The following is a 53,902-nucleotide window of genomic DNA, read 5'->3' as shown; positions in this document are numbered from 1 at the left end:
TCGGCGCCGGGCGGCTCGGCGTCGGTGTCGGGGATCCGGATCACGATGCCGTCGTCGGAGGCCAGCGCCTGCCCGTCGATGCCGAACCGCTCGCGCAGCCGGGCGTTGATCGCCAGCGCCCAGGGCGCATGCACGGCGGTGCCGTAGGGGGAGTGGACGGCCAGGCGCCAGTCGCCGAGCTCGTCGCGGAACCTCTCGACCAGGACCGTGGTGTCGCTCGGCAGCACCCGGGTGGCCTCGACCTGCTCGCGCAGGTAGGCCACCAGGTTGGCGGCGGCGTTGTCGTCGAGCCCGACCTCGCGTGCGTGCGCCTCGGCGTCGGCAGCGGGCAGCGCGGCGAGCTCGCGGGTGAAGGCGCCGATCGCCTCGCCGAGCTCGGTCGGCCGACCGGCGGTGTCGCCCTTCCAGAACGGCAGCCGCCCCGGCACCCCGGGAGCCGGCGTGACGATGACCCGGTCGTGGGTGATGTCCTCGATCCGCCAGCTCGTCGCGCCCAGAGCGAACACGTCGCCCACCCGGCTCTCGTAGACCATCTCCTCGTCGAGCTCGCCGACGCGGCGGTTGGTCCCCTCGCCGGCGAGGAAGACCCCGTAGAGGCCACGGTCGGGGATCGTGCCTCCGCTGGTGACCGCGAGCCGCTGGGCCCCGGGCCGGCCGCTGATCATGCCGCTCACCCGGTCCCAGGTGATCCGCGGGCGCAGCTCGGCGAACTCGTCGGACGGATAGCGGCCCGCGAGCAGGTCGAGCACGGCGTCGTAGGCCGGGCGGGGGAGCTGGGCGTAGGGCGCGCTGCGGCGCACCAGCGCGAACAGCTCGTCGACGTCCCACTCGTCGGCGGCGGTCGCGGCGACGACCTGCTGGGCGAGGACGTCGAGCGGGTTGGCCGGGACGCGCAGGGCCTCGATGCCGCCCGTGCGCATCCGGGCGACCGCGACCGCGGCGGGCGCGAGGTCGCCGCGGTGCTGCGGGAAGAACACGCCCGAGGACGTCTCGCCGACCTGGTGGCCGGCACGGCCGACCCGCTGGAGGGCGCTGGCGACGCTGGGCGGCGAGGCGATCTGGAGCACCAGGTCGACGGCTCCCATGTCGATGCCGAGCTCGAGGCTGCTGGTCGCGACGACAGCAGGCAGGCGCCCGGACTTGAGATCGTCCTCGACCAGGGCGCGCTGCTCCTTCGAGACCGAGCCGTGATGGGTCCGGGCCAGGACGGGGGCCGCGCCGACGGCGGCGCCGGACTGGGCCATGATCTGCGCGGGCGGGGTGATCCCGTCGGTCGTCACCTCGGCGGCGATCTCGTTGAGGCGCGCGGTCAGCCGCTCGGCGGTGCGGCGACCGTTGGTGAACACGATCGTCGAGCGGTGCTCCCCGATCAGCTCGGCGACGCGCTGCTCGACATGGGGCCAGATGCTGGCCCGGGCCGGTGGCGCCGTCGGGTCGTCGTCGTCGATCACCTGGCCGAGCTCGGTCATGTCCTCGACCGGGACCTCGACGCGCAGGTCCCACTCCTTGTGGGCCGGCGGAGCGACGATCTCGACCGGGGCGGTGCCACCGAGGAAGCGGGCGACCTCCTCGGTCGGCCGCACGGTCGCGGACAGCCCGATCCGCTGCGCCGGACGGGGCAGCAGCGCGTCGAGGCGCTCCAGGCTCAGCGCGAGGTGGGCGCCGCGCTTGGTCCCGGCGACCGCATGCACCTCGTCGACGATGACCGTCTCGATGCCGCGCAGCGTCTCGCGGGCCTGGCTGGTGAGGATGAGGAAGAGCGACTCGGGCGTGGTGATGAGGATGTCGGGCGGCCGGGTGGCGAGCCGACGGCGCTCGCTGGCCGGCGTGTCGCCGGAGCGGATGCCGACGGTCACCTCGGGAAGCGGGTGCCGGGGGTCGATCCGCTCGGCCGTCTGCCGGATGCCGGTCAACGGAGCGCGCAGGTTGCGCTCCACGTCGACGGCCAGTGCCTTGAGCGGCGAGACGTAGAGCACCCGGGTGCGGTGGAGCCGATCGTCGGGTGCCGGAGAGGTCAGCAGCCGGTCGAGGCCGGCGAGGAAGGCGCTGAGCGTCTTGCCCGACCCGGTCGGCGCGACGACCAGCGTGTGCCGATCGCGGGCGATCGCGTCCCACGCGCCGGCCTGGGCGGCGGTCGGCTCGGCGAAGGCCGCGCGGAACCATGCGCGCGTCGCCTCGCTGAACCGGCCGAGCGGGTCGACCGGCGGATCCTGCTGCCGGGAGTCCACCATTGCGCCATCTTCCCGCACGGCACCGACATCGCCGCCACAATGGCCGGGTGGCTGTGGAGGAGGGGCGCCGGCGGCGCGATCTCGCGCTGGTGACGGGCGTGGGCGCGCTGGTCCTGGCCCTGCTGCTCGCGTGGCTGCTGCTGCGCGACGGCGACGCGCCGGACCCGCCGGCCGCCGTACCCCCGCCGGTCGTGACGCCCACCCCGACGCCCACGCCGACTCCGACCCCGCCCGTCGATCCGTGCGCCCGCCAGACCGAGGCCGGGTTCACGCCGACCGCGATCACCGTCGACGGGATCGTCCGCCGGGCCCGGGTGCTGGCGGTGCCCCGGGACGCGGCCGGCGTCCCCGGTGTGCCGCCCGTCTCCGACAAGCTGTCCTTCGCCTGGGACCGCGGCGGCGTCGAGCCCGGCTCCGCGCAGGGCCACGTGCTGCTGAACACCCACACCTGGCCCGACGGCAGCGCGATGGGCAACCGGCTGCTCGACGGCCTCGACGTCGGAGGCCGGCTCGTCCTGGCCTCCGGCCAGGGGGCCGCGCAGCGGGTCGCCTGCTACGACGTGACCGAGCGGACCGAGGTGCTCGCCACCGACGGCTTCCCCGGCTGGGACGCGGTCGACGGCCCGCCCGAGGTGGTGATCGTGGTCTGCTCGGGGCGCCGGCTGGGACCCGGCAACTGGACGCACCGCACGCTGTGGTTCGCCAGCAGGGTCGGGTCGGCTACCTGACCGCCTCCGGTACGCCGGCGGGCCGGCCGTTCGCCGCGGCCGGGAGGTGGCGCTCCAGCACGGTCGCGACCACCGCGATCGCGGCGCACCCCAGGACCATCAGCGCGATCAGCGTGGAGGCCTGACCGTGCTCCAGCAGGAACCCCGCGACGATCGGACCCGCGACGGTGCCGGCCTGGACGGCCGCGGAGTTGAGCGCGTTGTAGCGCCCGCGGAGATGGTCGGCGGCCAGGTCGTTGTTGATGGCCGGCAGGGTCGGCTGGAGGAGGGTCTCGCCGATCCCGAAGACCAGGCCGAACCCGAGCAGGCCGGTGATCGCGAGCGCGCTGCCGGGGGCGAGGGCGCCGGTGCCGACGAGGAGCCAGGCGAACGCCCACAGGGCCGCCATGACCGTCAGCACCCGGGTCCGCCGCCGGCCGCGGATCCGCCCCATGACGGTGAACTGGAGGGCCACGATGACGAAGGTGTTGAGCGCGAAGCCGAGCCCGATCACGCCGGTGGACAGTCCTGCCTCGCCCCGGGCGAAGGCAGGCAGCCCGGCCTCGAACTGTCCGTAGCCGATGAACGTGGCGACGAACGTCAACAGGGTCAGCCACCGCACGGCGGGACTGCGCAGGATGGCGCGATAGCCCGGCGTCGGACCCGGTCCGAGGTCGCGCGGCGGGTGCAGGACCCGGCCGTGCAGGTGGCGCAGCGGGCCGAGGAAGAGGGCGAGGGGGACCAGGCCGGCGAGGGCGTCCGCGAGATAGATCGCGGTGAACGACCCCGGCCGGCCGACGTCGGCGAACAGGCCTCCCACGATGCCGCCGACCCCGAGCCCGAGGTTGGTGAGGGCGAAGTTCACGCCGAAGTACTGCTGGCGGACCTCGCCCTCGACCACGGTGGCGATCAGGGAGTTGAACGCCGGCCACGACGCGCCGAAGTTGACGCCGATGAGGACGAGTGCGACCGCCGCGGCCGCCGGCGTGGTCGCGAAGGCAAGGAGCACGGTGCCGACCACCATCGCGGACTGTCCGGCCAGCAGCACCACGCGGGCGCCGTACCTGTCGACGAGGGCGCCGCTCGGCGCGGTCACCACGAACGCGGCAGCGGCGATGACGGCCATGAGCAGGCCGGACAGACCGAGGCCGAAGCCGCGCACCTCGTGCAGATAGATCAGCGTGAAGGGCAGCACGAGCCCGCGCCCGAGCGTGGAGACCGCGACGGTGGACAGCAGCCACCGACCCTCGGTCGGAAGCGCGGCCCAGAACGACTTCAACGAGATCATGCGTGGACCGTGCGCTTCACGGTGGAAAACCTTAGGGCCGCCTCCGGATGCCCCGGAAATCGTGTGGCGTCATCCGTCAGCGGGTGTGGCGGACGCCACGACCGGACGGCCGTTGGCCGCTGCGGGGACGTGTCGTTCGAGGATCAGCGCCATGGCGGCGATCGCGACGCAGCCCGCGACCATGACGGCGATGTACGCCGGGGCGAGGTCGTGTTGCAGCAGGAAGCCGGCCACGACCGGCCCGGCCACCGCGCCGCCCTGGAAGGCGGCCGCCGTGATGGCGTTGTAGCGCCCGCGAGTGTGGTCGGTGGCGAGGTCGTTGGCCATCGCCGGCACGGTGGGCTGGAGCAGCGTCTCGCCGAGGGCGAAGACGGCCATGTAGGCGAGGACGCCGGCGATCGCGACGCCTCCTCCGGGGAGCACGCCGGCCAGGCCGAGGAGTCCCCACGCCACGGCCCAGATCGCCGCCATCGCCACCATCACCCGGGTGCGCAGGTGACGCTTGATCCGGTTGAGCACCGAGAACTGCAGCACGACGATCACGACCGTGTTGACCGCGAACGCCAGGCCGATGGTGCGAGTGGAGACCTCGGCCGCCTGCCGCGCGAACCCGGGGAAGCCGGCCTCGTGCTGGCCGTAGCCGATGAAGGTGCCGACGAAGGTCAGCAGCGTCAGCCAGCGCACGGCGGGCTGCTTGAGGATGGTCAGGTAGCCGGCGGCGGCCGGTGCCGCCCCGTCCTCGGGGACGGCCGCCCGGCCGTGGACGTGGCGCAGCGGCCCGAGCAGGAGCGCCAGAGGGACCAACCCGCTCACCGCGTCGCCGACGAAGATCGCGGTGAACGTGCCCGGTCGGTCGACGTCGGCGAACAGGCCGCCCACCACGCCGCCCACGCCGATGCCGAGGTTGACGAGGGCGAAGTTGATGCCGAAGTACTGCTGGCGCAGCTCGCCGGTGACGACGGCCGCGATCAGCGAGTTGAACGCCGGCCAGGACACCCCGAAGTTGAAGCCGATGAGCACCAGTGCCACCGCCGCGACCGCCGGCGTGGTCGCGAAGGCCAGGATCAGGTTGCCGGCGATCATCGCGGCGATGCCGGCGAGCAGCACCGCGCGGGCGCCGTACCGGTCGACGAGGGCACCGCCCGGGCCGGTGACCAGGAAGCCGACCACCGCGATCAGGGCCATCAGGGTCCCGGACAGGCCGAGCTCGAAGCCGCGGACCTCGTGCAGGTAGATGAGCGTGAACGGCAGGGTCAGGCCGCGTCCCAGGGTCTGGATCGCGACCGTCGACAGCAGCCACCGGCCCTCCGTGGGCAGAGCGGCCCAGAACGACCTCACCGTCCGGTCGACTTGGGCGGCAGGCCGGCGACGAAGGACGCGCCGCGGTGCACCCACGCACCCAGCGCCTTGTCCGTCGCGAGGTCCGCGAGGTCGACCCGCAGCCAGCCGGTCATGGCCCGTCCGCGCATCTCCATCGGGTACGCCGGGGTCGTGGCCACCAGGTGATCGCCCTCGGCCGGGTCGACGCGCACCATCAGGCCGCCCTGACCGCTGGCGGCCACGGCCATGTGACCGCCGACCATGAAGCCCAGCCCGCCGAACATCTTCTTCTCGGTCAGCTCCAGGCCCGCCGCGGCCGGCTCCTCCCCAAGGAGGTCACGGAGCCGCCCGGCCAGCTCGTCGTCGTACGCCATGACAGGAGGCTAGGACCCGCCACCGACACCGCTCCAGCCGATTACGGCCGCTGCCAGGACGGGTCGCGCCCGATGAAGCCGATCAGTCGGTCCTGCCAGGGCGCGTCGTCGGCGACCGGCACCTGCGGGCCGTACTGGCCGCTGCTGCGCAGCATCTCGTCGAGCGGCGCCATCCCCTCGACCATCACCCGGCAGCGCTCGGCGTCGAGCGTGTCGTCTTGGCCGGTGGCGCGGGCCAGGTCCCAGGTGTGCATGAAGACATCGCCGGTGTAGAACCGCGAGACCGCCTGGGGGAGCGGCATCGGGGGCAGCCGTGGGTGGGCGAAGGCGACCTCGGCAGTCGCGGGATCGTCCAGCACCGCCTGCACAGCTGCGGCGTGATGCTCCCAGGCGGCGACCGGGTCGTCGTCCACCGATGGTCCGGGCGGCAGGCGCAGGCCGGAGCCGTCGGCGAGGAACGCCGGGAACCATTCGACGAGGTGACGGACGACGTCGCGCGCCCGCCACTCCGCGACGGGGGTCGGGGCGTCCCAGTCGTCCGCGGGGACGCCGCGGACCCGCTCGCCGAAGGCGCCCGCGATGCTGCGGTGCTCCTCGGCCGGGTCGTCGGGGATCACCCCTGCGCTCCCGCCATCGAGGCGAGCAGGCGGTCGAGAGCGGCGTACCCCTCGTTGATGCCGACCTCCATGCCGCTGGCGAGCATGCCGGCGCGGGACTCGAAGTCGTAGACCACCGACAGCCCCTCGAGGCGGGTGCGGCCGCCGGGCAGCTCGACGAAGACCATCGTCTCGAGACTGACCGCGTCGGGCATCTCCTCGAACCCGAAGGTCTGCACGATCTTCTCGTTCTCGTCGACCCGGTGGACGGCGCCGTAGAAGTGGGCGACCTCGACGCCGTCGCGGACGGCGGTGTAGCGGTACTCGCCGCCGGTGCGGATATCCCACACATCGATCTCCATCCCGATCGAGTCGGGGCCCATCCACTGCCTCACCAGGTCGGGCTCGACGTGGGCGCGGTAGACGAGCTCGCGCGGCGCGTCGAACTCTCGGACGATCCGGACGGTGGGGACGTCGGGGTCGGCCTCGATGAGGGCCTCGGGCGCGGTACTGCCGGTGCTCGTGTTCATCCTGCTGCTCCTTCGGGTCGGTGCTGCTGCTCGGTGTCGTTCGGTGGGTCGGTGTCCCTGCCCTGCATCCGGGCGAGGACCTGGTCCAGTCGTCGGTAGCGCTCCTCGGCCTGCCGCCGATAGCGCTCGATCCACTTCGTCATCAGGTCGAACACCTCCGCGTCCAGATGGACCGGCCGCCGCTGTGCGTCACGGCTGCGGTGGACCAGGCCGGCCTCCTCGAGCACCTTGAGGTGCTTGGAGACTGCCTGGAGCGAGACGTCGTACGGCGCCGCGAGCTCGCTCACCGTCGCGTCGCCCGCCGCCAGCCGGGCCACGATGTCGCGCCGGGTGGGGTCGGCGAGGGCGCCGAAGACCCGTGACAACCGATCGTCTTGCTCAACCATGTGGTTGATTAGACGCCGGTTCCCCAGTCATTGTCAACCAACGGGTTGAGAACGAGTGGGTCGCGGTGACGGTTCACCTACCGAATTTGTCGTGATCGGCGGACTCGGCCGACAAACTCGGTAGTTAGACCGCCGACCGGATCAGCCCCGCGCCATGGGCGGCTGGACGACGGTGGCGGTGCCGCGCCGGTAGAGCAGCGCCCGCCGGCCGCCGGCCTCGGTCGCCTCGCCGCGCACGTCGGTCGGCACCACGAAGCCCTCCGTGCCGAGCACCTTGCGCCGGAAGTTCCCGAGGTCCGGCGGGGTGCCCCAGACGGCGGCGTAGACGCGACGCAGCTCGGGGAGCGTGAACGGCTCGGCCACGAATTCGGTGGCGAGGGTGGTGTACTCCAGCTTGGCCCGGACCCGCTCGCGCGCATCGAGCAGGATCTGGCGGTGGTCGAAGGCCAGGGTCGGCCCGTCGTCCGTCTCGAGCAGGTCGTCGACGACCCACCAGCGCGCGTCCGCGGCGTCGGTGCCCGCTCGTGGCTCGGGCAGGTCCGGTGCGAGCGCGACGTGCGCGACGGACACGACGCGCTGCCGCGGGTCGCGGTCGGGGGCGGAGTAGGTCCGGAGCTGCTCGAGGTGGCCGGAGAAGCGCTCGGCGTCGCCCAGCCCGGTCTCCTCCCGCAGCTCGCGCCACGCCGCCTGCTCGGCGTCCTCGTTGGGCTCGACGAACCCGCCGGGCAGGGCCCACGAGCCCGCGAAGGGCTCCTCGCCGCGCTCGACCAGCAAGACGGCCAGCGCGCCGTCGCGGATGGTGAAGATGGCGAGGTCGACGGCGACGGCGAACGCTGGATGGCTCACGGCGCCACCTCCACGCCCGCCGCCGCCAGCTCCGCGAGCGCCGCCGTGGAGGAGTCGGCCGCCACGCCGGCGTGCAGGCCGTCGAGGAGGCGGACCCGGAAGCCGGCCCGCGCCGCGTCGAGGGCGGTCGCGCGCACGCAGTAGTCGGTGGCGATGCCGGCGACGTCGACGTCGGTCACCTCGGCCTCGCGGAGCAGGTCGCCCAGGCTCTCGCCCGCGGCGGTGACGCCCTCGAAGGCGGAGTACGCCGGCTCGCCCATCCCCTTCACGACATGGTGGGTGACGGCGTCGGTGGCCAGCTCGGGAGCGTAGTCGGACCCCGGCTCGCCCTGCACACAGTGCACCGGCCATGTCGTCACGAAGTCCGGCTCCTCGCCGGGCGCGTGGAAGTGGCCGCCGTTGGTGTCGCCCGCGTGGTGCCAGTCGCGCGAGGCCGCCACGATCGCGTAGTCGCCCGCGTGGGCGGCGAGGTGCGCACTGATCCGGCGCGCGACCTCGCGTCCGCCCGTGACGCCGAGCGAGCCTCCCTCGACGAAGTCGTTCTGGACGTCGACCACGATCAGGGCCCGCGGGGTGCTCGTGTCGTTCATCGTGCTCTCCTTTCGAAGCGATGCGGTGAGGTACGCCGGGCCGGCGGCGACCGTGCGTGCCTCGGTCGGCAGGGTGGCGAGGGTCGCTGCGGCGAAGTCGCGGATCTCGTCGAGGCCCGGACGGTGCACGACCTCGCCGCCGCGGATCAGCGGGATCTGGACGGGGCGGGCCTCGGGGCCGGGTGGGGGAGCGTCCTGCGCCGTGAACCACTCGGCGACGAGGATGCCGTCGGCGTCGTACTCGCGGAAGGGGTGCTTGCGGCCGCCCACCGAGCCCTTGTCCTTCGACTTCTTCGCCACCGGGCGCAGCGGCGCGTCCGGGCCGTCCGCGATCGCGACCAGCTTGTAGACCATGCTCGCCGTCGGATGGCCGGAGCCGGTCGCGACCCGGGTGCCGACGCCGTAGCCGTCGATGGGCGCGTCGGCCAGCGCGGTGATGACGAACTCGTCGAGGTCGCTGGTGACGACGATCCGGGTGCTCGTCGCGCCCAGTCCGTCGAGCAGCTGTCGGGCCTTGTGCGACTCCTCGGCCAGGTCGCCGGAGTCGATCCGGACCGCGCCGAGGTCGGTGCCCGCCACCGCGACGGCCGTGCGGATGCCGTCCGCGATGTCGTAGGTGTCGACCAGCAGGGTGGTGTCGACCCCGAGAGCCTCCACCTGGCTGCGGAAGGCGTCGGCCTCGGTGTTGTGGGCGAGGGTGAAGGCGTGTGCGGCGGTGCCGGCGGTCGGGACGCCGTAGCGCCGGCCGGCGGCCAGGTTGCTCGTCGTCGCGAAGCCGGCCAGGTAGGCCGCCCGCGCGGTCGCGACCGCCGCCTCCTCGTGGGTGCGCCGCCCGCCCATCTCGATGATCGGGCGGCCCTGCGCGGCGTCGACCATCCGGGCGGCCGCGCTGGCGATCGCCGTGTCGTGGTTGAGCACGCTGAGCACCAGGGTCTCCAGGACCAGGCACTCGCCCAGCGTCCCCGTCACGCCGAGGATCGGGCTGCCGGGGAAGTACAGGTCGCCCTCGCGGTAGCCGTCGACGTCACCGGAGAACCGGAAGTCCGCGAGCCACCGGGCCGTCTCGGCGCCGATGACGCCCTCCTCCTGCAGCCAGGCCAGCTCGTCGGCGTCGTAGGAGAACCGCTCGATGGCCTCGAGCAGCCGGCCGAGCCCGGCCAGCATGCCGTAGCGCCGGCCCTCGGGCAGGCGGCGGGCGAAGGCCTCGAAGACGGCCGGCCGCCCGGCACTGCCGTCGCGGACGAAGGAGTCGAGCATGGTGAGCTCGTAGCGGTCGGTGAGCAGTCCGGTGCGGTCCATCACGGCCTCTCGGTGTTGTAGTCATTGTGACTATAACAGCCTTCCTCTAGGGTCCCAGCATGGCGCGTGGGACCGAGGCGGACGAGGCCGCCGACGCCTACGAGCGCCACCTCGCCGAGAACGACCGCGATCGACGTCGGGCGCAGGGTGCGTTCTACACGCCGCCCGCGCTCGTCGCGTGGGTGCTCGACCGCGCGTTGCCGGCGGCCGGATCGGTGCTGGATCCCGCCTGCGGGACCGGTCACTTCCTGCTCGCCGCCGCCCGTCGGCTCGGCGTGCGTGCGGTGCACGGATCCGACGTCGACCCCGATGCGGTGCGGATCGCGCGCGACCGCCTGCGGGCCGAGGACCCCACGGTCTCCGCCGCGGAGATCGAGCGGCAGGTCGTGGTCGCCGACGGCCTGACCGCCTGGGAGGGCCACACCTTCGACGCGGTCGTGGGCAACCCGCCCTTCCTGGGCCAGCTCCGGCGCGACACCGCCGGCCGGAGCGAGGAGCACCGTCGGGGGCTCGGCGCGTACACCGACACGAGCGCGGTGTTCCTGCGCCGCGCGCTCGACCTGGTGGCTCCCGGGGGGACCGTCGCGCTCGTCCAGCCGATCTCCGTGCTCGCCGCGCGTGATGCCGGCCCGGTCCGCGAGGCGGTCGCCCTTCGTGGCGCGGTCACCGACTTCTGGTGCGGCGAGCGACCGGTCTTCGACGGGACGCCGGTCCACACCTGCGTGCCGGTGGTGCGGATCGGCGCGACGCCGGCGACCGACCCCGACGCCTGGGGCGCGCTCGCGGCGCCCGCCTTCGGGATCCCGTCGGTCGCGCTCCCGGCCGACACCGGCAGGCTCGGTGAGCGGGCGACCTGCACCGCCGACTTCCGCGACCAGTACTACGGGCTCGCGCCCTTCGTGGCCGACGGCCTCCCGGGCGGCACCCCGCTCGTCACGACCGGCCTGATCGATCCCGCCGAGCTGCGCTGGGGCCGGGTGCCGACCCGCTTCGCCCGTCGGCGGTACGACGCCCCGTCGGTCGACCTCGCCGGGCTGCGCGGCGACGGGTCGCTGGGCCGCTGGGCCGACACGCGTCTCGTCCCCAAGCTCCTGGTGGCCGGGCAGGGCCGGGTGATCGAGGCCGTCGCCGACGAGCGCGGCGCCTGGCTGCCGTCGGTGCCCGTGGTGAGCGTCGTGCCGCACGACCCGGACGACCTGTGGCGGCTGCTCGCGGTGACGCTCGCGCCCCCGCTCGTGGCGCACGCCGCCACCCGCTATCTCGGCACCGGCCTGACGCCCGGGTCGGTCAAGGTCAGCGCCCGACAGCTCGCGGCCCTGCCCCTGCCGGCCGACGACGGCGCGTGGGGGGAGGGCGCCGACCTGGCCCGGGCCGCCCAGCACGCCGCCCACGCGGAGCGGCCGGCGCTGCTCGCGGCCGTCGGTCGCGTGATGACGGCTGCCTACGGCGCCGACCCGGCGTCGTACGACTGGTGGTGGGAGCGGGTGCGCCGCCGCCCGGACGACGGTCCCGGGGGCGTGTAGGGCGCGGCGCCAGTGTCGGACGGGGCCCGGTGTCCTCCAGCGTGAAGCGGAGTGTCATCCGGGTCGGCCGGCCGAGCCTCACGACGGCGTACTCCGACTCGGTCCGACCGAAGCTCCGCGCATACGTCGACACCTCGTCGCGGTGGGGTGCTGGTCGCCGGGGATCCCCGGCTCCGCGCCGCCCCGATGAATCCGGTGCCCCTGCTCGGTCCCTTCCGGTATGAGCGAGTTCCTGGCCGACGGGGTCGAGCTGTTCGCGGGGATCTGTGTGCGCGACTATGCGCGGGCCCGGCCGTGGTACGAGGCGCTGCTGGGCGCGCCGCCGTCCTTCCTCGCTCACGACACCGAGGCAGTGTGGGAGCTGGCCCCGCACCGCTGGCTGGTGGTCGAGGAGCGCCCCGAGCGGGCGGGTCGCGCCACGCAGACCGTGTTCGTCGACGACCTCGCCGCCCGGGTGGCCGGCATCGCCGACCGTGGGATCGAGCCGGCCGAGGAGCAGACCTACGGCGACGGCGTACGGAAGGTGATCTATCGGGACGTCGACGGCAACGAGGTCGGCTTCGGGGGCAATCCCGTCGCCGACTCGCTGCGGCCGACTGAGCCCGGCGGTCCGGCCCGGCGGCTACTGGGTGGAGGTGCAGAACACCTCGGGCTGGGCGACGACGGGGACGGCGTTCGGCGGCGTCGGGAGGGCGCCGGGGTTCTCCACGGTGAAGGTCAGGGCGACCCGGAACGGCGTCGCCAGCGGCATCGTGACGTACTCCGACTGGGTGATGCCGAAGGACTTCGTGTAGACGGCGACGTCGTCGCCGGCCACGGAGATCGTCGCCCGGCCGGCGAGGTCCGAGGCGTCACTGATGCCGAACCTGGCCCGCAGGGAGATGCAGCTGCGGTTGAGGTTGTAGTCGACCAGCGACGGCAGGGTGGGGTGGCCCCAGCCGCGGAGCGCCGGGCCGTAGGCGACGCCGTTGACGGTCACGCTCTTCTCGACGCCCCATCCGGTCATGACGCGCGGCTGCATCTTCGTCAGGTCGCGCCACTCGTAGACGCCGACCTTCACCTTGGCGGACCGCCGCTTGGGGCCCGCGGCGCTGACCACGCGGTACGTGCGGGTCACCGCCTTGGTGGTCTTGTCCTTGAGCTTGTAGGTCCCGTCGGCCTTGACCTTCGCGGTGGCCTGGGCCTTCCACTTCGTGCCCACGCGCTTCTGCTGGAGGGTCACGCGGGTGACCCTCGGGCTCGTCACGGCGCCCGTCACGACGACCTTCCGGCCGCGCTCGACCTGGGCACTCTTCACGGCGATGCTGATCGCCTTCTCCGCGGCCGACGCACGGGCCGACCCATGGGCCGACGCATCGGCGGCGGGAGCGGAGGTCGTGGCGAGGGCCGGGGTCGCCAGTGTCAGCGAGGCGGCCAGGAGCAGGGCCGAGGGCCCTGAGGTCAGAAGTCGCATGGGTGCTCCAGGTGTGAACGGGACTCGTTCGGGGGCGGAGTCCACGGTGCAGCGATCGATGCCCGCGGATGGGGCAGGTGAAACCCGTGACGACTCCTGATGACTCTGAGGTCGCGGGCGGAGGGTCACCGGCCGCGGAGCCGACGGCCGAGGGCGTCGGCGGTGGCGACGACGGATCCGGCCAGCCGCTCGCGCTGACGGCTGTCGAGCTCCTCGGTGGGAAAGGTGAGCGCCACCCCCGCGACCGGCAGCCCGTTGTGGTCGAGGACGGCCGCCGCGACGCTCGCCATGCCGGCCGTGACCTCGCTGTCCTCGGTCGCGTAGCCCCGCCGACGGGTCTCGGACAGGACCGAGCGCAGCGCGGTGGGGGAGCCGGGGCCGACGCCGGTGCGGTCCACGAAGGCGGTCCGGTCGGGGTAGAGGGCGCGCACCTGGCTGGCCGGGAGGTGTGCCAGGATCGCCCGCCCACTGGCCGTGAGGTGCGACGGCAGCCGGACGCCGACGTCGGTCACCAGCGGCGGTCGGCCGGGCGCTCGCTCCTCCACGACGTAGAGCACGTCGCGGCCGTGGGGAACGGCGAGGTGCGCACTGTGCCCGGTGCGGTCGACCAGGGTCGCGAGGGGGCGGCGGGCCAGACGCTGCAACGGTGCCTGGCGGGCGTAGCCGGAGCCGACCTCGAAGGCGGCCACGCCGAGGCCGTAGCGGCGCTCGTCGGCGAGATGGACGACGAAGCCCTCGTCCGCCATGGCCTGCAGCAGGTGGTAGGTCGTGGAGCGCGGGATCTCGAGCTCGCGCGCGATCCGGTCGACCGCGACCGGCTCGGGCTGTCCGGCGAGGAAGCGCAGCACGCGCAGTGCTCGGGTGGCTGCCGGGACCTGGGCCATCTCCGGTCTCCTCTCGATGAGTCTCGGATCCGAGACTCATCATGGCGGTCCGCCCTGGCGCGCGCCACCCCGAGGAGGTGGAATCGGGGCATGGAGACAGTGACGGTCGGGACGGGCGCGGTCTCGTTCGACGAGGTGGTGGCGGTCGCCCGCGGTGGTGCCCCTGTGGTGCTCAGTGACGAGGCCCTGGCGGCCATCGACAAGGCGCGCGCGGTCGTCGAGGACCTCGCGGCGTCCCCGACGCCGCACTACGGCGTGTCGACCGGGTTCGGCGCGCTCGCCACCCGGCACATCGCGCCGGAGCTGCGGGCCCAGCTGCAGCGCTCGCTCGTCCGCTCGCATGCCGCGGGCAGCGGCCCCGAGGTGGAGCGCGAGGTCGTCCGCGGTCTCATGCTGCTGCGTCTCTCGACGCTCGCCACCGGCCGCACCGGCGTACGCCGGGAGACAGCCGAGTTGCTCGCCGCGCTGCTGAGCCACGGCATCACACCGGTCGTCCACGAGTACGGCTCGCTCGGCTGCTCCGGCGACCTGGCCCCCCTTGCCCACTGCGCGCTGGCGCTGATGGGCGAGGGTCCGGTCCGCACCTCGGACGGCGAGCTGACCGACGCCGCGAGCGCCCTCGCCGCGGCCGGGCTCACGCCGGTCGAGCTGCAGGAGAAGGAGGGCCTGGCCCTCATCAACGGCACCGACGGCATGCTCGGCATGCTGGTGCTCGCGATCCACGACCTCACCGAGCTGCTCAAGGTCGCCGACATCTCCGCGGCCATGTCCGTCGAGGGCCAGCTCGGCACCGACCGCGTCTTCGCGCCCGAGCTGCAGGCGATCCGCCCGCACCCCGGCCAGGCGGCCTCCGCGGCCAACCTCACGGCGCTGCTGCGCGACTCCGGCGTCGTCGCCTCGCACCGCGGGCCCGACTGCAACCGGGTCCAGGACGCCTACTCGCTGCGCTGCTCGCCCCAGGTGCACGGCGGCGCGCGGGACACGGTCGCGCACGCGGCGTCGGTCGCGTCCCGCGAGCTGGCCGCGGCGGTCGACAACCCCGTCGTCCTCGCCGACGAGGGCCGGGTCGAGTCCAACGGCAACTTCCACGGCGCGCCGGTCGCCTACGTGCTCGACTTCCTCGCGATCGTCACCGCCGACCTGGCCTCGATCGCCGAGCGACGGACAGACCGCTTCCTCGACAAGGCCCGCAACCACGGGCTCCCGCCCTTCCTGGCCGACGACCCCGGCGTCGACTCCGGCCTGATGATCGCGCAGTACACCCAGGCCGCGATCGTCTCCGAGCTCAAGCGCCTGGCCAACCCCGCCAGCGTCGACTCGATCCCGTCGAGCGCCATGCAGGAGGACCACGTCTCGATGGGCTGGTCGTCCGCGCGCAAGCTGCGCAGGGCCGTCGACGGCCTGACCCGCGTGCTCGCCATCGAGCTGATGACCGCGGCCCGGGCGCTCAACCTGCGCGCCCCGCTCACCCCCGGTCCCGCCACCGGCGCTGTCGTGGACCTCCTCCGCGACGCCGGTGTGGGCGGCCCCGGCACCGACCGGTTCCTCGCCCCCGAGATCGACACCGCCCACCAGCTCGTGGTCGACCGCTCCGTCACCGCGGCCGTCACGAACGCGATCGGAGAACTCGCATGACCACCCAGCAGGACAACCCCCGACTCCCCATCCACGCCGCCACCGGCACCGAGCTGACCGCCAAGTCGTGGCAGACCGAGGCTCCGCTGCGGATGCTGATGAACAACCTCGACCCCGAGAACGCCGAGCGTCCCGAGGACCTCGTCGTCTACGGGGGCACCGGCAAGGCCGCCCGCAACTGGGAGGCGTACGACGCCCTCGTGCGCACCCTGCGCGACCTCGAGGACGACGAGACCATGCTCGTCCAGAGCGGCAAGCCGGTCGGTGTCTTCAAGACCAACAAGTGGGCTCCTCGCGTGCTCATCGCCAACTCCAACCTGGTCGGCGACTGGGCCAACTGGGAGGAGTTCCGCCGGCTCGAGGAGCTGGGCCTGACCATGTACGGCCAGATGACGGCCGGCTCCTGGATCTACATCGGCACCCAGGGCATCCTGCAGGGCACCTTCGAGACGTTCGCGGCCGTCGCCGACAAGCGCTTCGGCGGCACGCTCGCCGGCACGATCACACTGACTGCGGGCCTCGGCGGCATGGGCGGCGCGCAGCCGCTCGCGGTCACGATGAACGACGGCGTCGCGATCTGCGTCGACGTCGACCAGAGCCGGATCACCCGCCGCATCGAGCACCGCTACCTCGACGTCCAGGCCGACGACCTCGACCACGCCCTCGAGCTGGCGGTGGCCGCGCGCGACGAGCGCCGAGGTCTGTCCATCGGCCTGCTCGGCAACGCCGCCGAGATCTTCCCCAAGCTGCTGGAGATGAAGGCACCCATCGACGTCGTCACCGACCAGACGTCGGCGCACGACCCGCTCTCGTACCTGCCCGTCGGCGTCCCCTTCGACGACTGGCACCAGGCCGCCGAGCGCGACCCGGAGGGCTTCACCAAGGACGCCCAGGCGTCGATGGCCGCGCACGTGCGGGCGATGGTGGAGTTCCAGGACGCCGGCGCCGAGGTCTTCGACTACGGCAACTCCATCCGCGACGAGGCCCGCAAGGGCGGCTACGACCGGGCGTTCGAGTTCCCCGGCTTCGTGCCGGCGTACATCCGCCCGCTCTTCTGCGAGGGCAAGGGTCCCTTCCGCTGGGCCGCGCTGTCCGGCGACCCGGCCGACATCGCCGCCACCGACAGGGCGATCCTCGAGCTCTTCCCCGAGAACGAGCGGCTCCACAAGTGGATCGGCATGGCGCAGGAGCGGGTCCACTACCAGGGCCTGCCCGCACGGATCTGCTGGCTGGGCTACGGCGAGCGCCACCTGGCGGGCCTGAAGTTCAACGAGATGGTCAGGAGCGGCGAGCTGAAGGCGCCGATCGTGATCGGTCGCGACCACCTCGACTGCGGCTCGGTGGCGTCGCCGTACCGTGAGACCGAGGCGATGCTCGACGGCTCCGACGCGATCGCCGACTGGCCGCTCCTCAACGCGATGACGGCGACCGCATCCGGCGCGACCTGGGTGTCGCTGCACCACGGCGGCGGGGTGGGCATGGGCCGCTCGATCCACTCCGGCCAGGTGTGCGTCGCCGACGGCACCGAGCTGGCTGCTGCGAAGATCGAGGCCGTGCTGACCAACGACCCGGGCATGGGCGTCATCCGCCACGTCGACGCGGGCTACGACCGGGCCGCCGAGGTCGCCGCCGAGCGTGGCGTCCGGATCCCGATGCAGGAGGGCTGAGTGCCGTGAGCTCCTCGATCGCCGGGGTGGCCGACTTCGAGCGGATGTGGCGCGACCTCGCGCCCGTCGGGCGCTCGGCGTCCTCCGGCGGCTACTTCCGCCAACCGTGGCACTCCGCCGAGCTCGAGCTCCGCGCGTGGTTCCGCGAGACCGCGACGGCCCGCGGGCTCGAGGTCGAGGAGGACCCGTTCGGCAACCTGGTCGCGTGGTGGGGGCCGGAGACCCTCGGGTCGGGCACCGACCGGGTGCTCACCGGCTCCCATCTCGACTCCGTCCTCGACGGCGGCGCGTACGACGGCCCGCTCGGCGTCGTGTCGTCGTTCGCCGCGGTCGACCTGATGCGCTCGCGCGGCGTGGAGCCCACCCGCCGCCTCGGCATCGCCGCGTTCGTCGAGGAGGAGGGCTCCCGCTTCGGGCGGGCCTGCCTCGGATCGCGGCTCGCGGTCGGCGCCACCTCGTGGTCCGAGGCCCGGGAGCTGGCCGACCGCGACGGCGTCCGTCTCGGCGACGTCGTCGAGGGGGCCGGCGACGGCGCAGCGTCGACGATGCTCGACGGCGTCGCCACCTACGTCGAGCTGCACGTCGAGCAGGGCCGTGGGCTCGTCGACCTCGACGCGCCGGTCGGCGTGCACAGCGGGATCTGGCCGCACGGGCGCTACCGCTACGACATCGCGGGCCGAGCCGACCACGCGGGCACCACCCGGATGGAGGACCGTGCCGACCCGATGCTCACCTACGCGATGACTGCGCTCGCGGCCAACAAGCAGGCCCGCCTGTCCGGCCAGCGCGCGACCTTCGGCCGGATCGACGTGCGGCCCAACGGCACCAACGCCGTACCGTCCCACGTCACGGCATGGCTGGACGCACGGGCCGAGTCCGACGACGCCCTCGCCGCGCTGGTCGCTGCGGTGGAGAAGCAGGCGGTCGACCGCGCCGGACGCGACGGCACCACCGTCGAGGTCACCCCGGAGTCGGTCACCGGCGAGGTGGCGTTCGACGCCGCGCTGCGCGACTCGCTGGTGGCCCGCCTCGGCGGGGTGCCGGTGCTGCCCACCCAGGCCGGCCACGACGCCGGCATCCTGCAGGACGCCGGCATCCCCACCGCGATGCTCTTCGTGCGCAACCCCTCGGGCGTGTCGCACTCGCCCTACGAGTCGGCCGAGACCGCCGACTGCCTGGCCGGCGTCGAGGCGCTCGCCGACGCGCTCACCGGCCTGGTCGCGCCGTGACCGCCTACCTGCTGGAGCATGCCTGGGTCGGCGGCCGGGTCCGCGACACCGTCCGGGTCGAGGTCGAGCACGGGCGGATCACGTCGGTCGAGCCCGACGCCACCACCACCGGCGTGCCCCTGCGCGGGCTCACCCTCCCCGGCCTCGCCAACACGCACAGCCACGCCTTCCACCGCGCGCTGCGCGGGCGCACCCAGACCGACCGCGGCACGTTCTGGACCTGGCGCGAGCAGATGTACGCCGTCGCCGGCCGGCTCGACCCCGACACCTACTACGAGCTGGCCAGGGCGACCTACGCCGAGATGGTGGCGGCCGGCTACACGGCGGTGGGGGAGTTCCACTACCTGCACCACCAGCCCGACGGGACGCCGTACGACGAGCCGAACGCGATGGGGCACGCCCTGCTCGCCGCGGCCCGCGACGCCGGCATCCGGATCACCCTGCTCGACACGCTCTACCTGTCCAGCGGGTTCGGCGCCCCGCCCGAGGGCGTGCAGCAGCGCTTCTCCGACGGCACGGCCGATGCCTGGCAGGAGCGGGTCGCCGCCCTGTCGGTCCCGCTCGGCGCCGCGGGAGCGATCGGCGTCGCGGCCCACTCCGTGCGGGCCGTGCCCGCCCACGCGCTGAAGGCGTTCGCGCCGTACGCCGCCGACGGGGTGCCGGTCCACGTGCACCTGTCGGAGCAGGTCAAGGAGAACGCCGACTGCGTCGCGGCTCACGGGATCACGCCGACGGGGCTGCTCGCCGACCACGGCGTGCTCGGCCCGATGACGAGCGCGGTCCATGCGACCCACCTGACCGACGAGGACATCCGGCTGCTGGGGGAGGCGCGCGCGTTCGCGTCGTTCTGCCCCACCACGGAGCGCGACCTCGGCGACGGGATCGGCCCGGCGCGGGCGCTGCAGGAGGCCGGCGCGGTCCTGACGCTCGGCTCCGACAGCCACGCCGTCATCGACGCGTTCGAGGAGATGCGCGCCCTCGAGTTGGACGAGCGCCTCGCCACCCGGGCCCGCGGGCACTGGACCGCGGGTGAGCTGCTGCTCGCCGGCACGGCCGACGGGCACCGCAGCCTCGGCTTCGCCGACGCCGGCGCGATCGCGGTCGGCCAGCGCGCCGACCTGGTGACCATCGACCTCGCCTCGCCGCGCACGGCCGGCACCGGTCGCGACGAGCACACCGCCGTCTTCGCCGCCGGTGCCGCCGACGTCACGCACGTGATGGTGGACGGCGCGGTGGTCTTCGACGGCGACCACGGCGCGGTCGGCCGTGCCCTCGACGACGTGATCGGAAGGCTGTGGACATGACCGACGGGGAGCCCATGAGCCTGCTCATCACCAACATCGGCGAGCTGGTCACCAACGACCCCGCCACCGCCGGACCGGGCGACCCGCTCGGCGTCCGCACCGACGCGGCCGTCGTCCTGACCGACGGCGTCGTCGCCTGGGTCGGCGCCGCCGCCGGCGCGCCCGCCGCCGACGAGGTGTTCGACGCGCGGGGTCGCGCGGTGCTGCCCGGCTTCGTCGACAGCCACAGCCACCTGGTGTTCGCCGGCGACCGGGCGCTGGAGTTCCAGGCGCGGATGGCGGGGGAGTCCTACGCCGCCGGCGGCATCCGCACCACCGTCGCCGCCACGCGCGCCGCGTCCGACGACCAGCTCGCGGCCGGCGTCGCGCGCCATGTCGCCGAGATGCGCCGCCAGGGCACCACCACCCTCGAGATCAAGTCCGGCTACGGTCTCTCCGTCGACGACGAGGCGCGCTCGCTGCGGGTCGCGCGCGAGTTCACGGACGAGACGACCTTCCTCGGCGCCCACGTCGTCGCGCCGGAGTACGCCGACGACCCCGCGGCGTACGTCGACCTCGTGACCGGCCCGATGCTCGAGGCCGCCGCCCCGCACGCGAGGTGGATCGACGTGTTCTGCGAGCGCGGCGCGTTCGACGAGGAGCAGGCCCGCACCATCCTCGCCGCCGGCGCGGCGGCCGGCCTGCAGGGCCGGCTGCACGCCAACCAGCTCGGCGAGGGCCCCGGCGTCCGGCTCGCGGCCGAGCTCGGCCTGACCGCCGTCGACCACTGCACCTACCTGACCGACGCCGACGTGCACGCCCTGCGCGACGCCGGCACCGTCGCGACGCTGCTGCCCGGCGTCGAGTTCAGCACGAAGCACCCCTACCCCTCGGGCCGCCGGCTGATCGACGCCGGTGTCACCGTGGCCCTCGCCAGCGACTGCAACCCCGGCTCCTGCTACACCAGCTCGCTGCCGTTCTGCATCGCGCTCGCGGTCCGCGAGATGGGGATGACCCCGGCCGAGGCCGTCCGGGCCGCGACCGCGGGCGGCGCGGCCGCGCTGGGACGCACCGACGTCGGCCGCGTCGTCCCCGGCGCGCGGGCCGACCTGATGCTGCTCGACGCGCCCACGCACGTCCACCTCGCCTATCGGCCGGGCGTCCCGCTCGTCGCGCGCACCTGGAGCGGCTGAGCGCAAGAACGGTCGGGTGCCCGGCCCCACGCGAGCCCTACGCTCGTCGTCATGCCCGGACTCTCGCCACGACTGGCCGCGGTCGTCGACGCCCTGCCGCTGCGCGCGGGGATGCGGGTGCTGGAGATCGGCGGGGCACCCGGCGCGGCGGCGCAGGAGGTCGTCCGACGCATCGGTCCCGGCGGCCACGTCCTGGTCGTCGACCGGTCGGCCAAGGGCATCGCGCTGACGAGCCGCAACGCGGCGCAGGAGATCGACGACGGACGACTCAGCGTGCGCCAGGTCGCGGTGGAGGAGCTCGTGCTGCTGCCCGGCGAGGCGCCGTACGACCTGGCCTTCGCGGTGCGGGTCGGGGCCCTCGACGGGAGGGATCCGGCGGCCGGCGAGCGGGCACTGCCCCGGATCGCCGCCGCGCTCGTGCCGGGCGGCCGGCTGCTCGTCGACGGTGGCGACCCGCTGAGGGACGTCGATCTCCGGCTGGCGCCTCTCGTAGCCCGTCGCAGCTGAACCGCGGGCCGGGAGTCGCCCAGGCACGCTCCTCGCTGCGTTGGCGAAGCTCGACAGACCCCAGCGGAGCCCCGGGGCGTCGGGAGGTTGCTTCGCTCCTCGCCGATGCCCCGGTATGCCAGTGCTCCGCCGCCTTGCGATGCACGCACCTGGACACCTCCCAACGGCACGCTTCAGCCGCGACACGCTACTAGTGTGAGCGGGTGCAGCACCTCCGCATCACGTCCCCGCGGGCCCTCACCCCGGCCGTACTCGACGCCCTCCGGGACGACCCGGCCGTGACCGGCCTCACCTGCGTCCGCGGGGCGGCGCTCGTGCCGGAGGGCGACCTCGTCGAGGCCGACGTGGCGCGCGAGGCCGTCAACGAGGTCGTGGACGACCTGCGCCGCCTCGGCGTGCCGCAGGAGGGGTCGATCCACGTCGTCCCCGTGACGACCTGGCTGTCCCAGGCCGGCCTCGACGCGGAGCGCCGTACTCCGGGGTCCTCGGCCGACGCGGTCGTGTGGGCCGACGTGACGCAGCGTGCCTACGAGGAGTCCGAGCTCAACTGGACGTTCCTGACCTTCATGAGTCTGGCGACCCTGATCGCGAGCATCGCGATCATCCTCGACTCCCAGATCCTGGTCATCGGGGCGATGGTGCTCGGCCCGGAGTTCGTGCCGATCGCGGCGCTCGGCCTGGCGCTGGTCCGGCGTCGCCCGTCGCTGTTGCGCTTCGCGGCCCGCTCGCTCGTCGTCGGGTTCGCCGTCGCCATCGCGGTCACCACCGCGGCCGCGCTCCTCGCGCGAGCACTGGGCTGGATCACCCACGACATGGTGACGGCGCCGCGGCCCGCTACCGGGTTCATCTACACGCCCGACAAGTGGTCGTTCATCGTCGCCGTCGTCGCCGCGGCCGCCGGCGCCCTGTCGCTCACCTCGGCGAAGGTCGGCGGCCTGTCCGGGGTCTTCATCTCGGTCACCACCATCCCCGCCGCGGGCAATGTCGCGCTCGGCCTCGCGTTCGGCGTCCCGGACGAGATCCGGGGCAGCGTCCTGCAGTTGCTGCTCAACGTCTCCGGGATGGCCGTCGCGGGCTGGCTCACGCTCGCCTTCCAGCAGGCGGTGTGGAGCCGGATGTCCGAGCGCCGGGCCCGGCTGGTCGCGCGATTGCGGCGCCGGACCGGCACCTGGCAGGTCCTCGACGGCGATTGACCGGATCCCGGCTCGCGGGGCGCGCCGCGGCCGCCGGAGGATGGCCCCGTGACCAACGAGAGCGCCGTCATCGCCCCCGACACCAAGGACTGGACCTGGGTGCTCGAGCGTCCCTGTCCCGAGTGTGGCTTCGATGCCGCCCGGATCGACCGGGCCGACCTCGGTGCCGCGATCCGTGAGAACGCCGACTTCTGGGCGGCCGCGCTGACCGACTCGCGCGCCGGCACGCGACCGTCGCCGACGGTGTGGTCGCCGACCGAGTACGCCTGCCACGTGCGCGACGTGAACCGGGTGTTCACCGGCCGGGTCGAGCAACTCCTCGCCGAGGACGACCCCCGGTTCGCCAACTGGGACCAGGACGAGACGGCCGTGACGGAGCGGTACGACGAGCAGCGCGCGGTGGACGTCGTACCGGACCTCGTGGCGGCCGCCGCTGCCGTCGCCGACGCCTACGACCGTGTGCCGGACGACGCCTGGGAGCGCCCGGGGCGGCGCAGCAACGGCAGCGTGTTCACCGTCGACACGCTCGGGAGGTACCACCTGCACGACCTCGTGCACCACCGGTGGGACGTCCGGTGGATCATGGGGGAGTGAGGCACACCGAGTTCTGGGCACGTATGGATCGCCATCTCGGTGAGGGCTACGCCCGCGTGTGGGCCGACACCTTCGTGATCGGCGCGCTCGACCACCGCACCGCGAGCGAGGCGCTCGCCGCCGGTGTGTCGCCGAAGGAGGTCTGGCGCGCGGTCTGGGAGGTGCGCGAGCTCCCGGAGAGCGAGCGGTGACCGGCCTGGTCGAGCCGGACCTGGTCCTCGACGCGGTCCACCGCCGCACCGTCCGCGTCCTCGTGCTCACCCAGGCGGTCGGCGCGGTGGGCATCACGATCGGCATCGCCACCGCCTCCCTGCTCGCCCGCGACCTGTCCGGCTCGGAGGCCCAGTCCGGGCTCGCCCAGACCGCCCAGGTGCTCGGCGCGGCGGTGATCTCGTTCCTGCTCGCCCCGCTCATGGCGCGGCGGGGGCGTCGTACCGGTCTGATGACGGGCTACGTCGTCGGCTCCGCCGGCGGCCTCACCGCCGTGCTCGCCGGCGTGGTCGGCTCGATGCCGCTGCTGCTCGTCGGCGCGATGATGCTCGGCGCGGCCACCTCGGCCAACAACGCCGCCCGGTACGCCGCGACCGACCTCGCGACCGACGCCAACCGCGCCCGGTCGCTCTCCCTCGTCGTCTGGGCGACCACGATCGGCGCGGTTGCGGGACCGAACCTGACCGGGCCGGCCGGGGCGGTCGCGGACACCGTCGGGATCCCGGAGCTGACCGGTCCGTTCGCCATCGGCGCGGTCGGGATGCTCGTCGCCGCGGTGATCGTCGCGGTGCTGCTGCGGCCCGACCCGTTGGTGACGGCGCAGCGGGCGGCGTCCGGTGGCGACGGCGGACGCGCCGTCGGCCGGACCGGCGGCTCCTGGAGCCGCACGGCCGCGACGGTCCGGGACCGGCCGGTCCTCGGCTACGCCATCGGCGGGCTGGCGCTCACCCACGCCACGATGATCGGCGTGATGACGATGACGCCGCTGCACATGGAGCACGGCGGCTCGGGGCTGGAGGTCATCGGCATCGTGATCAGCGTGCACGTGCTCGGCATGTTCGCGTTCTCGCCGCTCGTCGGGATGCTCGCCGACCGCCTCGGCCGCCCGCCTGTCCTGGCCGCCGGGGGAGTGGTGCTGCTGGTCGCGCTGCTCCTGTGCGCGTCGGCTCCCAGCGGGATGTCGTGGCAGGTGACCGTCGGCCTGTTCCTGCTCGGCCTGGGCTGGTCGCTCGCCATGGTCGCGGCCTCGACGCTGGTCGCCGAGCACGCGCCGCTGGAGGTGCGGACCGACGTGCAGGGCGTCTCGGATCTGGTGATGGGCCTGACCGCCGCGGCCGCCGGCGCGATCGCCGGCGTGGTGGTCGGCGCGGCGGGCTATCCCGCCCTCGCCCTGACCAGCCTGCTGCTCGTCGCCGGCGTGCTCGGCTGCGCCGCCCGCGCGATCGCGGGGTCCCGGGCCGTCGCGACACGCCGGCCGGTCTGACGCGACTTCGAACACCTGTTCGGCTAGGTTTGGTCGTACGGCAGCACGGGGCCCGACGCGGGTCCGTCGACTGTCCACAGGTACGACGTTCCGACGGGTTGTCCACACCCACGACACGACTGATCAGGTTGTGTCGGGACCCCGCTCTAGCGTCGCCGATGTACCTGGCCCACGCGACACGAAGGAGACGAGGACCATGGCTGGAGACGACCGGCAGAAGGCGCTCGAGACCGCCCTGCTCAACATCGAGAAGTCCTACGGCAAGGGTTCGGTGATGCGGCTCGGCGACGACTCGCGCGCCCCCCTTGACGTGATCCCGACCGGGTCGATCGCGCTCGACGTGGCGCTCGGCATCGGCGGCCTCCCGCGTGGTCGCGTGGTGGAGATCTACGGCCCGGAGTCGAGCGGAAAGACGACCGTCGCCCTGCACTCCGTGGCCAGCGCCCAGGCCGCCGGCGGCATCGTCGCCTTCATCGACGCCGAGCACGCGCTCGACCCCGACTACGCCAAGGCCCTCGGCGTCGACACCGACGCCCTCCTGGTCTCCCAGCCCGACTCCGGTGAGCAGGCCCTCGAGATCGCCGACATGCTGATCCGCTCCGGCGCGCTCGACCTGATCGTCATCGACTCCGTGGCCGCGCTCGTGCCCCGCGCCGAGATCGAGGGCGAGATGGGCGACAGCCACGTCGGCCTGCAGGCCCGCCTGATGAGCCAGGCGCTGCGCAAGATGACCGGTGCCCTCAACCAGTCCAAGACGACCGCCATCTTCATCAACCAGCTGCGCGAGAAGATCGGCGTCATGTTCGGCTCGCCCGAGACCACCACCGGTGGTCGCGCGCTGAAGTTCTACTCCTCGGTGCGCCTCGACGTCCGCCGCATCGAGACCCTCAAGGACGGCACCGACATGGTCGGCAACCGGACCCGGGTCAAGGTCGTCAAGAACAAGGTCGCCCCGCCCTTCAAGCAGGCCGAGTTCGACATCATGTACGGCAAGGGCATCTCCCGTGAGGGTGGCCTGATCGACGTGGGTGTCGAGGCGGGCCTGATCCGCAAGGCCGGCGCCTGGTACACCTATGAGGGCGACCAGCTCGGTCAGGGCAAGGAGAACGCCCGCGGCTTTCTCAAGGACAACCCCGACCTGGCCAATGAGCTGGAGAAGAAGATCCTCGAGAAGCTCGGCGTCACCCCGACCATCGACGGCGACGAGCTGTCCGACGAGCCCATCGGCGTCGACTCCTTCTGACGGCGCGAGCATGTCGCTCGTTCCTCGCGCCATGCTGCCGCGCACGCAGTCGAGTTCCGTAGGGCACGACTTCGCGGGGCGGCACGACGACGGCACGGTGGGAAGCGGCGGGCTCGTCGGCTCCGGTCGCTCGTTCCTCGCTCACTGCGCCTCCTCGTCCGCCGTTCCCGCCGTAGCCACCTGGCAGGAGGACGTGACCGATGCGTGACGAGGAGCCCCCCGAGGACGACGGCTGGACGGAGGACGCGGATCCGGAGTCGGTCGCCCGCAAGATCCTGCTCGACCAGCTGAGCATCAAGGCGCGCAGCCGGCGCGAGCTCGAGGAGCGGCTGGCGCGGCGCAACGTCCCTGAGGACGTGACGGGGCGGTTGCTCGACCGGTTCGAGGAGGTCGGCCTCGTCGACGACGAGGCCTTCGCCCGGGCCTGGGTCGAGGGACGCCAGCGCAGCCGCGGCCTGGCCCGGACCGCGCTCGCGGTCGAGCTGCGCCGCAAGGGCGTCGCCGACGAGACGGCGAAGGCGGTGCTCGCGGAGGTCGACCCGGGCGCGGAGGAGGAGGCGGCGCGCGGCCTGGTCCGCAAGAAGCTGCGCTCCATGCGCGGCCTCGACGAGCAGATCGCTGCCCGTCGGCTGGTGGGGATGCTCGCCCGCAAGGGCTACCCGGCGGGCCTCGCCTATGCCGTCGTGCGCGCCGAGCTCGGTGCAGAATGGGCGAGTGACGACTGACGTCCCGGCGCCCGAGCGCGAGATCCTGACCTACGACCTCTTCGGCACCGCGGTGCGCGACCTCGCCCAGCAGGTCGTCGACGACGGCTTCGAGCCCGACATCGTGCTTGCGATCGCTCGCGGCGGCCTGGGGCTGGCGATGGGCCTGGGCTACGCCCTGGACGTGAAGAACCTGTCGGCCGTCAACGTCGAGTTCTACACCGGCGTCAACGAGCGGCTCGATGTGCCGATGATGCTGCCGCCGACGCCGGCCGCGATCGACCTGACCGGCATGAAGGTGCTCATCGCCGACGATGTCGCCGACACCGGCAAGACGCTCGAGGTCGTCCGTGACTTCTTCGCCGACCACGTGGCCGGGACGCGGACCGCGGTCATCTACGAGAAGCCGTGGACGGTGATCCGGCCGGAGTACGTCTGGCGTCACACCGAGGCCTGGATCGACTTCCCCTGGTCCTCGAGCCCGCCGATCGTCGGCGCCCGCGGATGAGCGCGGCCCGGGCCTGAGACCGCCCGGCTCGGGCGTGTTGGTCAGCCGGCGTCGGCCACGCACACCGGCCGGTCCGCGCTGCGGAAGCCGGTGGCGCGGTGGCTGGAGTCGCAGAACGGCTGGGCGGCGGAGCGACCGCAGCGGCACAGCAGGACGACGCGCTGCCCGTCCAGGTCGTACTCCTCCCCGGTCGGGTCGAGGAGCCGGAAGCTCCCCTTGATCTGGAGGGGTCCGTCCTGGACGGCTTCGACGGTCACGGGGCGGCTTGCCTGATCGACCATGGATTCTCCTGAGAGGCGGGTTTCGGTTGCTTGGCTCATACCTTAGGGGGGTACCCTATTGACGTCCAGTCAATCGACGAGAGGAATGAGATGAGCAACGTCGCGACGGCCACGTACACGGTGGCCGGGATGACCTGCAACGGATGCGTCGGCAAGGTCACCGCGGCCGTGACGGCCGTCGACGGAGTGACCGACGTCGACGTCGACGTCAGCACCGGTTCGCTGGAGGTGACGGGCGCCGCCGACGACGCCGCGATCCGGGCGGCCATCGCCGAGATCGGCTACGCGATCCGGGACTGACCGGGGCTGCTCGCCCTCGGACGGCGGGGGCCACGCCCGCGCGTGGCCCCCGCCGACATCATCTAGGGTCCAGTCATGAGCTTCCCACTCTCGGCTCTCACCCGGCCGCTGCGTGTCCCGCCCGGCCCGGTCGACCTGGGCGCGATCGAGACCGACGCCGCGCCCGGCTTCGACGGCGACAAGAGGGCGGGTGAGCGGGCGCTGCTGGACCTCGGCCCCGCATTGGCCGATCTGCAGGAGCGGCTGTTCGCCGACGGCAAGTCGGGCGGGCGACCCAGCATCCTGCTGGTGCTGCAGGGCATGGACACCTCCGGCAAAGGCGGCACCCTGCGCTCGACGGTCGGCCTGGTCGACCCGCAGGGCGTCCGGATCACCTCGTTCAAGGCGCCGACGCCCGAGGAGCTGTCCCACGACTTCCTGTGGCGGATCACCAAGGCGCTGCCGCCGGTCGGGCTGATCGGCGTCTTCGACCGGTCGCACTACGAGGACGTGCTCATCGCGCGGGTCCGCTCGCTCGTGCCGCCTGAGGAGATCGAGCGGAGGTACGACGCCATCAACGCCTGGGAGGCCGAGCTGGCCGCCGAGGGCACGACCGTCATCAAGTGCATGCTGCACATCTCGGCGGCGGAGCAGAAGGAGCGCCTGCTCGCCCGGCTCGACGACGAGACCAAGCACTGGAAGTACAACCCGGGCGACGTCGACGAGCGGGAGCTGTGGCCGGCCTATCAGGAGGCGTACGCGCTCGCGATCGAGCGGACCAACACCGAGGTCGCTCCGTGGCATGTCGTCCCGGCCGACAAGAAGTGGTACCGCAACCTCGCGATCGGGACGCTGCTCCACGACGCGCTCCGGTCCTACGACCTGGGCTGGCCGAAGGCCGACTTCGACGTGGCCCACGAGCGGCGACGGCTGAGCGAGGAGTCGCCGCGGTGAGCGCGGCATGAGCATGGAGCAGGTCGCCGTCACCCGCTACGTCACGCCGTTGCGCGAGGGCGGGAGTCTGCCGGGGATCGTCGAGGCCGACGACCTCGGCACCTACGTCTGCAAGTTCCGCGGCGCCGGCCAGGGCACCAGGGTGCTGGTCGCGGAGGTGGTCGTCGCGGGACTGGCCCGCCTGCTCGACGTACCCACGCCGGATCAGGTGGTGCTCGACCTCGACCCCGAGATCGCCCGCTACGAGGCCGACGAGGAGGTGCAGGACCTGATCAACGCGAGCGCCGGCCTCAACCTGGGCATCGACTTCCTGCCCGGCTCCTTCGGCTACGACCCGACCAGCACGCCGGACGCGAGCCTGGCCGGTCGGATCCTGTGGCTGGACGCGTTCACCGCGAACGTCGACCGCAGCTGGCGCAATCCCAACCTGCTGGTCTGGCGCGGCACGCTGCAGGCGATCGACCACGGCGCCTCGCTGTACTTCCACTATTCCTGGTCCGGCGGCCCGGGGGACCCGGCGCGGTTCGCCGCGCAGCCCTACGACGCCTCCGAGCACATCCTGCGCGGCTTCGCCGCCGCGGCGCGCGCCCAGGACGACGAGCTCGCCGCCCGGCTGACCGACGACGCGCTCGCCGCCGTGCTCGACGACGTCTGCGACGACTGGCTCGAGCCCGTTCCCGGAGCGGAGACGCCGGCGGCACTGCGCGAGCGGTATGTCGCCTTCCTCGCCGCGCGCCGCGACGGCGGCCGCGCCTGGATCCCGACCCCGGAGCTGGCCTCGTGAAGGCCTACCAGTACGTCACCCTGCGCTGCGTCCCTCGCGTCGAGCGCGAGGAGTTCGTCAACGTCGGCGTGGTGCTCCACTGCCCGGCCGAGGACTTCCTCGGCGTTCGCTCGGCCGTCGACCCCGACCGGATCCGGGCCCTCGACGCGGAGATCGACGTCGCGTCGATCCGGGCCGCGCTCGAGGCGGTCGAGCGGGTCTGCCGCGGCGACGCCCACGTCGGCTTCGAGGTGGGCGAGCGCGCGACGGCGTACGGCTCGCGCGCGCAGAAGGACGACGCCAGCACCCGCTTCGGGTTCCTCAAGGCGCCGAAGAGCACGGTCCTGCAGCCCGGCCCGGTCCACGGCGGCGTCACCGCCGACCCCGCCCGGACCCTCGAGCACTTGCTGGAGCAGCTCGTCCTGTGACCTCGGGCAGCTCGATGTGCCTGACATAACGGCGACTGGCACGACAAAACTCACGCTGGGACGAGGAAGTTTCCTCGTCCCAGCGTGAGATTCACCGGCCGGCCGGTGAATCTGTCTTTTCAGACCGGAACCAACTCCACCGCGCCGACGGCATACCGGGCGAGGATGGTGCGAGCGATCTCGGGGTGGGCGCCGAGGGGCTCGGAGACGGCGACGGCGCCGGCCTCGAGCGCGAGCTCGGTCGCCCGGTCGACCAGGTTGCCGGGGGCGAGGAAGAGCGAGGCGACCGCGATGTGGCGCCGGCCCTCGGCCCGGAAGGCGCGCACGGCCTCCCCGGTGGCCGGGGGAGCGCTGGTGGCGTACGCCGCGGTGACGGGCAGCTTGTGGTGGGCGCCCCAGAGGCGGGCGAGACGGGCGACCGCCTGGTTGGCGAGCGGGTCCGACGTACCGGCCGCGGCGAGGACGAGCGCGTCGAGCTCGCGCACGCGGGCGGCCCGGAGTGCCTCGCGCAGGCGCTCGTCGAGGACTTCGAGGAAGCGGGCCTCGAGGCCGAGGACGCCGGTCGCCCGGATCTGCAGGCCCGGATGCCGTGCCGTCGCCTCGGCGATCGCCTCAGGCACGTCGACCCGGGCGTGGAACGCCTCGACCAGCAGCAGCGGTACGACGACGATCTCGTCGTACCCGGCCTTGACCAGCCGGTCGACCACCGTGTGGAAGCTCGGCTTGGCGAGGTCGAGGAACGCCTTCTCGATGCGCAGGTCGGGACGCAACGCCTTCGTGGCGTCGACGAGCGCGGAAACGGTGGCGGCCGAGCGCGGGTCGCGGCTGCCGTGGGCCAGGGCGATGAGTGCCGGGGCGGTCATCGTCGGTTCCCCCTCTCCTCCGGGATGCGGGCGCTACTGGGCCACCTCATGAGTGGATCCCGCATTCGGTCTTGTTGGTCCCGGCCCAACGGCCGCTGCGCGGGTCCTCGCCGGGAGCCACCCGGCGGGTGCACGGCGCGCAGCCGATGGACGGGTAGCCGTCGTAGACGAGCGGGTTGACGAGCACGCCGTTCTCGGCGATGTAGCGCTCGACCTGCTCGTCGCTCCACCGGGCGATGGGGGACACCTTGACCTTCTGTTTCTTGGCGTCCCAGCCGATCACCGGTGCGATCACCCGGTTGTGCGTCTCGGCGCGGCGCAGGCCGGTCGCCCAGGCGTCGTACTGCGCGAGGGAGTCGGCCAACGGCTTGACCTTGCGCAGCGCGCAGCACAGGTCCGGGTCGCGACGGTAGAGCTCGGGGCCGTACTCGGCGTCCTGCTCGGCCACGGACTGGACCGGGGTGATCGAGATGAGGTTGACGTTCATGGTGGCCGCGACCGCGTCGCGGGTGCCGATGGTCTCGATGAAGTGGTAGCCGGTGTCGAGGAACACGACGTCGACGCCGGGCACGACCTTCTCGGCGAGGTGCGCCAAGACGGCGTCGCCCATGGAGGAGGTGATGCAGAAGCGCTCGCCGAAGGTCGCGGCGGCCCACTCGATGATGACCTCGGCCGGGGCGAGCTCGAGCTCGGCGCCCCAGTGGGACACCAGCTCGCGGAGTTCCTCGGGTGACCGGCCGGTGGTGTGGGACCCGCGGAACTCGCGGGCGGCACGCGTGGTGGCGGTGGTCATGAGGCACCTCCTTCTTCGTTGGTACGGGTGTCGGACGCCCGACGGGTGAGGCCGAGCAGCTCGACCTTGAAGGCCCGACGGCACCCCCGGCATTCCCAGCCGGTGGGCTCGTGGGGCCACAGGTCGGTCTCGCCGCAGTACGGGCAGTGGTAGGGCACCGCCCGCGACGACACCGACTCCTCGGACATCAGACCGACTCCAGCGCCTTCTCGCCGCGCAGGAGCTCCTCGTCTGCCCGATGCACCCAGGTGTCGAACGCCTCGCCCTCGACGCGGTCGGCGAGGTAGTTGGCGACGACGGTGGAGACGTAGTCGTCGAGCCCCTTGCTGGTCACCTTGTGGGCGCGCAGCTTGCGCCCGAAGTTCGCGCGCAGCCCGATCGCGCCGCCGAGATGGACCTGGAACCCCTCGACCTGCTCGCCGTTCTCGTCGACGACGAGTTGGCCCTTGAGGCCGAAGTCGGCGACCTGGGTGCGGGCGCAGGCGTTGGGGCAGCCGTTGACGTTGATCGTGATGGGCGTGTCGAGCGTCGGGAACCGGCGCTCGAGCTCGTCGACGAGGTCGCTCGCGCGGTTCTTCGTGTCCACGATCGCGAGCTTGCAGAACTCGATGCCCGTGCACGCCATCGTGTTGCGCCGCCACGCAGAGGGACGGGCGGACAGGCCGATCGCGTCGAGGCGGTCGAGGAGCGGGTCGAGGACCGCGCCGTCCACGCCGATCAGCACGAGCTTCTGGTACGGCGTGAGGCGGGCGCCGGCGACGCCGTACTCGTCGAGCAGGTCGGCGAGCTGCACGAGCAGCGTCCCGGAGACCCTGCCGGCCGTCGGCGCGATCCCGACGTAGAACTTGCCGTCCTTCTGCTCGTGGACACCGACGTGGTCGCGGTGCCCGACGGGCGACTCCGGCGAGGCCAAGGTGACGAGCTTCTTGCCGAGGTACTCGTTCTCGAGCACCTCACGGAACTTCTCGACGCCCCAGTCGGCGACGAGGAACTTCAGCCGGGCGCGGGAGCGCAGTCGCCGATAGCCGTAGTCGCGGAAGATGCCGGCCACACCGGACCAGACGTCGGGGACCTCGTCGAGCGGGATCCACACCCCGAGCTTCTGGGCGAGCATCGGGTTGGTCGACAGGCCGCCGCCGACCCAGACGTCGAAGCCGGGGCCGTGCTCGGGGTGGACGGTGCCGACGAACGAGACGTCGTTCGTCTCGGGCGAGACGTCCTGGCTCGGGTGCCCGGTCACCGCGGTCTTGAACTTCCGCGGGAAGTTGGAGAAGTCCTTGTTGCCGATGAAGCGGCGCTCGATCTCCTCCAGGGCCGGCGTGCCGTCGATGATCTCGTCCTTGGCGACGCCCGCGACCGGAGAGCCCAGGAAGGGGCGCGGTGAGTCGCCGCACGCCTCCATCGAGTGCAGGCCGACCGCCTCCAGCCGTTCCCAGATCTCCGGCACGTTCTCGATCTCGATCCAGTGGTACTGGATGTTCTGCCGGTCGGTGACGTCGGCGGTGTCGCGGGCGAAGTCGACACCGATCTGTCCGAGCGCACGGACGGCGGCGGGGGAGAGCAGCTTGCCGTCGGAGCGGACCCGGAGCATGAAGTACCGGTCGTCGAGCTCCTCCTCCTCGAGGGCTCCCGTCTTGCCGCCGTCGATGCCCGGCTTGCGCTGGGTGTAGAGCCCCATCCAGCGGAACCGGCCGCGCAGGTCGGCGGGGTCGATCGAGTCGAAGCCGCGCTTGGAGTAGGTGTAGAGGATCCGGTCCCGCACGTTGAGCGGGTCGTCGTCCTTCTTGGACTGCTCGTTCTTGTTCAGCGGCTCGGTGTAGCCGAGGGCCCACTGTCCCTCCGCGCGCTTGGGGCGCGGGATCTCGGTGAACTTGGCCGGTTCGGGCTTGAAGCGCAGGTCAGGCATGCGGAAAGGAGGTCCTTCGCTGATGGCGCGCGGGCGGGCGCGCGGCTCGGGTGGATGCGGCGGCGACGTCAGCGGGGCCAACACATCATGCTGCGCGTGCGCCCGAAGTCCACGTGGCGTCGAACCACGAGGTGCGCATGAGTGGCAGCAGTGACCATGTCAACGAGTCTCATCCCTCGGACGCGCGTTCCACAAATCCGAATCTCATTATGCGGATGTCGGTCTCGAAATGTGGACGGGATGGCCGGTGGTGAGGTGGGTTCAGGCGCGACCTGCGATGCAGGTCACACCAGGCGGCGCCTGGCAACCCGCCAGTAGCTTCGGCATACGCCGCCCGCCGAGGCGCAGCCGAGGCGCGGCACTACGCTGTGCGCCATGAGCGACCTCTCCTTCAACGGCGAACTCGTCAGCAGCGCCTACCACCAGGCCCTGGAGGTCATCGCCTCCGTGGAGCCGCGGGTCGCGGCGGCGACGCGCCAGGAGCTCGCCGATCAGCGGGCGTCGCTCAAGCTGATCGCCAGCGAGAACTACGCCTCGCCCGCCGTGCTGCTCACGATGGGCAGCTGGTTCAGCGACAAGTACGCCGAGGGCACGGTCGGTCACCGGTTCTACGCCGGCTGCCAGAACGTCGACACCGTCGAGGCCCTCGCCGCCGAACACGCCCGCGAGCTGTTCGGCGCGGAGTACGCCTACGTGCAGCCCCACTCCGGCATCGACGCCAACCTCACGGCGTACTGGGCGATCCTCGCCCACCGCGTCGAGGGTCCGTGGCTGCAGAACGCCGGCGTGAAGAACATGAACGAGCTCTCCGAGGCCGACTGGGAGCGGTTGCGCCACGAGTTCGGCAACCAACGCCTGCTCGGCATGAGCCTCGACGCCGGCGGTCACCTCACCCACGGCTTCCGCCCGAACATCAGCGGCAAGATGTTCCACCAGCAGCAGTACGGCACCGACCCCGAGACCGGCCTGCTCGACTACGACGCCCTGCGGGCCAAGGCGAAGGAGTTCAAGCCGCTCATCCTGGTCGCCGGCTACTCGGCGTACCCGCGCCGGGTGAACTTCGCCAAGATGCGCGAGATCGCCGACGAGGTCGGCGCCACCCTCATGGTCGACATGGCCCACTTCGCCGGGCTGGTCGCCGGCAAGGTGTTCACCGGCGACGAGGACCCGATCCCGCACGCGCACGTGGTCACCAGCACCTCCCACAAGTCGCTGCGCGGCCCGCGCGGCGGCTTCATCCTGGCCACCGAGGAGTACGCGCCGAGCGTCGACCGGGGCTGCCCGATGGTGCTCGGCGGCCCGCTGCCGCACGTGATGGCCGCCAAGGCCGTCGCCTTCGCCGAGGCGCGGACCCCCGGGTTCCGCACCTACGCCCAGGCGATCGCCGACAACGCCCACGCGCTGGCCGACGGCCTGATGAAGCGCGGCACCCGCCTGGTGACCGACGGCACCGACAACCACATCGTGCTGCTCGACGTCAGCTCCTTCGGCCTGACCGGTCGCCAGGCCGAGACCGCCCTGCTGGACGCCGGCGTGGTCACGAACCGCAACTCGGTGCCGGCCGACCCCAACGGCGCCTGGTACACCTCCGGCATCCGGGTCGGCACGCCCGCGCTGACCAGCCGCGGCTTCGGCGCGGCCGAGTTCGACGTGGTCGCCGAGCTCATCGTCGAGGTGCTCCAGAACACCCAGCCCGGTACGACGTCGGCCGGTGCGCCCTCGAAGGCGTCCTACGTCCTGGCCGACGGCGTGGCCGACCGGGTCCGCGCGGCGTCGGCCGAGCTGCTCGACAAGCACCCGCTCTACCCCGGTCTCGATCTCAGCTGACTCTGGCTGCCACGCAACTACCGATTCTGTTCTCTCGCGGCGCTCGCGGGCGCGAATCTGGTAGTTGCGCCGAGGCTCAGCGCCAGGAGTAGCTGACCTCGGGCCGCCCGCCGCCCGCGCCGTACCTCAGCCCGCGGGCGGCGAGGCCCTGGTCGGCGAGGTGCTCGAGGTAGCGCCGCGCCGTCACCCGCGAGCTCCCGACCAGTTCGGCGACCTCGCTCGCCGAGAGGTCGGCGTCGGCGTCGCGCAGCGCCGCGGTGACGCCGCGCAGGGTCTCCGCGCTCATGCCCTTCGGCAGCGGCGCGGTCGCGCTCGGGCGCAGGGATCCCAGCAGTCGATCGACCTCGTCCTGCACCACCTCCGCGGGAGCGGCGTCGAGCTCGGCCCGGTAGGCGGCGTACTGCTCGAGCTTGGCGCGGAAGGTCGCGAAGGTGAACGGCTTGAGCAGGTAGAGCACGACGCCCTGGCCGACTGCCTGGCGCACGACCTGGGTGTCGCGCGCCGCGGTCACGGCGATGACGTCGCACTGGTGGCCGGCGCCGCGCAGGCCGGCGAGGAGTGCGAGCCCGTGGCCGTCGGGGAGGTTCAGGTCGAGGAGTACGAGGTCGACGGGGCTCCCGGCGTCCCGCTCCGCCTCCAGGGCCCGGGCCGCCTCGCGGGCTGAGCGGGCCACGCCGGCCAGGACGAAGCCGGGCACCCGGTCGACGTACGCCGCGTGTGCCTCGGCCGCCAGCGCCTCGTCCTCCACGACGAGCACGCGCACGCTCATGTCGCGGCCTCCGCGGCAGCCGGTCGCAGGGTGACGGTGAACCGGGCGCCGCCGAGGGGCGAGCGGTCGACGGCGACCGTCCCCGCGTGGCGGCGGGCGGTCTGCAGCACCAGTGCCAGCCCGAGTCCACGTCCGGTGCCGGGCGCCGCCTTCGTCGTCCAGCCGCGGTCCAGCACCCGCGCCGCCGACTCCTCGTCGAGTCCCGGCCCGCTGTCGCCGACCCGGACGCGCAAGGTGCCCGCGTCGCCGTCGAAGGCCACCTCGACACGGCGAGGGTTGGCCTCGGCGACGGCGTCGAAGGCGTTGTCGACGAGGTTGCCGACCACCGTCACCAGGTCGCGGGGGGCGATGCCCACGTCCTCCGGGACGGCCCCGGTGATGACGAGGTCGATGCCGCGCTCGGCCGCTTCGGCCGACTTCCCGAGCAGCAGCGCCGTCACCACCGGATCGTCGACCGCACCGACGACCCGGTCGGTGAGGAGCTGCGCCACGTGCAGCTCGGCCGTCGCGAACTCGACGGCCTCCTCGGCGCGGCCCATCTCGATGAGGGAGACCACCGTGTGCAGCCGGTTGGCGGACTCGTGGTTCTGCGAGCGCAGCGACTCGGTGAGGCGCCGGACGACCTCGAGCTCGCCGGTCACCGAGCGGAGCTCGGTGTGGTCGCGCAGGGTGACGACCGAGCCGACGTCGCGACCGTCCCAGCGGGCGGGCGCGGAGGAGACGACCAGCATCCGCTCCCCGGCGAGGTAGAGGTCGTCGGACTCGGCGGTCCGCCCCCGCGCGGCCGCGACCAGTCCGGGGGCCAGGCCGAGCTCCTCGACCGGGCGCCCGAGGACGTCGTCGGGCAGGGCGAGCAGCCGCCGCGCCTCGTCGTTGACCAGCTGGACCCGACCGTCCCCGTCGAGGAGCACCAGGCCCTCGCGGACCGAGTGGAGCACCGCCGAGTAGTACTCGTACATCCGGGCCAGCTCCCGCTCGCCCATCCCGTGGGTCACCCGGTGCAGGCGCCGGCCGAGCAGCGCGGCGCCGGTGAGGCCGAGGAGCAGCACCAGCAGCCCACAGAGCACCACGACGGTGACGTCGCGCCGCAGGCCGCGGTTGATGTCGCTGACCGTGATGCCGACCGAGACGAGCGCGACCACACGGTCGCCGTCCTCGACCGGCACGACCGAGCGCACCGACGGACCCAGGGTGCCGGTGTACTGCTGCGTGAACACCTCGCCCTCCGGCGCGCCGCCGAGGTCGCCGACGAAGGGACGACCGATCTGGGCGGGGTCGGTGTGCGTGTAGCGAGTGCGGTCCAGCCCCATCACGACGACGAAGTCGGTGTCGGTGTCGCGCCGCACCTCCTCGGTCCACGGCTGGAGCAGGGTGGTCGGCGCTGCGGTCCGCAGCGCCTCGCGGACGGTGGGGGAGTCGGCCACGGTCTGGGCCACGGCCACCGCGCGCTGTGTCGCGCGGCTGCGCGCGTCCCGCCGGGCGTCGTACGCCGCCATCAGGATGCCGACCACGACGAGGAGCAGCACCGTGCCGACCTGCAGGACCAGCACCTGGCGGGCGACCGGGCGGTCGCGGAGCAGGCGGAGGCGCGGCATCCCGCCATTCTCGCCCAGCCCGGCGCGCCGGATGTGACCTGAGCCACGAACACAACGAACACAACGGTGACCGTCGTCACCTCGGGCCGCAGAGTGTCGGTGAACCCCAGCCCGCCCACCTGAGAACCACGGAGGAACCATGGGCACGACCAGTACGGCGACCGGCACGGCGAGCGCTCGGCAGCGCGGCGCGCGGACGCACTACCTCTACCTCGCGGTGATCGCCGCGGTGCTGCTCGGCGTCGCGACGGGCCTGCTGTTCCCGACGTTCGCGGTCGAGCTCAAGCCGCTCGGCGAGGGCTTCGTCAACCTGATCAAGATGATGATCCAGCCGGTCATCTTCTGCACGATCGTCCTCGGCGTCGGGTCCGTCGCCAGTGCCGCCAAGGTCGGCCGTGTCGGCGGGCTGGCGCTCGGCTACTTCCTCGTGATGTCGACCGTGGCGCTGACGATCGGCATGGTCGTCGGCAACCTCCTGCACCCCGGCGACGGCCTACACCTGACCGCGGAGGCCGCGGCCACGGCCCAGGAGAAGGCCGCCGAGGGCCACGCCGACACGACCGCCTTCCTGCTCGGCATCATCCCGACGTCGGTGTTCAGCGCCCTCACCAGCGGCAGCGTCCTGCAGACCCTGCTGGTCGCGCTGCTCGTCGGGTTCGCGCTGCAGCGGATGGGCGGCACCGGTGCGCCGATCATCACGGCCGTGGGCCACCTCCAGCGGCTGGTCTTCCGGCTGCTCGCGATGATCATGTGGGCCGCGCCCGTCGGGGCCTTCGGGGCGATGGCGGCGGTCACCGGCCAGGGCGGCGTCGATGCCCTGAAGAGCCTCGCGGTGCTCATGGTCGGCTTCTACGTCACCTGCGTGCTGTTCGTCGTGGTCGTGCTCGGGCTCCTGCTCAAGGCGGCGACCGGCATCAACATCTTCGCGCTGCTGCGCTATCTCGGCCGGGAGTTCCTGCTCATCCTCGCGACCTCCTCCTCGGAGTCGGCGCTGCCGCGGGTCATCGCCAAGCTGGAGCACGCCGGCGTCGACAAGACGACGGTGGGCGTCGTCGTCCCGACCGGATACTCCTTCAACCTCGACGGCACCGCGATCTACCTGACGATGGCGTCGATCTTCATCGCCGAGGCCGTCGGCAGCCCGCTCGCGCTGGGGGAGCAGATCTCCCTGCTGCTGTTCATGATGATCGCCGCCAAGGGCGCGGCCGGCGTCACCGGCTCGGGCATGGCCGTCCTGGCCGGCGGCCTGCAGTCGCACCGCCCCGAGCTGGTCGACGGGGTGGGCCTGATCGTCGGCATCGACCGGTTCATGTCGGAGGCCCGCGCGCTGACCAACTTCGCGGGCAACGCCGTCGGCACCGTCCTGGTCGGTCACTGGACGGGCAGCCTCGACCGGGCGCGGCTGGACCGGGTCCTGGCCGGCGACGACCCGTTCGACGAGACCACCATGGTCGACGACCACGCCCCGGCCGCCGTACCGGCGCCCGAGGACGCCGTGGATCGACCCGCGCGGCAGCCTCAGCCGGTCTGAGCACCGGCGCCGAGGGCAGCAGCGGGCGACGGCCGTCCTGGTGGCGGCCGTCGCCCGCACTGCGTTCGAAGGTTCGGCGTGAGGTGCTGGAATGGGTGAGCTACTCGTGGATGCCCGTCGTCGAAGTAGCGTGGCGGTCAGGACGCGAACTGTTCCATTGCTGTGACGGCGTCGGAGTAGGTGAGCGACGTCCAGCCAGATAGGCGCCCGGTTGTGCCGTCCTCAACAGCGAACGCCTGCGCCGGGTTCCCTTCGAGCAGCGGGGCCCCGCGATCGCGGCCGGCGGCTGGGTTGAGTTCCTTGGCGCCGTCCTGCCGGGGGTCATGCACCTGGCGAGCTAGAACTAGAACTCGGGTGCCGACGGGCAGCGCCTGCCGGAGCGTATCGATCGGGGTGATCGTTGAAGGGCCGTCTCCGAGAGCTGTCCCTTCGTCGTCGGTAGCCTGTGACCCGCGATCGAGACTGACGAAGGCGAACTCTCGGCCCTGCGTGACGAGGTCTGACCTGTACAGGTGGTCGATACGGATTCGCACAACTGCGGTCTCCTCACGTGTCTTGAACCCGACCTGCCCCGTGTCGCGGACGATGGTTCGACCCGGTACGACCTCGGCGACAGTTCCTGTAAGAGCCACTGGAACCTTCTCGGCGAGTACCGCTGGCGATTCGTAGGTGACGAGAGCATTGCCCGAGTTCCTAACGGACTCGAGCAGTTTCGTGTCCGCTCCGGCTCGAGGATCTTCTTTGCTACTGCTGACCTCGGGGGCGGGCTCGCGTTCGGTTCCGCATCCTGCGAGTAGCAGTGCGGCAAGAGCCATGGCGACGGGGCCGGTCTTCATCGTGTTTCGATCCATTCCTGTAACTCCTAGAACCAGCTGTCGATGTGTGCCACGTGATGCGGCCCGTAGGTCTTGGTCCAAGCGGCCCCACTGTCGGCAAGGCCAGAAATCATGCAGGAATTCGTCGCGCCGTCCGGCGAGAATCCTGGCGTGTAGTGCTTGACGCCGAGGGTGTGTCCGATCTCATGGCAGATCGTATGGCGGGCCTCGTAATTGTCGTTCGTGGCGACCGCCTGAATGAGCTCCCAGTCGATCGTCACGGCCCACGAGTCGCAGTAGCCTTTGGAATTGAGTTTCTGGCAGGTTGCTTCGCCGCCTGAGTACCCGTCGATGACCCCTTCGTAGAGGATGACGTCGGTCGCCGCATCGCAGGTCTGTTCCAACGGATTCACGACCGTTTGAGCCTGAACGGTTTCCATCGAGTTGCGGGCCCGGCTCACCAAGGCTCCGTACTGCGCGAAGTTCAGGGTGAAGCAGAAGGTGTGGTTTGCGCCCTTGTCGGGATAGTACGTGTTTGGATACGCGTCGGCTTCCGCGTCTCGGGTGCTAGCCCACTGCGTGGCGGCCACCGTTGCAGCGATTGCTACAGGGCGACAACCATTTTGCTTATCCGTGACCAGAGTTGCTTTGCTTCTGTCATTTCTCCTCAGTTCCGTTCTCGTTCGCGCGATTAACGCACAAGAGGAGTGTGGCGGGTTGCGGGTTCCGGGCAAATGGGTGAAAGTCGCTAGGGGACAGGAGGGCGGCGATGTTGTGACGGGTATGACAACAAGACGTAGAGACGTCTCGCCGGTGTGATGTCGGCGGACGGTGACGCCGAGTTTGAGCCACCACCACCCGGGTCTGCGGGGCGGAGGCACCGGCCGGATAGCGTGAGGGCCATGGTGGAGGACTCGGCCCCGCGGCGCGTGCCGTGGCTCCGCCGGCTCGGCCGTCTGGTCTGGCGCCTGGTCGTGACGACGGTGAGCTCGTGCCTGAGGTACCGGGTCACCGGGCTGGCCGCGGAGGCCGCCTTCTTCGCCGTCGTGTCCGTGCCACCGCTGATCTTCGCCCTCGCGGGCGGAGTCGGCTACGTCACCGAGCACTTCACCGCCGCCCAGGTGGAGGAGGTACGTCGGGCCGTGGTCGACCTGTTCTCGCGCTTCCTGACCGACACGGCGGTCAACAAGGTGATCAAGCCGACCATGGACGACGTGCTGCGCGGGGGCCGGTTCGACGTGATCTCGCTCGGCTTCGTCCTGGCGCTGTGGTCGGGCTCCCGGGCGCTCAACGTCTTCGTCGACACGATCACGATCATGCACGGGCTCGGCGGGCACCGCGGGATCGTGCGGACCCGCGCGCTGTCCTTCGTCCTCTACATCCTCGCGGTCATCTCGGGGGCGATCACGCTGCCGCTCGTGGTTGCCGGTCCCAAGCTGGTCCGCACCTGGCTGCCCAACCGCGCCGAGTTCCTGATGGGGTTCTACTGGCCGCTGATCATCGTCATGTGCGTGTGCTTCCTGGCGACGCTCTACCACGTGTCGGTGCCGGTGCGGACCAACTGGAGCTTCAACCTCCCCGGCGCGGTCTTCTCGCTCGTCAGCTGGATCCTCGGCTCCTACCTCCTGCGCTGGGTCCTCACCGTCACCGCCGAGGACTCGCACTCGATCTACGGCCCGCTCGCGGCGCCGATCGCCATCTTGATCTGGCTCTACATCGCCGCCCTGGCCGTCCTGATCGGCGCCGGGGTCAACGCCGCCTTCGACGAGGTGTTCCCGCAGGAGGCGACCCAGCGGGCGCGCCGCGAGCTGCTGGACCGCCTGCTGCGCCGCAACCCGGACCCGGTGGAGTAGGTTCCGGCCGTGGGCGTGCTGAGCGGAGGACCGGCAGAGACCCCCCTCACGGGGCAGGTCGCGCTGCCGGAGCGGATCCGGTCGCCGTGGTGGCAGCTGGGCCGACGGCTGCTGCTGGCGCTGGCGATCCTGGTCGGGACCGTGCTGCTGGTCTACCTCGACCGTCACGGCTACCGCGACGGCGGCGACGTGCCCACCGAGGTCGATCCCAACGGGCGCATCACCCTCATCGACGCGATCTACTACACGACCGTCACCCTGAGCACGACCGGCTACGGCGACGTGACCCCGGTCAGCGACGGTGCGCGGCTGGTCAACGCCTTCATCATCACCCCGGCCCGCATCGGGTTCCTCGTGCTGTTGATCGGCACCACCCTCGAGGTGCTCGCGCAGCGCGGGCGCGAGATGTTCCGGATCACCCGCTGGAGGAAGAACATGGGACACCACGTCGTGGTCATCGGCTACGGCACCAAGGGCCGCAGCGCCGTCGAGACCCTCGTCAACAACGGGCTCGACCGCGAGCAGGTGGTCGTCGTCGACCCCAGTCCGGTCGCACTGGCCGATGCGCATGCCGACCAGCTGGCCGTCATCACCGGCGACGCGACCCGGCGCGGCGTGCTGCAGCGGGCCGGTGTGGCCGAGGCCGACCAGGTGATCATCACCACCGGGCGCGACGACTCCAACGTCCTCGCCGCCCTCACGGTGCGTCAGCTCAACCCCGACGCGTGGATCGTCGCCGCCGTGAGCGAGCAGGAGAACGCGCCCCTGATGCGCCAGTCCGGCGCCGACTCGGTCATCACCTCCTCCGACGCGGTGGGCCGGCTTCTCGGACTCTCCACGCTGTCGCCGACCCTCGGCTCGGTCATGGAGGACCTGCTGACCTACGGCGAGGGGCTCGAGGTCGCCGAGCGGGAGCTGCTCGTCAACGAGGTCGGCATGCCGCCCCAGTCGCTGCCGGACCAGGTGATCGCCGTGGTCCGTGACGAGAAGGTGTACCGCTACTTCGACCCGGTCGTCACCCTGCTCGCCCGGGGCGACCGGCTGGTCGTCGTACGCCCGGCCAAGGAGCTGCCCTGGGCCCCGCGACCCGGCACCCACAACGAGGACTTCGCGGCCGACGAGGACTGACCCGGGACCGACGGCGGGACCTCTGGTCCCGGGGGACTACGTGGTCGGCGACGACCGGGCAGACCTGGCCACCCGACGGTCCCGACTCGCCCGCGTCTCGCGACACCGGCGCGCAGAAACCGGCAGGCTGAGCGCCATGAGGAAGGACTTCGGACCGTGGGTACGCCATGACTGGTGCCCACGATGCTCCCGCCTGACGGAGCAGACGCGATGGTACGGCCGCACGATCGAGGAGCCGCCCGAGCGCCACGAGCGCCGGGTGCGGTGCAACGAGTGCTCCACCGATCTCGGCCGGGTGGCCGCCGGCTGAGCCTGCGCCCGCCGCGCCGAGGTCCCCGGGGTTGCCCGCCACCGAACGGGTACTGCGCGTGCGTAGTCCGTATCCGAGGAGGAGGCACCCCATGCACCGCAAGAGCACGGCCGAACACCTGAGGGACGACTTGCGCGACCTCGTCGACGCCGTCGTGCCCGATGTCGAGTCCGCCGTCCACACCATCACCGAACGGACGCCGCCCCTGGTCCGCGAGGGCCGCGCCGTCGCGGTCGAGAAGGGCTCGCACGCCGCCGAGGCGCTCTCCCGACGGCTCTCCGACCTCCCCGGGGCGCTTCCGAGCTCCGTGGTCGACCGACTGCCCGACGCCGTGTCGGACCGGCTGCCCCAGCCGCGTCGCCGGCGCCGCAAGGCCCTGCTGGTGCTCGCCGTGCTCGGGCTGCTCGGGGCAGCGGGGGCGCTGGCCGCCCGCCGCGCCGGCGCGACGCAGCAGGGGAGCGGCCCGTCGTCGTACCCGAGGCCGGTCGAGGAGGATCTCGACCCGTCCGACCCGCTGGTCGAGCCGCGGCTGGACGACGGTCCGCAAGCCTGAGACCAGCCCTCGCCGGCCTCATCATTCGAACGGACGTTCGATACGATGGGGCCATGGCGGGGGTGCGACACGTGTGGGTCCGACTGGCGTTCGTGCCGGTCGAGCTGCCCGGGCTGGTGCTGGACTGGCGGCCGACCGAGCGGGGCTGGGAGGGGATGGTCTCGTACGTCGACCGGGAGGGTCGTGCCGTGACCGAGTGGCTCTCCGCGTCGGCGCTGCGTCCCGTCGGGCCCGGCCAGAAGCCCGGCCAGGAGCCCGGCCAGAAGCCCGGCCGCAAGCCCGGCGCGGAGGCCGGCTGAGCGCCGCGGAAGTTCGTCTCACGTCATCTCCCGATTTCGCCCCACGCCCGTCCGGCGGCCGTTACTCTCGGTCCCGGTTCCCCAACCACAGCGTGCCCGGCGAACCCCACACTCGCCGGGCACGGGACGCCCTGTCCGGCATGCCGGACAGGGCGTTCTTCATGTCGGGGCGCGTCCGGGTAAAGCCTTCGCAAGTCCCCTGCGACCCGGAGCGGGCCGACCTATCGTGGGTGCAGGACCTGGCGAGCGCTCGGGATCGACGGGTCGCGACGATGAAGGGACTCCCGCGCATGGGCGCCGTACGACGTGCACCACGGCGGGGAGCCCCCTGCGTCCCTCGTTCCCCGGCGCGCGGTCGTTCCCTGTCGCGTGCCGGCCGCGGTGAGGCGTCCCCACTCTGCCTGGCCGCGGGCGGGTGCTCTCCGGGCGACCCCTGAGCGCCTGTCGGACCCGGCGACCGCCGGGTGTCCGCTCCGTCGCGGGAGAGCGCGCCCGCGACGGGGCGGACGACGCCTCGTGCCGTGTGTGGTGATGATGGTCCCGTGGACACCGAGACCCGCACCTATCGCACCGGCGACCGCGACGCCGTCCTCGACCTGACCCGTGACTGCGCCGCGTTCACGGCCGGCCGCGGCGACGGCCTGCTGCACGTCTTCGTGCCGCACGCCACCTGTGGCATCGCGATCCTCGAGACCGGTGCCGGCAGCGACGACGATCTGCTCGCACTGCTCGGGACCCTGCTCCCCGCCGACGATCGCTGGCTGCACCGGCACGGCACCCGCGGGCACGGCCGCTCCCACGTCCTGCCGGCCCTGGTGCCGCCGTACGCGACCGTTCCGGTGCTCGACGGGAGCCTGGCCCTCGGCACCTGGCAGAGCATCTGCCTGGTCGACCTGAACGTCGACAACCCCGAGCGTGAGGTGCGGTTCAGCTTCCTCGCCGGCTGAGGGGCCCTACGCTCGCGCCATGAAGGTGCTGCTGAACGTCGTCTGGCTGGTGCTCTCCGGCTTCTGGCTGTTCCTGGGCTATCTGTTCGCCGGGGCACTGTGGTGCATCACGATCATCGGCATCCCGTTCGGTCTCGCGTCGTTCCGGATCGGGTTCTACGCGCTGTGGCCGTTCGGCAGGACGGTCGTGCGGCGGGACAGTGCCGGCATCCCCAGCGGCATCGGGAACATCCTGTGGCTGGTGCTGTCGGGGATCTGGCTCGCGATCGGCCATGCCGTGACCGGCGCACTGCTCTGCATCACGGTGATCGGCATCCCGCTCGGGCTGGCGAACTTCAAGATGATCCCGGTCAGCCTGCTCCCGCTCGGACGCGAGATCGTCCCCACCGACCAGGTCGACGCCGCGCTGGCCGCCTACCGCTCCGGCCAGGCTGGGCCGCGCTTCTAGGTCCGTCTGTGCTCTCCGCCGGCCGGGCCGCGGGCAGAGCTGGCGGGTGGACGAGCGGGCCGAGGTGGCGGGTGGAGGAGCGGGCCGAGGTGGCGGGGTGAGGTGGTGGGGGAGATCGACCGCGCTCGCGCCGTACCGCGCCGCCGGGCGGAAGACTGGCAACAGCTCATCACCGGGCCGGAGCCCTTCCTCGGGGCAGCACCGGCCCGATGAGCCGCAAGCGGGTCTTGTCCGGCCGCGACCTCCCCCGAGGTGCTGGGGAGCAGCGGCCGACCTGCTTGGGCCGGCAACTGACTGGGGAGCAGTCACCGGCACGGGCGGCCTGGACCCCACTCCGGGCCGCCCCTTTTCCCTGCCGTCGACGGCGCGGTCCGGTCGAGGAGCGGGCGGGCGTCAGTGCGCGCCCGGCCGGCGAAGGGAGAAGGGCGCGGCGGATGCCCTTGGTGTCGGACCCTGATGCGACGGTCGGCGCGTGAGGGAGCGGCTCGAGGATGTCATCCGGCCCGGCGAGGTCGCCGAGGATCTCGTTCTGCTGTTGCGCGGCGGCGTGCACGCCGACGGGATCGATCGGCTCCGGGACCTGGCGAGCAAGATGAATCGCCGTTTCTCCCTCGAAGGCGGCGACTGCTACGGCATCTCCGCGTTCGCGGCTACCGAGGAGTCAGAGGCGTGGATCCTCGCTCGGAACATGGCCGTGCGTCGCCGCTATTACCGCGTTCGCTACGAGGACGTCTCCGAACTGCGGGTCCTGCCAACCTTTCGCGCTCCGCACTGGACAGTCCTGTTCGACGGACCCGACGGCCTGGACTACCGGACGTTCATGGACGCCTTGGGTGACCCTGAGGGACAATCCTCACTGGAGGCAACGACCAGGAAGGAGCCCCCCGATGACAACGCAGAACACCGTCGAGGTCGGCGGCTACCAGGCCGACCTCGAGTACGACTTCAGCAACGAGGACCAGACCGGCTACACGTGGACCTGGCTCGACACGGCTCGCAACCCCGCGATGATCGTCCCGGGAGCTGTCGTGACGCTCAGGGATGGCGAAGACACGGCGATGGGTCAGATCATCGATCTCGTCCCCGCTGCCAACGGGACGATCGTGCATGTCGAACTGCTGCCGGGTGCCGTCGAGGACTACCAGGCCGCGATCGAGCGCGCCCGATCTCAGCAGGCCTGAGGTGCCCAGGACTTTCGCGGAGTACGCCCGGGAGCGACGGGACCTCAAGGACGCCGAAGGCCGCGAGGCCGAGCGAGTCTTCAGGGCTTGCTACCCGTCGCTAACCGACGGGTGCTCGATGATGCGGGTGGTCGCTTCGTCGTCTGGCACTTGGTCTTCGAGCAACTCGCCGTACTCGCCGCGGATGTCCGACGCTGCGTCAGCAGTGGCCTGGGGCATTCAGCAACGCGACATGAACCGGCCGCCGGCTGCTCGGGCTGCCTGAAAGCACGAACGCCGCCCGCCTTCCGAGGGTTGGCGAATGCCGGCGTGGGAACCGTGCGGTGGAAGGCAGTGCCCGGACGGGAGAGACGAGCGATGACCTTGAAGCGCGCGATCACGTGGCTGCTGGTCCTGATGTTGAGTTGCAGTGGCGCCACGGTGTCGTTCGCCGGGCGAGCCGCCGCTGGCGTCCCGGGGCCGACCGTCGAGGAGTTCCTGAGCGTCGCCGAGTGGCAGTCCATCGATCCCGATGTGACCCGTTCGTTCTTCTCGCGCGGTAGCTTCACCTCGCCTCGTGGCTGCGACGCTGCCGGCATCGACTGGTGGAAGAAGCGCCGCCAGGTGCTCACGAGCATCAACATGACCCCAAGCACCAGCCTCAACGACCAGGAGGACACCCATCGGGGCATGTCCCAGGACGTGGTCCACCTCAAGACCGTCGCTGAGGCGAAAGCGCTCGTGAGGAGCTACCGGCACCTGAGCCGCTCCTGCGTCGGCAACCGGGAGATCAAGGACGGCGACGACATCCCACTCGTCGCCAAGACCCGCCGCTGGACGCCTCCGAAGGTGGGGGACCAGAGCGGCGGCTACCTGTGGTGCAGTTGCTACAGGAAGGTCCGGTACTGGAACCGGACACTGGCCGTCCGGGTGGGCCGCACGGTGACGGTGCTGCAGTTCTCGTACTACAACCTCGGCAAACCGACTCGTTCGGTGGTCCTACGTGCCGGGCGGATGGCAGCCGCCAAGCTGGTCTGACCCGAGACGGTCCCCGGAAAGCGCGAACGGCGCCCGCCTCCTTGGGGGCAGGCGGGCGGCGGTGTCCGTGGTTCTACTCGTCGCGGGTCTCGCGGCGCCACTGCCGCTTCTCGCGGGCCTGGTGGTGCTCGTGGGGGCCTGGTTTGAGATGGAGCGTCTGCGACGAGCTGTACGAGGATCCGCTCGTCGAGCGCCAGGCGGCCGACTGCTGATGCCGTCGGTGCGCCGGATCGGGCACGCGATGGCGTACAACCGCGCCGACTACCAAGAAGACGGCCGTCAACCTCTGGTCGATGAGAAGGCGCTCAACGTCCGGCTCTCGACCCCTCGCTCCTCCAGACCGGGCCTGGCTCAACGAGCAGATGGAGCTGATCCTGCTCAAGAGCTGTTCGGGCTCCTCGCGACCGCGACGACTCCAGAGCACGCCGTCGAGCGAGTACGTGACCTCGCAGTTCCCGGTGACCGCTCGATCACTGGGATCCGCGATGCGGACTGGCGCTACCAGATGGAACGTCTTGTCGTCGTGCCCTGTGATCCCGCCGGTGTCGCTGTCCTAGGCCGCCCGGTTCCCGTGTTTGTCCCCATGACCGAAAAGCAGACAGCCCCCGACTGCGTTTCCGCAGGTCGGGGGCCGAATCAGGCTGTCGTGCTCGTGGGCGATACTGGGTTTGAACCAGTGACCTCTTCCGTGTCAAGGAAGCGCTCCTTACGCTCAGCCGTACTCTCTGAGGCCAGTATGTCAGCCATATCGTCAGCCATCGCTGATCCATTCTGTCGGCCCCCTGTCGCATCGTCCCTTCATGGCGAACCCGGAGATGTGGAAGTTGGCGACCCGGACCAACTGCGGTCCGCGGCAGGTTGCCTGTCGCAACGCTCGACCGATCGAGCCGGAGGAGATGTACGAAGATCCGGCTGACGCGGGGCAGCTCTCCGCCGGCGAAGAGGATCAGTCTGAGCCCGGCTGGGAGGCTGTCTGATGCCCGCCCTCACCGACACCGAGACCCGGATCTTGACCTTCGAGCGCCAGTGGTGGAAGTACGCCGGCGCGAAGGAGTCCGCCGTGCGGGAGCGGTTCGGGATGAGCGCGACCCGTTACTACCAGGTGCTCAACGCGCTGATCGACCGGCCCGAGGCTCTCGCGGCCGACCCGTTGCCGGTGCGGCGTCTGCGTCGGCTCCGGTCTCACCGTCAGTGGCAGCGGTCGGCCGCGCGCCTGGGGTTCGAGCTCGACGGGTCGTAGGGGGCGGAGGAGGGTCAGGCGGGCGGCGTGATGTGGATAACCTGTGGATAGAGGTGTGGACACGCCGGGCAGATCTGTGCAAATCTGGCTGGGACTGCTACGTTCCTAGCACGGGACGCCTGTTGTGCCTCCTGTCCAGCCGGTGGCCTCGCTCGCGCGGGGCCACTGAGCATTTCAGGGAATCCAGCAGTAGTCCTGGAGCGACATGGCCTCCACCTTGCGCCACAGGTGATCGCGAGCGCGCTTCTCTTTGTACGGAGGGCTCGGGCGCAGGGCGATCCGATGGCGCAGGTAGGCGACGATGTCGGCGGCCTGGATCAGGGCGCTTTCATGGGACGGCAGGAAGGCCAGGTCTCCGCTGATGTTGGGGAGCTTCGTGCGCTGGTATCCGGGCGTTCCGAGCGTCCGGTGACGGTCGAGCATGGCTCTGTGGCGGTCGTGCTGGTGGTACTCGTCGCAGGTAATCCGAGCAGTCTCGCTCATCTCGCCGGCGACCTTGTCTACCTCGCGTGCGAGATGGGTCAGGATCATGGGATAGGGCGCGTAGGCGTCCGGGTAGCGCCGTCGTTGGGCGCCTCGGTCGATGCCGCGGATGATGAACCTGATCTCCGATGCCGCCATCAGGTCGATGATCTTGGCGGCAATTGCGAGCCGCTCGTGAAGCTTGACCATGCCCCACATGTCGACGCCTTGGAAGAGGTCGTAGCCGTGCACTTCGGTCGGCGTTGGGATCGCTAATCGTTCGGCCTCTACCGAGAGCAGGGTGGAGAACGAATGCTCAAGCGCTTGAACCTGGGCCCGGTCGCGGCGTGACCGACGTAACGGTGCGCGCCTCGCAGCAGCCACCCCTCGGGGATCTCGCCGCGGACCTGCTCCATGCCGGCGTCGTAGTCGTCGGCCTCGACGGTCCACCTGACGATCTCCGGTTCGCCGGTGTAGTCGTGGGGTGTGCGGGGGCGGCGTGCGGCGTGGATGATCACAGTCGGAGGGTAGGCGTACCGTCCGACCATGGCCGGGCCGGTGGGTGGTGCGCACGTGTGGGTGCAGAAGCCGCATGTGCCGATGTCCTGGCCGGGGTTGATCCTCGACCGCCGGCGGGCTCGCGATGGGTCGTGGGAGGCGCGGGTGACGTACATCGAGCGGATGACGGTCCACGAGAAGGTCATCACGGCGTGGGTGCCGTACTCCTGGCTAGTGCAGAGCGACAAGCATCCAGGGGTCGGGTCGGCCTACGGGTGACGTCGGGCCCGCATTGACCAGCCGATGAGCGCGCCGCCGATCGCGGCGGCGAGGTGGGTGACGACGAGCAGGGAGTCCATGGGGCGAGTGTGCCGGGTTCTTTACCTTCGATGTGTAGACGTGACTACAGAACGCCTGTAGTCTTATCTACATGGACACCGCAACCGCAGCCACCACCATCCGACTCGGCGTCATGGACTACGCCGAGAAGAACGACACCTACATTTCCAACGCCGAGAAGGCCGCCCGCACCCTCATCGGCGACTCCGCGTTTGTCGAGCTCGCCGAGGCGCGCAAGGCCCTCCCGAAGCGCGCCGACGACCCCGAGGCATTCGTCGCGGGGAACGCCGTCGTCAAGGCCCGCATCCAGGAGCTGGCAGAGCAGGTCGCGCGATGAGCGCCGAGTGGACGGCCTGGCTCGGCCCCGCTGCCGACGAGATGACCGACGAGCAGCGCGCACTCTTTGAGGCCGAAGCCGAGGCCGCTGCCGAGCGGATCGGCGATGACCCCGACCTGGCGCTGGAGCGAGAGGCCGCCTGGTCGCTGATCGTGCAGTACCTGCTTGGCGACACGACCCTCGACGAGGTCGGCGCGAAGTGGCGCGCTGCCCGCGATGCCTACGCGGAGGCCCTGAGGGACGTGAAGACCATCGCGCGTGTGGCGGCGTCGAGCGGCGTCCCGGAGGCTGAGGTGGCCCGGCGTGCCGGACTGGACCGGATGCAGGTCCGCAAGTTGCTGGGGAAGCGGTGAGCCCCATAGTTATGCATACCGCTCCCATGACCGGCTCATAACGCCGAAAGCCCGCCCCTCCCGAAGGAGAGGCGGGCTACTTCCCGGAAAGGACCGTCCCCCATGAAAGGACGTCTCCGACGGTACGCCGGGGGTGGTGAGGTCAGTCGGTGCGGCTACACCTGATGCAGATCCGCAGCGACGTCGCCGCGTGGTGGGTCCACACGTGCCAGCGGTGACCACGGACCCGGCAGACGAGTGGGCCGAGGAGGATGCCGGGGAGCTCAAGGACCGCGGCGGCAAGCATCACAGGCCCCAGTCGTCGGTCTGCGCGCGCATCTGGTCGCACTCCGAGCAGCGACAGGTCCAGAGGGGCACGACAACAGCGAGCAGGCCGGGAATGAGCGGCACGGCGAGAGTGCGCCGGCCGTACTCGTCACCGCTGACGATCGGCCAGAAGAGCCGGTAACGCCCGAACCACAGCCCTCTCACGACGACTACTCGTCGTCGCTGGGGACGTTGAGGATCGCCAGCACGAGCGCGGCCAGCAGTGGCGACGCCTCGGGGTCGATGACGCCGTAGAACACCAGCACGGCAAACGCGGCGATCGCGACGCCATAGATCCAGCGTCGCACGGTCGGGGTGAGGATCTTGGTGCTCATCGGGTCTCCTTGATGGTGGCGGTGAACCAGCCGTGCATCCCCTTCGGGGCGGGCTGTCGGCGGATGGTGATCGAGGCGCCCGTCGTGATGACGCCGTCGACGTTGGAGGCCATCGCGACATGCCCGCGCTTGGGTGCGACGTGCTTCTTGACGCCAGCGCGGTTCTCGTTCAGGTCGCCCAGCAGCACCGCGCGGACGCGGCGCTTGAGCCACCGCTTGGCCTTGCGCGCCGACTCGTGCCACGCACCCTTGTTCCGGCCGCGAGTCTTGACCCCGCCCGACGCGCCACCGGGAGGGAAGTGAGCGGCCAGTAGCGGCCACCTCACGCCGTCCTTGACGAGCACGACGACGGGATAGCGGCGAGGCTCCCGCTTGCGGCCGGTGAACGGACCCCACCAGCCGCGGACCATCTTCTTGAGCCGCTTCCGCTTGATCCGCACACCGTCACGAACCAGTACGACGACATCACGCGCTTCGGCGCCGTGGTTCTTCTTGGCCCAGGAGATAGTCGTGTAGCCGGGGACATCCTGGCGCCAGTAGTACGCCTCGGTGAGCACGACGGCGTCGGGCTTGTGGCTGGCGATCTCGTCGAGGAGACGGTCGCACTCCTTGGCGCCCGCGATGTTCGCGCCCTGGACGACGAGACTCATCGCTTCGGCAGCTCTCGGAGCGCGTCGCGGATCTTCCGCTTCCGCTTGGTCTTGCCCTTCGCCTTGGCCTTGAGCTTGAGCGCGCGGAGCTTGTCGCGGAGCTTGCTCAACTGAGTCGGCGGCTTGGGCGGCTTCGGCGCGTCGACCGGGATCATCACGCCGGACATGCCCTCGGCCCAGCCGAGGTAGGTCAGCCCCCAGTGCTTCTCCACCCAGTCGAAGTCGACCGTGCCGATGCGGCCCGAGATCGGGGAGTCGGTGCCACGGATCCGGCCGCCCGGCCACGACATCGCGACGTGCCCGTGCCCCTTTGAACCGCCTGACCAGAACACCGGGACGCCGGACGGCGGGTTGCGGTCGCCAGGGTGGTGGTTTACCGCGCGGCGCCAGGCGTCGATCGCGTCGACATCCCCGTCGCCATCGGCATCGCCGGACGGGCCGATGCCGTACTGCTCACGGGTCCAGCGGGCGCACATCCCCGCAGGCAGGTAGATGTCGGCCAGGGCGGCATGCTCGATGGCTTCTCGACGTGTGCGGGTCACTGGTTGCCTCCTTGCGGCAGGGGAGTAGCGGGACGGCAGGCGATCGACACGGACCCGTCGGCCGCGACGGTGAAGCCCGACATGACCTCGCCATCCGGGCACGAATACGAGCCGGGGACGGCGGTGCCGGCGGGACCCTGGGGGCCAGCCGGACCAGCAGGACCCGGATCACCCTGCGGCCCCTGGGCGCCGTCCTTGCCAGCAGCACCGTCCTTGCCCGCCTGACCCGGGGCACCCGTCTCACCCGGGACCCCGACACCATCAGAGCCGTCATCGCCCGGCTTTCCCTTCTCGCCCACAGGGCCCTGCGGACCGCGACACAGCGAGTACCCCAGATCCTCGACACACGACAGACCACGCCGACCCTGGAGCACCGACGGCACCGACGGTGGGGGAGCGTCGACCGGCTCCTGGCCGAGCTGCACCAGACGGGCGTTCGCGTCATCCAGCGCCTTGCCCTGGGACTCGACCTGGACGGTCGCCTGATCGAGACGGTCCCGCAGGTCCGCACGGTCCTTGCGCGAAGACTCCACGGCGGCCACCAGTGAGCCGATCTGGTAGATGGTCCAGCCGATGATCGCGACCAGTGCGATCGCGGCGACGGCCTTGAGGGCGTTCTTCATGACAGGCTCCGAATGAGACTGACGACGGCGACGAGCAGACCTCCGCTGGAGATCAGCGCTCCGATGGCCCAGCGCTTGCCGTCGGTGATCTGCTTCTTGAACTCGGCGAGCTCGCCGCGGATGGCGACCTTGAATGCTGCAAGGTCGGCGCGGTCTTCGGCGAGGTCTTCCTTGACCGCTGCCACGTCGGCGTCGGTCTTGGCGAGGTAGGCGGTCAGCAGTTCGGAGGTGGGCATCCGGTCGAGCCGCTCGTTGAGTCCGCGACCCATGCTGCGGACCTCGTCAGTGAGGGCGTCGACTCGGCGGGACAGCTCGCCATTGGTGGGCGTCTCGGCGGTCATCCGGGGGTCACCAGCCCATCGCGATGTAGTTGACGCCTGCCGTGATCGTGCCGGGCGTGGCGTTGATGTGGGTCAGGAG

63 protein-coding genes and 2 pseudogenes (1 of these 65 cut by a window edge) are annotated in these 53,902 nt (G+C 71.7%); 36 read left to right on the top strand and 29 right to left on the bottom strand.

Going from position 1 to position 53,902, the window contains the following annotated elements; translation table 11 throughout:
- Positions 1-2,231, bottom strand: partial view of an ATP-dependent helicase gene (locus tag ACPZVR_RS22350; RefSeq protein ID WP_436701893.1) — the beginning only. 2,341 nt of this gene lie to the left of the window's left edge; the window shows 2,231 of its 4,572 coding nt (coding positions 1-2,231); it begins with the start codon at positions 2,229-2,231; the stop codon falls past the left edge of the window.
- Between the two features lie 47 nt (positions 2,232-2,278).
- Here ACPZVR_RS22350 and ACPZVR_RS22345 point away from each other — a divergent pair, with 47 nt between their 5' ends.
- Entirely contained in the window at positions 2,279-2,959 is a 681-nt protein-coding gene (locus ACPZVR_RS22345) for a class F sortase (protein ID WP_436701892.1), read from the top strand.
- Here the strand turns inward: ACPZVR_RS22345 and ACPZVR_RS22340 are convergent.
- The 9 genes and pseudogenes from ACPZVR_RS22340 to ACPZVR_RS22300 all read right to left on the bottom strand — a co-directional run.
- Positions 2,952-4,226 (bottom strand): MFS transporter, encoded by a 1,275-nt coding sequence (locus tag ACPZVR_RS22340; protein WP_436701891.1) that lies wholly within the window; start codon positions 4,224-4,226, stop codon positions 2,952-2,954. The two genes, ACPZVR_RS22345 and ACPZVR_RS22340, sit on opposite strands and share 8 nt — an antisense overlap.
- 69 nt (positions 4,227-4,295) lie before the next feature.
- Positions 4,296-5,564: an MFS transporter gene (locus ACPZVR_RS22335; protein WP_436701890.1), complete on the bottom strand. Its 1,269-nt coding sequence runs from the start codon at positions 5,562-5,564 to the stop codon at positions 4,296-4,298.
- Positions 5,561-5,920, bottom strand: a complete 360-nt coding sequence (locus tag ACPZVR_RS22330; RefSeq protein WP_436701889.1) for a TfoX/Sxy family protein — start codon at positions 5,918-5,920, stop codon at positions 5,561-5,563. Before ACPZVR_RS22330 ends, ACPZVR_RS22335 begins: the two co-directional genes overlap by 4 nt.
- A 41-nt stretch (positions 5,921-5,961) precedes the next feature.
- A complete protein-coding gene (locus tag ACPZVR_RS22325; RefSeq protein ID WP_436701888.1) occupies positions 5,962-6,537 on the bottom strand; it encodes a TIGR03086 family metal-binding protein in 576 nt (191 codons plus the stop codon).
- Entirely contained in the window at positions 6,534-7,046 is a 513-nt protein-coding gene (locus tag ACPZVR_RS22320) for an SRPBCC family protein (RefSeq protein ID WP_436701887.1), read from the bottom strand. Before ACPZVR_RS22320 ends, ACPZVR_RS22325 begins: the two co-directional genes overlap by 4 nt.
- Positions 7,043-7,432 carry an ArsR/SmtB family transcription factor gene (locus ACPZVR_RS22315; RefSeq protein WP_436701886.1) on the bottom strand — a complete coding sequence of 130 codons (390 nt, stop codon included), beginning with the start codon at positions 7,430-7,432 and terminating at the stop codon, positions 7,043-7,045. Before ACPZVR_RS22315 ends, ACPZVR_RS22320 begins: the two co-directional genes overlap by 4 nt.
- 141 nt (positions 7,433-7,573) lie before the next feature.
- Positions 7,574-8,278 carry an NUDIX hydrolase gene (locus ACPZVR_RS22310; RefSeq protein ID WP_436701885.1) on the bottom strand — a complete coding sequence of 235 codons (705 nt, stop codon included), beginning with the start codon at positions 8,276-8,278 and terminating at the stop codon, positions 7,574-7,576.
- Positions 8,275-8,868 carry an isochorismatase family protein gene (locus tag ACPZVR_RS22305; protein ID WP_436701927.1) on the bottom strand — a complete coding sequence of 198 codons (594 nt, stop codon included), beginning with the start codon at positions 8,866-8,868 and terminating at the stop codon, positions 8,275-8,277. Before ACPZVR_RS22305 ends, ACPZVR_RS22310 begins: the two co-directional genes overlap by 4 nt.
- Before the next feature lie 6 nt (positions 8,869-8,874).
- Positions 8,875-10,167: pseudogene (locus ACPZVR_RS22300) on the bottom strand (nicotinate phosphoribosyltransferase); the annotation flags it as partial.
- A gap of 59 nt (positions 10,168-10,226) precedes the next feature.
- On the opposite strand from ACPZVR_RS22300, the gene ACPZVR_RS22295 reads away from it, so the two are divergent.
- Together ACPZVR_RS22295 and ACPZVR_RS22290 are read left to right on the top strand one after the other, a co-directional pair.
- On the top strand, positions 10,227-11,690 hold the full coding sequence (locus tag ACPZVR_RS22295) for an HsdM family class I SAM-dependent methyltransferase (RefSeq protein ID WP_436701884.1): 1,464 nt from the start codon (positions 10,227-10,229) through the stop codon (positions 11,688-11,690).
- Positions 11,691-11,910: 220 nt separating this feature from the next.
- Positions 11,911-12,237 (top strand): annotated as a pseudogene (locus ACPZVR_RS22290) (VOC family protein); the annotation flags it as partial.
- Positions 12,238-12,312: 75 nt separating this feature from the next.
- Here the strand turns inward: ACPZVR_RS22290 and ACPZVR_RS22285 are convergent.
- Positions 12,313-13,143 carry a hypothetical protein gene (locus ACPZVR_RS22285; RefSeq protein WP_436701929.1) on the bottom strand — a complete coding sequence of 277 codons (831 nt, stop codon included), beginning with the start codon at positions 13,141-13,143 and terminating at the stop codon, positions 12,313-12,315.
- A gap of 125 nt (positions 13,144-13,268) precedes the next feature.
- Positions 13,269-14,027 carry an IclR family transcriptional regulator gene (locus tag ACPZVR_RS22280; protein ID WP_436701883.1) on the bottom strand — a complete coding sequence of 253 codons (759 nt, stop codon included), beginning with the start codon at positions 14,025-14,027 and terminating at the stop codon, positions 13,269-13,271.
- Between the two features lie 90 nt (positions 14,028-14,117).
- Here ACPZVR_RS22280 and hutH point away from each other — a divergent pair, with 90 nt between their 5' ends.
- The 13 genes from hutH (at position 14,118) to ACPZVR_RS22215 (ending at position 27,257) form a co-directional block, all read left to right on the top strand.
- Positions 14,118-15,662, top strand: coding sequence for a histidine ammonia-lyase (gene hutH / locus ACPZVR_RS22275; protein ID WP_436701882.1), 1,545 nt, complete (start codon positions 14,118-14,120; stop codon positions 15,660-15,662).
- On the top strand, positions 15,659-17,329 hold the full coding sequence (gene hutU / locus ACPZVR_RS22270) for a urocanate hydratase (RefSeq protein WP_436701881.1): 1,671 nt from the start codon (positions 15,659-15,661) through the stop codon (positions 17,327-17,329). Before hutH ends, hutU begins: the two co-directional genes overlap by 4 nt.
- 5 nt (positions 17,330-17,334) lie before the next feature.
- Complete coding sequence (locus tag ACPZVR_RS22265; protein ID WP_436701880.1) at positions 17,335-18,558, top strand: allantoate amidohydrolase; 1,224 nt, start codon at positions 17,335-17,337, stop codon at positions 18,556-18,558.
- Positions 18,555-19,862, top strand: coding sequence for a formimidoylglutamate deiminase (locus ACPZVR_RS22260; protein ID WP_436701879.1), 1,308 nt, complete (start codon positions 18,555-18,557; stop codon positions 19,860-19,862). Before ACPZVR_RS22265 ends, ACPZVR_RS22260 begins: the two co-directional genes overlap by 4 nt.
- A gap of 14 nt (positions 19,863-19,876) precedes the next feature.
- Positions 19,877-21,034 carry an imidazolonepropionase gene (hutI, locus tag ACPZVR_RS22255; protein ID WP_436701926.1) on the top strand — a complete coding sequence of 386 codons (1,158 nt, stop codon included), beginning with the start codon at positions 19,877-19,879 and terminating at the stop codon, positions 21,032-21,034.
- 51 nt (positions 21,035-21,085) lie between these two features.
- A complete protein-coding gene (locus tag ACPZVR_RS22250; RefSeq protein ID WP_436701878.1) occupies positions 21,086-21,541 on the top strand; it encodes an SAM-dependent methyltransferase in 456 nt (151 codons plus the stop codon).
- Positions 21,542-21,744: 203 nt separating this feature from the next.
- Positions 21,745-22,734 (top strand): DUF389 domain-containing protein, encoded by a 990-nt coding sequence (locus ACPZVR_RS22245; protein ID WP_436701877.1) that lies wholly within the window; start codon positions 21,745-21,747, stop codon positions 22,732-22,734.
- A 48-nt stretch (positions 22,735-22,782) separates the two neighbouring features.
- Positions 22,783-23,328: a DinB family protein gene (locus tag ACPZVR_RS22240; RefSeq protein ID WP_436701876.1), complete on the top strand. Its 546-nt coding sequence runs from the start codon at positions 22,783-22,785 to the stop codon at positions 23,326-23,328.
- On the top strand, positions 23,325-23,519 hold the full coding sequence (locus tag ACPZVR_RS22235; protein WP_436701875.1) for a DUF3046 domain-containing protein: 195 nt from the start codon (positions 23,325-23,327) through the stop codon (positions 23,517-23,519). Before ACPZVR_RS22240 ends, ACPZVR_RS22235 begins: the two co-directional genes overlap by 4 nt.
- On the top strand, positions 23,516-24,802 hold the full coding sequence (locus ACPZVR_RS22230; RefSeq protein WP_436701874.1) for an MFS transporter: 1,287 nt from the start codon (positions 23,516-23,518) through the stop codon (positions 24,800-24,802). The genes ACPZVR_RS22235 and ACPZVR_RS22230 overlap by 4 nt, the downstream gene beginning before the upstream one ends.
- A gap of 196 nt (positions 24,803-24,998) precedes the next feature.
- Positions 24,999-26,045, top strand: a complete 1,047-nt coding sequence (recA, locus tag ACPZVR_RS22225) for a recombinase RecA (protein ID WP_436701873.1) — start codon at positions 24,999-25,001, stop codon at positions 26,043-26,045.
- Positions 26,046-26,245: 200 nt separating this feature from the next.
- Positions 26,246-26,770, top strand: a complete 525-nt coding sequence (locus ACPZVR_RS22220; protein WP_436701872.1) for a regulatory protein RecX — start codon at positions 26,246-26,248, stop codon at positions 26,768-26,770.
- Positions 26,760-27,257: a phosphoribosyltransferase gene (locus tag ACPZVR_RS22215; RefSeq protein WP_436701871.1), complete on the top strand. Its 498-nt coding sequence runs from the start codon at positions 26,760-26,762 to the stop codon at positions 27,255-27,257. Before ACPZVR_RS22220 ends, ACPZVR_RS22215 begins: the two co-directional genes overlap by 11 nt.
- 41 nt (positions 27,258-27,298) lie before the next feature.
- Here ACPZVR_RS22215 and ACPZVR_RS22210 read toward each other — a convergent pair whose 3' ends face one another.
- Complete coding sequence (locus tag ACPZVR_RS22210) at positions 27,299-27,538, bottom strand: CDGSH iron-sulfur domain-containing protein (RefSeq protein ID WP_436701870.1); 240 nt, start codon at positions 27,536-27,538, stop codon at positions 27,299-27,301.
- Between the two features lie 90 nt (positions 27,539-27,628).
- Between ACPZVR_RS22210 and ACPZVR_RS22205 the strand changes: the two genes are divergently transcribed.
- The 4 genes from ACPZVR_RS22205 to ACPZVR_RS22190 all read left to right on the top strand — a co-directional run bounded on the left by ACPZVR_RS22205 (position 27,629) and on the right by ACPZVR_RS22190 (position 29,962).
- Positions 27,629-27,838, top strand: a complete 210-nt coding sequence (locus ACPZVR_RS22205) for a cation transporter (protein WP_436701869.1) — start codon at positions 27,629-27,631, stop codon at positions 27,836-27,838.
- Between the two features lie 75 nt (positions 27,839-27,913).
- Positions 27,914-28,771 carry a PPK2 family polyphosphate kinase gene (locus ACPZVR_RS22200; protein ID WP_436701868.1) on the top strand — a complete coding sequence of 286 codons (858 nt, stop codon included), beginning with the start codon at positions 27,914-27,916 and terminating at the stop codon, positions 28,769-28,771.
- A gap of 7 nt (positions 28,772-28,778) precedes the next feature.
- Positions 28,779-29,555, top strand: coding sequence for a HipA family kinase (locus ACPZVR_RS22195; RefSeq protein WP_436701867.1), 777 nt, complete (start codon positions 28,779-28,781; stop codon positions 29,553-29,555).
- Positions 29,552-29,962, top strand: a complete 411-nt coding sequence (locus tag ACPZVR_RS22190) for a DUF3037 domain-containing protein (RefSeq protein ID WP_436701866.1) — start codon at positions 29,552-29,554, stop codon at positions 29,960-29,962. The genes ACPZVR_RS22195 and ACPZVR_RS22190 overlap by 4 nt, the downstream gene beginning before the upstream one ends.
- Positions 29,963-30,081: 119 nt before the next feature.
- On the opposite strand, the gene ACPZVR_RS22185 is transcribed toward ACPZVR_RS22190, so the two are convergent.
- Genes ACPZVR_RS22185 through ACPZVR_RS22170 form a run of 4 tightly spaced genes read right to left on the bottom strand, consistent with a single transcriptional unit; the run spans position 30,082 to position 33,524 of the window.
- Complete coding sequence (locus ACPZVR_RS22185) at positions 30,082-30,825, bottom strand: sirohydrochlorin chelatase (protein WP_436701865.1); 744 nt, start codon at positions 30,823-30,825, stop codon at positions 30,082-30,084.
- 46 nt (positions 30,826-30,871) lie between these two features.
- Positions 30,872-31,618, bottom strand: coding sequence for a phosphoadenylyl-sulfate reductase (locus ACPZVR_RS22180; RefSeq protein WP_436701864.1), 747 nt, complete (start codon positions 31,616-31,618; stop codon positions 30,872-30,874).
- Complete coding sequence (locus ACPZVR_RS22175; RefSeq protein WP_436701863.1) at positions 31,615-31,806, bottom strand: hypothetical protein; 192 nt, start codon at positions 31,804-31,806, stop codon at positions 31,615-31,617. Before ACPZVR_RS22175 ends, ACPZVR_RS22180 begins: the two co-directional genes overlap by 4 nt.
- A complete protein-coding gene (locus tag ACPZVR_RS22170) occupies positions 31,806-33,524 on the bottom strand; it encodes a nitrite/sulfite reductase (protein WP_436701862.1) in 1,719 nt (572 codons plus the stop codon). The genes ACPZVR_RS22175 and ACPZVR_RS22170 overlap by 1 nt, the downstream gene beginning before the upstream one ends.
- A gap of 375 nt (positions 33,525-33,899) precedes the next feature.
- Here ACPZVR_RS22170 and ACPZVR_RS22165 point away from each other — a divergent pair, with 375 nt between their 5' ends.
- Positions 33,900-35,351, top strand: a complete 1,452-nt coding sequence (locus ACPZVR_RS22165; RefSeq protein ID WP_436701861.1) for a glycine hydroxymethyltransferase — start codon at positions 33,900-33,902, stop codon at positions 35,349-35,351.
- Positions 35,352-35,427: 76 nt separating this feature from the next.
- Here the strand turns inward: ACPZVR_RS22165 and ACPZVR_RS22160 are convergent, their stop codons facing one another.
- Positions 35,428-36,120, bottom strand: a complete 693-nt coding sequence (locus tag ACPZVR_RS22160; protein WP_436701860.1) for a response regulator — start codon at positions 36,118-36,120, stop codon at positions 35,428-35,430.
- The gene (locus tag ACPZVR_RS22155) at positions 36,117-37,715 is read right to left on the bottom strand and encodes a sensor histidine kinase (protein WP_436701859.1); all 1,599 of its coding nucleotides are present in this window, start codon (positions 37,713-37,715) and stop codon (positions 36,117-36,119) included. The genes ACPZVR_RS22160 and ACPZVR_RS22155 overlap by 4 nt, the downstream gene beginning before the upstream one ends.
- Before the next feature lie 139 nt (positions 37,716-37,854).
- On the opposite strand from ACPZVR_RS22155, the gene ACPZVR_RS22150 reads away from it, so the two are divergent.
- The gene (locus ACPZVR_RS22150) at positions 37,855-39,246 is read left to right on the top strand and encodes a cation:dicarboxylate symporter family transporter (RefSeq protein WP_436701858.1); all 1,392 of its coding nucleotides are present in this window, start codon (positions 37,855-37,857) and stop codon (positions 39,244-39,246) included.
- Between the two features lie 137 nt (positions 39,247-39,383).
- Here ACPZVR_RS22150 and ACPZVR_RS22145 read toward each other — a convergent pair whose 3' ends face one another.
- Together ACPZVR_RS22145 and ACPZVR_RS22140 are read right to left on the bottom strand one after the other, a co-directional pair.
- Positions 39,384-40,097, bottom strand: a complete 714-nt coding sequence (locus tag ACPZVR_RS22145) for a hypothetical protein (protein ID WP_436701857.1) — start codon at positions 40,095-40,097, stop codon at positions 39,384-39,386.
- An 11-nt stretch (positions 40,098-40,108) separates the two neighbouring features.
- The gene (locus ACPZVR_RS22140; RefSeq protein WP_436701856.1) at positions 40,109-40,651 is read right to left on the bottom strand and encodes a hypothetical protein; all 543 of its coding nucleotides are present in this window, start codon (positions 40,649-40,651) and stop codon (positions 40,109-40,111) included.
- Between the two features lie 312 nt (positions 40,652-40,963).
- Between ACPZVR_RS22140 and ACPZVR_RS22135 the strand changes: the two genes are divergently transcribed.
- The 11 genes from ACPZVR_RS22135 (at position 40,964) to ACPZVR_RS22085 (ending at position 49,037) form a co-directional block, all read left to right on the top strand.
- Positions 40,964-41,914 (top strand): YihY/virulence factor BrkB family protein, encoded by a 951-nt coding sequence (locus tag ACPZVR_RS22135; protein WP_436701855.1) that lies wholly within the window; start codon positions 40,964-40,966, stop codon positions 41,912-41,914.
- A gap of 9 nt (positions 41,915-41,923) precedes the next feature.
- Positions 41,924-43,042 carry a potassium channel family protein gene (locus ACPZVR_RS22130; RefSeq protein WP_436701854.1) on the top strand — a complete coding sequence of 373 codons (1,119 nt, stop codon included), beginning with the start codon at positions 41,924-41,926 and terminating at the stop codon, positions 43,040-43,042.
- A gap of 136 nt (positions 43,043-43,178) precedes the next feature.
- Complete coding sequence (locus ACPZVR_RS22125; RefSeq protein WP_436701853.1) at positions 43,179-43,352, top strand: hypothetical protein; 174 nt, start codon at positions 43,179-43,181, stop codon at positions 43,350-43,352.
- 91 nt (positions 43,353-43,443) lie between these two features.
- The gene (locus ACPZVR_RS22120; RefSeq protein WP_436701852.1) at positions 43,444-43,905 is read left to right on the top strand and encodes a hypothetical protein; all 462 of its coding nucleotides are present in this window, start codon (positions 43,444-43,446) and stop codon (positions 43,903-43,905) included.
- 53 nt (positions 43,906-43,958) lie between these two features.
- A complete protein-coding gene (locus ACPZVR_RS22115) occupies positions 43,959-44,204 on the top strand; it encodes a hypothetical protein (protein ID WP_436701851.1) in 246 nt (81 codons plus the stop codon).
- 542 nt (positions 44,205-44,746) lie between these two features.
- Positions 44,747-45,151, top strand: coding sequence for a YjbQ family protein (locus ACPZVR_RS22110; RefSeq protein WP_436701850.1), 405 nt, complete (start codon positions 44,747-44,749; stop codon positions 45,149-45,151).
- A gap of 19 nt (positions 45,152-45,170) precedes the next feature.
- Positions 45,171-45,599, top strand: coding sequence for a YccF domain-containing protein (locus ACPZVR_RS22105; RefSeq protein ID WP_436701849.1), 429 nt, complete (start codon positions 45,171-45,173; stop codon positions 45,597-45,599).
- A gap of 887 nt (positions 45,600-46,486) precedes the next feature.
- The gene (locus tag ACPZVR_RS22100; RefSeq protein ID WP_436701848.1) at positions 46,487-46,780 is read left to right on the top strand and encodes a hypothetical protein; all 294 of its coding nucleotides are present in this window, start codon (positions 46,487-46,489) and stop codon (positions 46,778-46,780) included.
- A gap of 357 nt (positions 46,781-47,137) precedes the next feature.
- The gene (locus tag ACPZVR_RS22095) at positions 47,138-47,797 is read left to right on the top strand and encodes a hypothetical protein (RefSeq protein ID WP_436701847.1); all 660 of its coding nucleotides are present in this window, start codon (positions 47,138-47,140) and stop codon (positions 47,795-47,797) included.
- A gap of 800 nt (positions 47,798-48,597) precedes the next feature.
- A complete protein-coding gene (locus tag ACPZVR_RS22090; protein ID WP_436701846.1) occupies positions 48,598-48,774 on the top strand; it encodes a hypothetical protein in 177 nt (58 codons plus the stop codon).
- The gene (locus ACPZVR_RS22085; protein ID WP_436701845.1) at positions 48,774-49,037 is read left to right on the top strand and encodes a DUF3263 domain-containing protein; all 264 of its coding nucleotides are present in this window, start codon (positions 48,774-48,776) and stop codon (positions 49,035-49,037) included. The genes ACPZVR_RS22090 and ACPZVR_RS22085 overlap by 1 nt, the downstream gene beginning before the upstream one ends.
- 174 nt (positions 49,038-49,211) lie before the next feature.
- Here ACPZVR_RS22085 and ACPZVR_RS22080 read toward each other — a convergent pair whose 3' ends face one another.
- On the bottom strand, positions 49,212-49,751 hold the full coding sequence (locus ACPZVR_RS22080) for a DUF3800 domain-containing protein (RefSeq protein WP_436701844.1): 540 nt from the start codon (positions 49,749-49,751) through the stop codon (positions 49,212-49,214).
- A 35-nt stretch (positions 49,752-49,786) separates the two neighbouring features.
- Entirely contained in the window at positions 49,787-50,017 is a 231-nt protein-coding gene (locus tag ACPZVR_RS22075; protein WP_436701843.1) for a hypothetical protein, read from the bottom strand.
- A 28-nt stretch (positions 50,018-50,045) separates the two neighbouring features.
- On the opposite strand from ACPZVR_RS22075, the gene ACPZVR_RS22070 reads away from it, so the two are divergent.
- The 3 genes from ACPZVR_RS22070 (at position 50,046) to ACPZVR_RS22060 (ending at position 51,026) form a co-directional block, all read left to right on the top strand.
- Positions 50,046-50,276 carry a hypothetical protein gene (locus ACPZVR_RS22070; RefSeq protein WP_436701842.1) on the top strand — a complete coding sequence of 77 codons (231 nt, stop codon included), beginning with the start codon at positions 50,046-50,048 and terminating at the stop codon, positions 50,274-50,276.
- A 151-nt stretch (positions 50,277-50,427) separates the two neighbouring features.
- Complete coding sequence (locus ACPZVR_RS22065; protein WP_436701841.1) at positions 50,428-50,673, top strand: hypothetical protein; 246 nt, start codon at positions 50,428-50,430, stop codon at positions 50,671-50,673.
- Entirely contained in the window at positions 50,670-51,026 is a 357-nt protein-coding gene (locus ACPZVR_RS22060) for a hypothetical protein (protein ID WP_436701840.1), read from the top strand. Before ACPZVR_RS22065 ends, ACPZVR_RS22060 begins: the two co-directional genes overlap by 4 nt.
- 285 nt (positions 51,027-51,311) lie before the next feature.
- Here the strand turns inward: ACPZVR_RS22060 and ACPZVR_RS22055 are convergent, their stop codons facing one another.
- The 6 genes from ACPZVR_RS22055 to ACPZVR_RS22030 are packed head-to-tail and all read right to left on the bottom strand — an operon-like array spanning position 51,312 to position 53,823.
- Positions 51,312-51,497 carry a hypothetical protein gene (locus ACPZVR_RS22055; protein ID WP_436701839.1) on the bottom strand — a complete coding sequence of 62 codons (186 nt, stop codon included), beginning with the start codon at positions 51,495-51,497 and terminating at the stop codon, positions 51,312-51,314.
- Between the two features lie 5 nt (positions 51,498-51,502).
- Complete coding sequence (locus tag ACPZVR_RS22050; protein ID WP_436700990.1) at positions 51,503-51,667, bottom strand: hypothetical protein; 165 nt, start codon at positions 51,665-51,667, stop codon at positions 51,503-51,505.
- Positions 51,664-52,317, bottom strand: a complete 654-nt coding sequence (locus ACPZVR_RS22045; RefSeq protein WP_436701838.1) for an endonuclease/exonuclease/phosphatase family protein — start codon at positions 52,315-52,317, stop codon at positions 51,664-51,666. The genes ACPZVR_RS22050 and ACPZVR_RS22045 overlap by 4 nt, the downstream gene beginning before the upstream one ends.
- On the bottom strand, positions 52,314-52,859 hold the full coding sequence (locus ACPZVR_RS22040) for a hypothetical protein (RefSeq protein WP_436701837.1): 546 nt from the start codon (positions 52,857-52,859) through the stop codon (positions 52,314-52,316). Before ACPZVR_RS22040 ends, ACPZVR_RS22045 begins: the two co-directional genes overlap by 4 nt.
- Positions 52,856-53,482 carry a collagen-like domain-containing protein gene (locus tag ACPZVR_RS22035; protein ID WP_436701836.1) on the bottom strand — a complete coding sequence of 209 codons (627 nt, stop codon included), beginning with the start codon at positions 53,480-53,482 and terminating at the stop codon, positions 52,856-52,858. Before ACPZVR_RS22035 ends, ACPZVR_RS22040 begins: the two co-directional genes overlap by 4 nt.
- Positions 53,479-53,823: a hypothetical protein gene (locus ACPZVR_RS22030; RefSeq protein ID WP_436701835.1), complete on the bottom strand. Its 345-nt coding sequence runs from the start codon at positions 53,821-53,823 to the stop codon at positions 53,479-53,481. The genes ACPZVR_RS22035 and ACPZVR_RS22030 overlap by 4 nt, the downstream gene beginning before the upstream one ends.
- Positions 53,824-53,902: the final 79 nt, after the last annotated feature.

The organism is Nocardioides segetis (genome assembly GCF_051390595.1).
Classification (GTDB): domain Bacteria; phylum Actinomycetota; class Actinomycetes; order Propionibacteriales; family Nocardioidaceae; genus Nocardioides.
Note: the sequence above shows the minus strand (reverse complement) of the source record. Positions and strands in the feature narration are given on the sequence as shown.

Coding starts and splice junctions, on each gene's coding strand:
- ACPZVR_RS22150 (WP_436701858.1), top strand. CDS start 37,855: ATGGGCACGACCAGTACGGCGACCGGCACGGCGAGCGCTCGGCAGCGC.
- ACPZVR_RS22285 (WP_436701929.1), bottom strand. CDS start 13,143: ATGCGACTTCTGACCTCAGGGCCCTCGGCCCTGCTCCTGGCCGCCTCG.
- ACPZVR_RS22210 (WP_436701870.1), bottom strand. CDS start 27,538: ATGGTCGATCAGGCAAGCCGCCCCGTGACCGTCGAAGCCGTCCAGGAC.
- ACPZVR_RS22175 (WP_436701863.1), bottom strand. CDS start 31,806: ATGTCCGAGGAGTCGGTGTCGTCGCGGGCGGTGCCCTACCACTGCCCG.
- ACPZVR_RS22305 (WP_436701927.1), bottom strand. CDS start 8,868: ATGAACGACACGAGCACCCCGCGGGCCCTGATCGTGGTCGACGTCCAG.
- ACPZVR_RS22205 (WP_436701869.1), top strand. CDS start 27,629: ATGAGCAACGTCGCGACGGCCACGTACACGGTGGCCGGGATGACCTGC.
- ACPZVR_RS22185 (WP_436701865.1), bottom strand. CDS start 30,825: ATGACCGCCCCGGCACTCATCGCCCTGGCCCACGGCAGCCGCGACCCG.
- ACPZVR_RS22340 (WP_436701891.1), bottom strand. CDS start 4,226: ATGATCTCGTTGAAGTCGTTCTGGGCCGCGCTTCCGACCGAGGGTCGG.
- ACPZVR_RS22145 (WP_436701857.1), bottom strand. CDS start 40,097: ATGGATCGAAACACGATGAAGACCGGCCCCGTCGCCATGGCTCTTGCC.
- ACPZVR_RS22295 (WP_436701884.1), top strand. CDS start 10,227: ATGGCGCGTGGGACCGAGGCGGACGAGGCCGCCGACGCCTACGAGCGC.
- ACPZVR_RS22165 (WP_436701861.1), top strand. CDS start 33,900: ATGAGCGACCTCTCCTTCAACGGCGAACTCGTCAGCAGCGCCTACCAC.
- ACPZVR_RS22195 (WP_436701867.1), top strand. CDS start 28,779: ATGAGCATGGAGCAGGTCGCCGTCACCCGCTACGTCACGCCGTTGCGC.
- hutH (WP_436701882.1), top strand. CDS start 14,118: ATGGAGACAGTGACGGTCGGGACGGGCGCGGTCTCGTTCGACGAGGTG.
- ACPZVR_RS22100 (WP_436701848.1), top strand. CDS start 46,487: ATGACAACGCAGAACACCGTCGAGGTCGGCGGCTACCAGGCCGACCTC.
- ACPZVR_RS22070 (WP_436701842.1), top strand. CDS start 50,046: ATGGCCGGGCCGGTGGGTGGTGCGCACGTGTGGGTGCAGAAGCCGCAT.
- ACPZVR_RS22280 (WP_436701883.1), bottom strand. CDS start 14,027: ATGGCCCAGGTCCCGGCAGCCACCCGAGCACTGCGCGTGCTGCGCTTC.
- hutU (WP_436701881.1), top strand. CDS start 15,659: ATGACCACCCAGCAGGACAACCCCCGACTCCCCATCCACGCCGCCACC.
- ACPZVR_RS22030 (WP_436701835.1), bottom strand. CDS start 53,823: ATGACCGCCGAGACGCCCACCAATGGCGAGCTGTCCCGCCGAGTCGAC.
- ACPZVR_RS22320 (WP_436701887.1), bottom strand. CDS start 7,046: ATGAACACGAGCACCGGCAGTACCGCGCCCGAGGCCCTCATCGAGGCC.
- ACPZVR_RS22330 (WP_436701889.1), bottom strand. CDS start 5,920: ATGGCGTACGACGACGAGCTGGCCGGGCGGCTCCGTGACCTCCTTGGG.
- ACPZVR_RS22050 (WP_436700990.1), bottom strand. CDS start 51,667: ATGAGCACCAAGATCCTCACCCCGACCGTGCGACGCTGGATCTATGGC.
- ACPZVR_RS22115 (WP_436701851.1), top strand. CDS start 43,959: ATGGCGGGGGTGCGACACGTGTGGGTCCGACTGGCGTTCGTGCCGGTC.
- ACPZVR_RS22200 (WP_436701868.1), top strand. CDS start 27,914: ATGAGCTTCCCACTCTCGGCTCTCACCCGGCCGCTGCGTGTCCCGCCC.
- ACPZVR_RS22250 (WP_436701878.1), top strand. CDS start 21,086: ATGCCCGGACTCTCGCCACGACTGGCCGCGGTCGTCGACGCCCTGCCG.
- ACPZVR_RS22135 (WP_436701855.1), top strand. CDS start 40,964: ATGGTGGAGGACTCGGCCCCGCGGCGCGTGCCGTGGCTCCGCCGGCTC.
- ACPZVR_RS22060 (WP_436701840.1), top strand. CDS start 50,670: ATGAGCGCCGAGTGGACGGCCTGGCTCGGCCCCGCTGCCGACGAGATG.
- ACPZVR_RS22105 (WP_436701849.1), top strand. CDS start 45,171: ATGAAGGTGCTGCTGAACGTCGTCTGGCTGGTGCTCTCCGGCTTCTGG.
- ACPZVR_RS22120 (WP_436701852.1), top strand. CDS start 43,444: ATGCACCGCAAGAGCACGGCCGAACACCTGAGGGACGACTTGCGCGAC.
- ACPZVR_RS22085 (WP_436701845.1), top strand. CDS start 48,774: ATGCCCGCCCTCACCGACACCGAGACCCGGATCTTGACCTTCGAGCGC.
- hutI (WP_436701926.1), top strand. CDS start 19,877: ATGAGCCTGCTCATCACCAACATCGGCGAGCTGGTCACCAACGACCCC.
- ACPZVR_RS22220 (WP_436701872.1), top strand. CDS start 26,246: ATGCGTGACGAGGAGCCCCCCGAGGACGACGGCTGGACGGAGGACGCG.
- ACPZVR_RS22065 (WP_436701841.1), top strand. CDS start 50,428: ATGGACACCGCAACCGCAGCCACCACCATCCGACTCGGCGTCATGGAC.
- ACPZVR_RS22160 (WP_436701860.1), bottom strand. CDS start 36,120: ATGAGCGTGCGCGTGCTCGTCGTGGAGGACGAGGCGCTGGCGGCCGAG.
- ACPZVR_RS22095 (WP_436701847.1), top strand. CDS start 47,138: ATGACCTTGAAGCGCGCGATCACGTGGCTGCTGGTCCTGATGTTGAGT.
- ACPZVR_RS22180 (WP_436701864.1), bottom strand. CDS start 31,618: ATGACCACCGCCACCACGCGTGCCGCCCGCGAGTTCCGCGGGTCCCAC.
- recA (WP_436701873.1), top strand. CDS start 24,999: ATGGCTGGAGACGACCGGCAGAAGGCGCTCGAGACCGCCCTGCTCAAC.
- ACPZVR_RS22170 (WP_436701862.1), bottom strand. CDS start 33,524: ATGCCTGACCTGCGCTTCAAGCCCGAACCGGCCAAGTTCACCGAGATC.
- ACPZVR_RS22090 (WP_436701846.1), top strand. CDS start 48,598: ATGGCGAACCCGGAGATGTGGAAGTTGGCGACCCGGACCAACTGCGGT.
- ACPZVR_RS22045 (WP_436701838.1), bottom strand. CDS start 52,317: ATGAGTCTCGTCGTCCAGGGCGCGAACATCGCGGGCGCCAAGGAGTGC.
- ACPZVR_RS22315 (WP_436701886.1), bottom strand. CDS start 7,432: ATGGTTGAGCAAGACGATCGGTTGTCACGGGTCTTCGGCGCCCTCGCC.
- ACPZVR_RS22035 (WP_436701836.1), bottom strand. CDS start 53,482: ATGAAGAACGCCCTCAAGGCCGTCGCCGCGATCGCACTGGTCGCGATC.
- ACPZVR_RS22155 (WP_436701859.1), bottom strand. CDS start 37,715: ATGCCGCGCCTCCGCCTGCTCCGCGACCGCCCGGTCGCCCGCCAGGTG.
- ACPZVR_RS22125 (WP_436701853.1), top strand. CDS start 43,179: ATGAGGAAGGACTTCGGACCGTGGGTACGCCATGACTGGTGCCCACGA.